General features: G+C 50.4%; 58 protein-coding genes, 1 tRNA gene and 2 pseudogenes (2 of these 61 cut by a window edge). 36 read left to right on the top strand and 25 right to left on the bottom strand.

From position 1 onward, the window contains the following. Positions 1 to 617, bottom strand: partial view of a hypothetical protein gene (locus tag SIB66_RS05060; RefSeq protein WP_063421458.1) — the 5' portion only. Its footprint begins 685 nt before the window's first position; only the first 617 of its 1,302 coding nucleotides appear in the window; its start codon is at positions 615 to 617; its stop codon lies off the left edge, out of view. 15 nt (positions 618 to 632) lie between these two features. Next, positions 633 to 714, bottom strand: a tRNA-Leu gene (locus tag SIB66_RS05055). A gap of 123 nt (positions 715 to 837) precedes the next feature. Between SIB66_RS05055 and accC the strand changes: the two genes are divergently transcribed. Next, positions 838 to 2,184, top strand: a complete 1,347-nt coding sequence (gene accC, locus SIB66_RS05050; RefSeq protein WP_063405946.1) for an acetyl-CoA carboxylase biotin carboxylase subunit — start codon at positions 838 to 840, stop codon at positions 2,182 to 2,184. A 17-nt stretch (positions 2,185 to 2,201) separates the two neighbouring features. Here accC and SIB66_RS05045 read toward each other — a convergent pair whose 3' ends face one another. Then, complete coding sequence (locus tag SIB66_RS05045; RefSeq protein ID WP_063405947.1) at positions 2,202 to 2,522, bottom strand: YggT family protein; 321 nt, start codon at positions 2,520 to 2,522, stop codon at positions 2,202 to 2,204. Between the two features lie 88 nt (positions 2,523 to 2,610). On the opposite strand from SIB66_RS05045, the gene psbX reads away from it, so the two are divergent. The 4 genes from psbX (at position 2,611) to SIB66_RS05025 (ending at position 4,863) form a co-directional block, all read left to right on the top strand. Beyond that, the gene (gene psbX, locus SIB66_RS05040) at positions 2,611 to 2,730 is read left to right on the top strand and encodes a photosystem II reaction center X protein (protein WP_011130957.1); all 120 of its coding nucleotides are present in this window, start codon (positions 2,611 to 2,613) and stop codon (positions 2,728 to 2,730) included. A 104-nt stretch (positions 2,731 to 2,834) separates the two neighbouring features. Next, the gene (locus SIB66_RS05035; RefSeq protein WP_063405896.1) at positions 2,835 to 3,815 is read left to right on the top strand and encodes a Ycf66 family protein; all 981 of its coding nucleotides are present in this window, start codon (positions 2,835 to 2,837) and stop codon (positions 3,813 to 3,815) included. A 38-nt stretch (positions 3,816 to 3,853) separates the two neighbouring features. Further along, a complete protein-coding gene (locus tag SIB66_RS05030; protein ID WP_236070150.1) occupies positions 3,854 to 4,360 on the top strand; it encodes a hypothetical protein in 507 nt (168 codons plus the stop codon). After that, positions 4,357 to 4,863, top strand: a complete 507-nt coding sequence (locus SIB66_RS05025; protein ID WP_063405898.1) for a hypothetical protein — start codon at positions 4,357 to 4,359, stop codon at positions 4,861 to 4,863. Before SIB66_RS05030 ends, SIB66_RS05025 begins: the two co-directional genes overlap by 4 nt. A 17-nt stretch (positions 4,864 to 4,880) precedes the next feature. On the opposite strand, the gene SIB66_RS05020 is transcribed toward SIB66_RS05025, so the two are convergent. Genes SIB66_RS05020 through SIB66_RS05010 form a run of 3 tightly spaced genes read right to left on the bottom strand, consistent with a single transcriptional unit; the run spans position 4,881 to position 7,517 of the window. Next, complete coding sequence (locus tag SIB66_RS05020; RefSeq protein ID WP_063405948.1) at positions 4,881 to 5,108, bottom strand: chlorophyll a/b-binding protein; 228 nt, start codon at positions 5,106 to 5,108, stop codon at positions 4,881 to 4,883. Between the two features lie 38 nt (positions 5,109 to 5,146). Then, positions 5,147 to 7,150, bottom strand: a complete 2,004-nt coding sequence (locus SIB66_RS05015; protein ID WP_063405899.1) for an ABC transporter ATP-binding protein/permease — start codon at positions 7,148 to 7,150, stop codon at positions 5,147 to 5,149. Positions 7,151 to 7,175: 25 nt separating this feature from the next. Further along, positions 7,176 to 7,517, bottom strand: a complete 342-nt coding sequence (locus tag SIB66_RS05010; RefSeq protein ID WP_063405900.1) for a histidine triad nucleotide-binding protein — start codon at positions 7,515 to 7,517, stop codon at positions 7,176 to 7,178. Between the two features lie 61 nt (positions 7,518 to 7,578). On the opposite strand from SIB66_RS05010, the pseudogene SIB66_RS05005 reads away from it, so the two are divergent. The 12 genes and pseudogenes from SIB66_RS05005 to SIB66_RS04950 form a co-directional block, all read left to right on the top strand. Further along, positions 7,579 to 8,526: pseudogene (locus tag SIB66_RS05005) on the top strand (ATP-binding protein); the annotation flags it as partial. 206 nt (positions 8,527 to 8,732) lie between these two features. Then, positions 8,733 to 10,178, top strand: coding sequence for a tyrosine-type recombinase/integrase (locus SIB66_RS05000; protein WP_413681414.1), 1,446 nt, complete (start codon positions 8,733 to 8,735; stop codon positions 10,176 to 10,178). A 307-nt stretch (positions 10,179 to 10,485) separates the two neighbouring features. Beyond that, positions 10,486 to 11,112 (top strand): hypothetical protein, encoded by a 627-nt coding sequence (locus tag SIB66_RS04995; RefSeq protein ID WP_236073680.1) that lies wholly within the window; start codon positions 10,486 to 10,488, stop codon positions 11,110 to 11,112. A gap of 192 nt (positions 11,113 to 11,304) precedes the next feature. Continuing rightward, positions 11,305 to 12,294: a hypothetical protein gene (locus SIB66_RS04990; RefSeq protein ID WP_063421464.1), complete on the top strand. Its 990-nt coding sequence runs from the start codon at positions 11,305 to 11,307 to the stop codon at positions 12,292 to 12,294. 1,261 nt (positions 12,295 to 13,555) lie between these two features. After that, complete coding sequence (locus tag SIB66_RS04985) at positions 13,556 to 14,479, top strand: calcium-binding protein (protein ID WP_063421466.1); 924 nt, start codon at positions 13,556 to 13,558, stop codon at positions 14,477 to 14,479. 113 nt (positions 14,480 to 14,592) lie between these two features. Further along, entirely contained in the window at positions 14,593 to 15,048 is a 456-nt protein-coding gene (locus SIB66_RS04980) for a hypothetical protein (protein WP_063421468.1), read from the top strand. 470 nt (positions 15,049 to 15,518) lie between these two features. Then, positions 15,519 to 15,725 carry a hypothetical protein gene (locus SIB66_RS04975; protein WP_063421470.1) on the top strand — a complete coding sequence of 69 codons (207 nt, stop codon included), beginning with the start codon at positions 15,519 to 15,521 and terminating at the stop codon, positions 15,723 to 15,725. Positions 15,726 to 15,951: 226 nt separating this feature from the next. Beyond that, complete coding sequence (locus tag SIB66_RS04970; protein ID WP_236073682.1) at positions 15,952 to 16,206, top strand: hypothetical protein; 255 nt, start codon at positions 15,952 to 15,954, stop codon at positions 16,204 to 16,206. Next, the gene (locus tag SIB66_RS04965; protein WP_063421474.1) at positions 16,203 to 16,730 is read left to right on the top strand and encodes a hypothetical protein; all 528 of its coding nucleotides are present in this window, start codon (positions 16,203 to 16,205) and stop codon (positions 16,728 to 16,730) included. Before SIB66_RS04970 ends, SIB66_RS04965 begins: the two co-directional genes overlap by 4 nt. 1,029 nt (positions 16,731 to 17,759) lie before the next feature. Continuing rightward, on the top strand, positions 17,760 to 18,107 hold the full coding sequence (locus SIB66_RS04960; RefSeq protein WP_063421476.1) for a hypothetical protein: 348 nt from the start codon (positions 17,760 to 17,762) through the stop codon (positions 18,105 to 18,107). 813 nt (positions 18,108 to 18,920) lie between these two features. Beyond that, on the top strand, positions 18,921 to 19,313 hold the full coding sequence (locus SIB66_RS04955) for an ATP-binding protein (protein WP_413681457.1): 393 nt from the start codon (positions 18,921 to 18,923) through the stop codon (positions 19,311 to 19,313). Further along, positions 19,294 to 19,569 (top strand): hypothetical protein, encoded by a 276-nt coding sequence (locus SIB66_RS04950; protein ID WP_063421478.1) that lies wholly within the window; start codon positions 19,294 to 19,296, stop codon positions 19,567 to 19,569. Before SIB66_RS04955 ends, SIB66_RS04950 begins: the two co-directional genes overlap by 20 nt. A gap of 575 nt (positions 19,570 to 20,144) precedes the next feature. On the opposite strand, the gene SIB66_RS04945 is transcribed toward SIB66_RS04950, so the two are convergent. Next, positions 20,145 to 20,816 (bottom strand): DUF3747 domain-containing protein, encoded by a 672-nt coding sequence (locus SIB66_RS04945; protein WP_236070152.1) that lies wholly within the window; start codon positions 20,814 to 20,816, stop codon positions 20,145 to 20,147. Between the two features lie 280 nt (positions 20,817 to 21,096). Continuing rightward, the gene (def, locus tag SIB66_RS04940) at positions 21,097 to 21,702 is read right to left on the bottom strand and encodes a peptide deformylase (RefSeq protein WP_063395258.1); all 606 of its coding nucleotides are present in this window, start codon (positions 21,700 to 21,702) and stop codon (positions 21,097 to 21,099) included. A 66-nt stretch (positions 21,703 to 21,768) separates the two neighbouring features. Here def and SIB66_RS04935 point away from each other — a divergent pair, with 66 nt between their 5' ends. Next, the gene (locus SIB66_RS04935; protein WP_063405901.1) at positions 21,769 to 23,727 is read left to right on the top strand and encodes an alpha/beta hydrolase family protein; all 1,959 of its coding nucleotides are present in this window, start codon (positions 21,769 to 21,771) and stop codon (positions 23,725 to 23,727) included. On the opposite strand, the gene SIB66_RS04930 is transcribed toward SIB66_RS04935, so the two are convergent. Genes SIB66_RS04930 through sufB form a run of 4 tightly spaced genes read right to left on the bottom strand, consistent with a single transcriptional unit; the run spans position 23,724 to position 28,566 of the window. Continuing rightward, a complete protein-coding gene (locus SIB66_RS04930; protein WP_063405902.1) occupies positions 23,724 to 25,028 on the bottom strand; it encodes a SufS family cysteine desulfurase in 1,305 nt (434 codons plus the stop codon). The genes SIB66_RS04935 and SIB66_RS04930 overlap by 4 nt on opposite strands. A gap of 7 nt (positions 25,029 to 25,035) precedes the next feature. Next, the gene (locus tag SIB66_RS04925; protein ID WP_063421480.1) at positions 25,036 to 26,286 is read right to left on the bottom strand and encodes a SufB/SufD family protein; all 1,251 of its coding nucleotides are present in this window, start codon (positions 26,284 to 26,286) and stop codon (positions 25,036 to 25,038) included. After that, complete coding sequence (gene sufC / locus SIB66_RS04920) at positions 26,286 to 27,074, bottom strand: Fe-S cluster assembly ATPase SufC (protein WP_063405904.1); 789 nt, start codon at positions 27,072 to 27,074, stop codon at positions 26,286 to 26,288. The genes SIB66_RS04925 and sufC overlap by 1 nt, the downstream gene beginning before the upstream one ends. Before the next feature lie 49 nt (positions 27,075 to 27,123). Beyond that, positions 27,124 to 28,566 (bottom strand): Fe-S cluster assembly protein SufB, encoded by a 1,443-nt coding sequence (gene sufB / locus SIB66_RS04915; protein ID WP_063405905.1) that lies wholly within the window; start codon positions 28,564 to 28,566, stop codon positions 27,124 to 27,126. Positions 28,567 to 28,940: 374 nt separating this feature from the next. Here sufB and sufR point away from each other — a divergent pair, with 374 nt between their 5' ends. Next, positions 28,941 to 29,588, top strand: coding sequence for an iron-sulfur cluster biosynthesis transcriptional regulator SufR (gene sufR / locus SIB66_RS04910; RefSeq protein WP_063405907.1), 648 nt, complete (start codon positions 28,941 to 28,943; stop codon positions 29,586 to 29,588). A 63-nt stretch (positions 29,589 to 29,651) separates the two neighbouring features. Here the strand turns inward: sufR and SIB66_RS04905 are convergent, their stop codons facing one another. Further along, complete coding sequence (locus SIB66_RS04905; protein WP_236070153.1) at positions 29,652 to 29,798, bottom strand: hypothetical protein; 147 nt, start codon at positions 29,796 to 29,798, stop codon at positions 29,652 to 29,654. A 298-nt stretch (positions 29,799 to 30,096) separates the two neighbouring features. On the opposite strand from SIB66_RS04905, the gene SIB66_RS04900 reads away from it, so the two are divergent. Genes SIB66_RS04900 through SIB66_RS04890 form a run of 3 tightly spaced genes read left to right on the top strand, consistent with a single transcriptional unit; the run spans position 30,097 to position 31,653 of the window. Then, positions 30,097 to 31,203, top strand: a complete 1,107-nt coding sequence (locus SIB66_RS04900) for a DUF4912 domain-containing protein (protein ID WP_063421490.1) — start codon at positions 30,097 to 30,099, stop codon at positions 31,201 to 31,203. A 16-nt stretch (positions 31,204 to 31,219) separates the two neighbouring features. Next, positions 31,220 to 31,396, top strand: a complete 177-nt coding sequence (locus SIB66_RS04895; RefSeq protein WP_236070154.1) for a hypothetical protein — start codon at positions 31,220 to 31,222, stop codon at positions 31,394 to 31,396. Positions 31,397 to 31,449: 53 nt separating this feature from the next. Further along, positions 31,450 to 31,653 (top strand): hypothetical protein, encoded by a 204-nt coding sequence (locus tag SIB66_RS04890; protein WP_063405909.1) that lies wholly within the window; start codon positions 31,450 to 31,452, stop codon positions 31,651 to 31,653. Here the strand turns inward: SIB66_RS04890 and SIB66_RS04885 are convergent. Further along, positions 31,577 to 32,035 (bottom strand): annotated as a pseudogene (locus tag SIB66_RS04885) (hypothetical protein); the annotation flags it as partial. The gene SIB66_RS04890 and the pseudogene SIB66_RS04885 overlap by 77 nt on opposite strands. Before the next feature lie 124 nt (positions 32,036 to 32,159). Here SIB66_RS04885 and SIB66_RS04880 point away from each other — a divergent pair. After that, positions 32,160 to 32,567 (top strand): hypothetical protein, encoded by a 408-nt coding sequence (locus tag SIB66_RS04880; RefSeq protein ID WP_063405911.1) that lies wholly within the window; start codon positions 32,160 to 32,162, stop codon positions 32,565 to 32,567. A 171-nt stretch (positions 32,568 to 32,738) separates the two neighbouring features. On the opposite strand, the gene SIB66_RS04875 is transcribed toward SIB66_RS04880, so the two are convergent. After that, a complete protein-coding gene (locus tag SIB66_RS04875) occupies positions 32,739 to 33,113 on the bottom strand; it encodes a hypothetical protein (RefSeq protein ID WP_063405912.1) in 375 nt (124 codons plus the stop codon). Positions 33,114 to 33,226: 113 nt separating this feature from the next. On the opposite strand from SIB66_RS04875, the gene SIB66_RS04870 reads away from it, so the two are divergent. Next, entirely contained in the window at positions 33,227 to 34,885 is a 1,659-nt protein-coding gene (locus SIB66_RS04870; RefSeq protein ID WP_063405949.1) for an alpha-D-glucose phosphate-specific phosphoglucomutase, read from the top strand. A 2-nt stretch (positions 34,886 to 34,887) separates the two neighbouring features. Here SIB66_RS04870 and SIB66_RS04865 read toward each other — a convergent pair whose 3' ends face one another. The 3 genes from SIB66_RS04865 to SIB66_RS04855 are packed head-to-tail and all read right to left on the bottom strand — an operon-like array spanning position 34,888 to position 39,751. Further along, on the bottom strand, positions 34,888 to 35,172 hold the full coding sequence (locus SIB66_RS04865; protein WP_063405913.1) for a hypothetical protein: 285 nt from the start codon (positions 35,170 to 35,172) through the stop codon (positions 34,888 to 34,890). A gap of 4 nt (positions 35,173 to 35,176) precedes the next feature. Beyond that, positions 35,177 to 38,614, bottom strand: coding sequence for an efflux RND transporter permease subunit (locus SIB66_RS04860; RefSeq protein WP_063405914.1), 3,438 nt, complete (start codon positions 38,612 to 38,614; stop codon positions 35,177 to 35,179). Positions 38,615 to 38,623: 9 nt separating this feature from the next. Beyond that, positions 38,624 to 39,751, bottom strand: coding sequence for an efflux RND transporter periplasmic adaptor subunit (locus SIB66_RS04855; RefSeq protein ID WP_063405915.1), 1,128 nt, complete (start codon positions 39,749 to 39,751; stop codon positions 38,624 to 38,626). 51 nt (positions 39,752 to 39,802) lie between these two features. Between SIB66_RS04855 and SIB66_RS04850 the strand changes: the two genes are divergently transcribed. Further along, a complete protein-coding gene (locus tag SIB66_RS04850) occupies positions 39,803 to 42,010 on the top strand; it encodes an AAA family ATPase (protein WP_063405916.1) in 2,208 nt (735 codons plus the stop codon). Between the two features lie 82 nt (positions 42,011 to 42,092). Here SIB66_RS04850 and SIB66_RS04845 read toward each other — a convergent pair whose 3' ends face one another. From SIB66_RS04845 to SIB66_RS04835, 3 genes are all read right to left on the bottom strand, one after another. Further along, positions 42,093 to 42,776 (bottom strand): protein phosphatase, encoded by a 684-nt coding sequence (locus SIB66_RS04845; protein ID WP_236070155.1) that lies wholly within the window; start codon positions 42,774 to 42,776, stop codon positions 42,093 to 42,095. Between the two features lie 200 nt (positions 42,777 to 42,976). Further along, positions 42,977 to 43,471 (bottom strand): thymidylate synthase, encoded by a 495-nt coding sequence (locus SIB66_RS04840; protein WP_236070156.1) that lies wholly within the window; start codon positions 43,469 to 43,471, stop codon positions 42,977 to 42,979. A 29-nt stretch (positions 43,472 to 43,500) separates the two neighbouring features. Continuing rightward, positions 43,501 to 44,103: a 4'-phosphopantetheinyl transferase family protein gene (locus SIB66_RS04835; protein WP_413681413.1), complete on the bottom strand. Its 603-nt coding sequence runs from the start codon at positions 44,101 to 44,103 to the stop codon at positions 43,501 to 43,503. Positions 44,104 to 44,156: 53 nt separating this feature from the next. Here SIB66_RS04835 and bcp point away from each other — a divergent pair, with 53 nt between their 5' ends. Further along, positions 44,157 to 44,624, top strand: a complete 468-nt coding sequence (gene bcp, locus SIB66_RS04830) for a thioredoxin-dependent thiol peroxidase (protein WP_063405919.1) — start codon at positions 44,157 to 44,159, stop codon at positions 44,622 to 44,624. Here the strand turns inward: bcp and SIB66_RS04825 are convergent. Together SIB66_RS04825 and SIB66_RS04820 are read right to left on the bottom strand one after the other, a co-directional pair. Next, positions 44,602 to 45,354: a type III pantothenate kinase gene (locus tag SIB66_RS04825; protein WP_063405920.1), complete on the bottom strand. Its 753-nt coding sequence runs from the start codon at positions 45,352 to 45,354 to the stop codon at positions 44,602 to 44,604. The two genes, bcp and SIB66_RS04825, sit on opposite strands and share 23 nt — an antisense overlap. After that, positions 45,312 to 46,112: a phosphoadenylyl-sulfate reductase gene (locus SIB66_RS04820; RefSeq protein ID WP_063405921.1), complete on the bottom strand. Its 801-nt coding sequence runs from the start codon at positions 46,110 to 46,112 to the stop codon at positions 45,312 to 45,314. The genes SIB66_RS04825 and SIB66_RS04820 overlap by 43 nt, the downstream gene beginning before the upstream one ends. Before the next feature lie 72 nt (positions 46,113 to 46,184). Between SIB66_RS04820 and SIB66_RS04815 the strand changes: the two genes are divergently transcribed. From SIB66_RS04815 to SIB66_RS04790, 6 genes are all read left to right on the top strand, one after another. Continuing rightward, complete coding sequence (locus SIB66_RS04815; RefSeq protein WP_063421484.1) at positions 46,185 to 47,354, top strand: NAD(P)/FAD-dependent oxidoreductase; 1,170 nt, start codon at positions 46,185 to 46,187, stop codon at positions 47,352 to 47,354. Next, positions 47,351 to 49,027 (top strand): GTPase HflX, encoded by a 1,677-nt coding sequence (gene hflX / locus SIB66_RS04810; RefSeq protein WP_063405923.1) that lies wholly within the window; start codon positions 47,351 to 47,353, stop codon positions 49,025 to 49,027. Before SIB66_RS04815 ends, hflX begins: the two co-directional genes overlap by 4 nt. Positions 49,028 to 49,029: 2 nt before the next feature. Next, entirely contained in the window at positions 49,030 to 50,850 is a 1,821-nt protein-coding gene (locus tag SIB66_RS04805) for an SLC13 family permease (RefSeq protein WP_063405924.1), read from the top strand. Between the two features lie 105 nt (positions 50,851 to 50,955). Continuing rightward, positions 50,956 to 52,359 carry a TrkH family potassium uptake protein gene (locus SIB66_RS04800; RefSeq protein WP_063405925.1) on the top strand — a complete coding sequence of 468 codons (1,404 nt, stop codon included), beginning with the start codon at positions 50,956 to 50,958 and terminating at the stop codon, positions 52,357 to 52,359. A 24-nt stretch (positions 52,360 to 52,383) separates the two neighbouring features. Further along, positions 52,384 to 53,088: a potassium channel family protein gene (locus SIB66_RS04795; RefSeq protein WP_063405926.1), complete on the top strand. Its 705-nt coding sequence runs from the start codon at positions 52,384 to 52,386 to the stop codon at positions 53,086 to 53,088. Between the two features lie 5 nt (positions 53,089 to 53,093). Beyond that, complete coding sequence (locus SIB66_RS04790; RefSeq protein ID WP_063405927.1) at positions 53,094 to 54,233, top strand: anhydro-N-acetylmuramic acid kinase; 1,140 nt, start codon at positions 53,094 to 53,096, stop codon at positions 54,231 to 54,233. Between the two features lie 42 nt (positions 54,234 to 54,275). On the opposite strand, the gene SIB66_RS04785 is transcribed toward SIB66_RS04790, so the two are convergent. Then, positions 54,276 to 54,575 (bottom strand): ribbon-helix-helix domain-containing protein, encoded by a 300-nt coding sequence (locus SIB66_RS04785; protein ID WP_011130998.1) that lies wholly within the window; start codon positions 54,573 to 54,575, stop codon positions 54,276 to 54,278. A gap of 208 nt (positions 54,576 to 54,783) precedes the next feature. On the opposite strand from SIB66_RS04785, the gene SIB66_RS04780 reads away from it, so the two are divergent. Together SIB66_RS04780 and SIB66_RS04775 are read left to right on the top strand one after the other, a co-directional pair. After that, on the top strand, positions 54,784 to 55,143 hold the full coding sequence (locus SIB66_RS04780; protein ID WP_063405928.1) for a hypothetical protein: 360 nt from the start codon (positions 54,784 to 54,786) through the stop codon (positions 55,141 to 55,143). A gap of 61 nt (positions 55,144 to 55,204) precedes the next feature. Beyond that, positions 55,205 to 55,435, top strand: a complete 231-nt coding sequence (locus SIB66_RS04775; RefSeq protein ID WP_011131000.1) for a hypothetical protein — start codon at positions 55,205 to 55,207, stop codon at positions 55,433 to 55,435. Here SIB66_RS04775 and SIB66_RS04770 read toward each other — a convergent pair. Beyond that, a complete protein-coding gene (locus SIB66_RS04770; RefSeq protein WP_063405929.1) occupies positions 55,413 to 55,607 on the bottom strand; it encodes a hypothetical protein in 195 nt (64 codons plus the stop codon). The genes SIB66_RS04775 and SIB66_RS04770 overlap by 23 nt on opposite strands. Before the next feature lie 79 nt (positions 55,608 to 55,686). Here SIB66_RS04770 and SIB66_RS04765 point away from each other — a divergent pair, with 79 nt between their 5' ends. Together SIB66_RS04765 and SIB66_RS04760 are read left to right on the top strand one after the other, a co-directional pair. Then, on the top strand, positions 55,687 to 57,411 hold the full coding sequence (locus tag SIB66_RS04765; RefSeq protein WP_063405930.1) for an ATP-binding cassette domain-containing protein: 1,725 nt from the start codon (positions 55,687 to 55,689) through the stop codon (positions 57,409 to 57,411). 116 nt (positions 57,412 to 57,527) lie between these two features. Next, positions 57,528 to 57,671, top strand: the 5' portion of a protein-coding gene (locus SIB66_RS04760; protein WP_063421486.1) for a hypothetical protein. 45 nt of this gene lie beyond the right edge of the window; 144 of the gene's 189 nt are visible here — the first part of the coding sequence; it begins with the start codon at positions 57,528 to 57,530; its stop codon lies beyond the right edge, outside the window.

Here is a 57,671-nt window from a genome sequence, read left to right as displayed (position 1 = left end):
AAAGGAACCCCCACGCAGAGCTTGGCCCGTTTAGACCCCGGCAATAAAGCCACCCAGTCGCCTTGTGGCAGAGGAGCTTCAGCTCTTGCAAGACAAGACAAATCCGCCATCAGGTCTCCCACCACACTGCAACGGTCCCGGAAACGACGTGGCAGCTGATCCCGCACTTTGGGAGACATCGCAGCAATGCAGTCATTCCAACGAGGCCAGCGGGCCACCCACTCGGCGTAGGTGAGATGGCGGTAGCCCAAGCGGCCTGAAAGAAGCACGCTCCAGAACTGATCTCCACCAAGGAAAACGACCACTCCTTGGCGAGGCCACGGCCCATAGCGTCGGGGAAAGAACAACAAATTCCAAAACTGATTTGCTGGCGTGATCTGCTCAAACTGAATCCATCGCCTAGCCGCATCAGCCTCCTGTCCTGTGGCATTCGGGCAAGGCACCAACACCAGCCTCAGGTCAATAGGCGAGCTTGCAGCGCGAGGACGCATCAAAATGCTGCGATGCAAGCTCTCAGCAATGGGCCTAACCCAAGTCGCTAGTTCCCCTGGACCATTGGAAACCAGAACAACCGCCAGCGAAGTGTCGGGAATGACAGCTGGAGGGAGTGAGGTCAAGTTGTAAGGAAAGAATGCGGATGGCGAGACTTGAACTCGCAAGGCCGAAGCCACACGCCCCTCAAACGTGCGTGTCTACCAATTCCACCACATCCGCGTGGCCGACTCAACCTCGCGGGCTTCGTCGATCGAGGATCATACCGGCCAATGGTCCAACGTTTTGCAAAGTGGCCTGGCAAGGAGCGCTGATACGATCCGCCCAAAGCCTGATTACTGCGGGATGACCATCGGCAAGGTGCTGATCGCCAACCGCGGCGAAATTGCCCTCAGAATTCTGCGTAGCTGCAGAGAGCTGAATATCCCCACAGTGGCTGTTTACAGCACAGTGGATCGCAATGCGCTGCATGTTCAACTTGCTGATGAAGCCGTCTGCGTTGGCGAGGCCCCTAGCAGCAAGAGCTATCTCAATGTCCCCAATATCCTTGCGGCTGCAACCTCCCGCGGGGTCGATGCAATTCATCCTGGCTATGGATTTCTAGCCGAAAACGATCGATTCGCCGAAATCTGTCGTGACCATGGCATCACCTTTGTCGGTCCTTCACCCCATGCAATCCGCTCCATGGGAGACAAGTCGACCGCTAAGGCGACCATGCAACAAGTCGGTGTTCCGACTGTGCCAGGTAGCGAGGGCTTGCTCGCCAGTCCAGAAGAAGCAGCTGAGCTGGCGAAGGGAATGGGCTACCCAGTGATGATCAAAGCCACCGCAGGTGGGGGTGGCCGCGGCATGCGCCTGGTCACCACGCCAGACCAACTGGAAAACCTCTTCAAGGCCGCCCAAGGAGAGGCCGAAGCGGCCTTCGGCAATCCTGGGCTCTACATGGAGAAATTCATTGACCGGCCCCGTCACGTCGAAGTGCAGATCCTCTCGGATCGACACGGGAACGTCATCCACCTCGGCGAGCGTGACTGCTCGATTCAGCGACGTCATCAAAAACTGTTGGAAGAATCCCCCAGCCCAGCCCTCACCCCCGAATTACGCCTGCGCATGGGTGAAGCTGCGGTAGCCGCCGCAAGGAGCATCAACTACGAAGGCGCTGGAACCGTGGAATTCCTCCTTGATCGCAAGGGTGACTTTTACTTCATGGAAATGAACACCCGTATTCAGGTTGAGCATCCCGTCACAGAAATGGTGACAGGCATTGATTTGATCGCAGAACAACTGCACATCGCCGGAGGCGATCCCATCAGCATCAAACAAGAGGACATCCAACTAAGAGGCCATGCCATCGAGTGTCGAATCAATGCTGAAGACTCCACCCACAACTTCCGCCCCTCACCAGGGCAAATCACAGGCTGGTTACCACCAGGAGGACCAGGGGTACGCATCGACAGCCACGTCTATACCGGCTACGACATACCGCCTTTCTATGATTCATTGATTGGCAAGGTGATCGCCTGGGGGCATAACCGAGAAGCGGCACTCAAACGCATGAAAAGAGCACTCAATGAATGCGCTGTCACAGGCATCCCCACCACAGTTGCATTCCATCTCGAACTGCTCAATCGGGAAGAGTTTCTGAGAGGAGATGTTCACACCAAATTTGTCGAACAGGACATGCTCGACTGAAATTCCTTCGCTCAATCTCAAGCAATAGCCTGGCTCTTAAGCAGCATCTGAGAGAGCAGTCCTTGCTGGCCAACCAACAACTCCCTCAACAAACTGATCAATCCAGCCCATATCACGGGAGTGACATCCACTCCACCAATGGGAGCCACCACACGGCGGGTCATCGCCAAAAGAGGCTCCGTAGGCCAGCTCACCAAAGGCCAAAACCCCTCGCTGAGCTTTATCTGGGGATACCAAGAGAGCACGATCCGAAAGATAAATGTCAGCGTCCAAAACGCAAGCGAAAAGGCCAGAACCAGATGCAGCGTTGGCAGCGCTTGAATCAGAACTGGTGTCACAAAGCTCAAAGCATCAGCAGTTCCATCGTAGAAAGTCACCCCTGATCATTAAGATCATGATGGCCTCGCCCAAGTCAGAACCACTGCTATGACCGCTTCTCTCGCCAATTATCTAAGCAGCCTCGTTTGGGCCGCAGTAATCGTGGTAATACCAGCTGCCGTTGCCCTTGTGTTGATCAGTCAAAACGACCAGATGTATCGCAAGTGATCGGGTTGACCGAAACTTCAAAGCACCCTTGGCGCACTTCGTAGACTGAGCCCAACGAGGTTGGTTTTCAACCTCCTGTTCAGGCGTTTTCAGGGGGCGCAATTGTGGTCAATGCCAGTCTTAACTGGGGCAGCATTGTTGGAATCGTGCTTGCAGTAGGCGGTGCTCTGCTGTATTTCATGCGATCGTTCAAGCCTGCCTTAGCACGCGACTACGACGTCTTTTTCGCAGCCATCGGCCTCCTTTGTGGAGGAGTTTTCTTTTTTCAAGGGTGGCGCCTGGATCCGATCCTGCAGTTTGGTGTGTTCCTGCTAGCCGGAACCACAATGTTTTTCGCCTACGAAAGTGTCAGGTTGAGAGGCGTAGCTGTCGAGGGGGCTCGGCGTTCCTCCTATTTCGATGATGAACCAGCCCCTCCTATCAACCAGGGTCGAGGCGGTGGCCTAAGGGGTGGCTGGGATGAACCCTACGACCGCTTTGAGGAACCCCAACCAGTTCGAAGACGCTTCTCCAGTCGAGACAACGACGATGCTGATCGCCCTCAAGAAGACTTATACCGACCTCGCAGAACCACAAGAGCTGCAATACCAGAACAAGCAGCAAGCCGTCGCCGCAACAAGGAGGAAGAGTCCTGGGGCGAAGACTCAGAACGATCTCGTCGCATGGCCCGATTCGGCCGCCAGAATGATGAACAAAACAATCGTCCTGACTTTGGAGAACGGCGCAATGTTCGCCAAGATCAGCGCCGGGGCAGCCGTCCCTCAGCCAATCAACAAACCACCAATCGAACCCAATTAAGCAACGAGCCAAGGCCTACAACTAGAGGGGGCTACGCCTCATCAAGAAAACCTGGTGTACCTCAGGGGTCTCAGATTCGTCTCGAGGCTGAAGATGCGGCCTACTCTCCTGCAAAGTCCAGGTCGACGGGATCCAGACCCACAGCATCAAAACCCTCCCGAGCACAAGGCAATCCCTCAGCCACCAGAACAGACGCCGCGCCTCCTTCATCATCAATGCCTGAGCCAAGACGCTCAGCTCCGCGAAGTTCAAGACCTCGCGACAACAGTTCCCGTTTTGACGACTGAAGCCCATTGCCAACAACCTGCAGCAACTGATCCTGCTTTTGGGGTGCCTGGGCCTTGGGAGCTGCATCAATTCGATTGAGAGAGCACCAGGTGACCTGCTTCAGCGCAGCCAGCAAGACCCTGCCCTCAGCGGCAATGGCGAAATGCTGGCAGTGATCGTCGATCAGCGAGGCAGGCCAACCGTTCAGCTCCGTGATCTTAGAGACGGAAAGATCCTGCCACTACGCCATTTCTCCCGTCACCAACCTCATAGTTCTCCCTCCCTGAGCTGGAATGGACGTTATCTGGCAGTGATCACGCAAAAAGGCAATCGTCGCCTAACGATCATCGAAGACCGTCTAACCGGAAGAATCCACCCGCTTCCCCTACCGGGGGGGAGAGATCCTGTCAGCCTCAGCCTGGCACCAGATGCACGCCAGTTAGCTCTGCAAGTAGCCGATCAGGGGCATTGGCGCGTAGAGCTCTTCGATCTATCACAAATCCTTGAGCCTGATCCAATCAGAGGGCTGAAGCGCTCAACTCCAACGAAAGAAGGTAGACCTTGAAAGATGGGCTCTTACGAGATCTGCCGAGTTGGCTTGTAACTCTGCTTATTTGCTTTGGGCTGGTTGCTTGCGGAAGAGAAACATTGAGGCCACTGCAAGGCATCAATCGCTCACTGCTCCAATCCGCTAGCAGTCGTCGCCAACCGGCCCTTGGCAAGCGTTGGTTGGCCACTCTGGCCAACCATCAAGGAAAAGAAAGAATTGAATTGATCGACCTACGAAGCCGCAGACCGGTACTACTTCCAGGCCTGAATCGACCTGATGCTCAGCCAATCAGTGTGAGCGTGAGTGCCAATGGCGAACGCCTGGCGCTGGTAAGACAGCGTGACGACCAAACGGAACTGTTGCTCTATCACCGCAGTATGGGCACTGTTCATCGGCTTGAGCTCAGCGCCAAAGGGATCCCTCGCCATGTGATTTTGGATGGATCTGGTCGACTTCTAGCAGTTCAAGTCAGCCGAGATGGTCGTTGGGATGTGGACCTGATCCGTTTGCCAGGCTGATTCGACAACACAACCACTCATGGCAGCAAACCGGCCCAATGAAGGAAGGTTTCGCGACTCACCACTTCGATGAGCAGCACAGCGGCCAATCCAATCATCGCGAAACGCCCATTGACCCGTTCTGCATAGGCACTCCAACCAAAAGCTGGCGGGTCTCCCGTAGTCGCACTATTGACGGGTGGCTGTACCTCTGAACTTTCAGAACCCTGCTCGGGTCCGTCAAAGACAGCCTGTTCGCTTGGAATGTCCTGATCGCCTGGGAGATCTTGCTTTGTTGAGGTCATCAAACCAGGCCGGCATCTTGAGACAATAGATAGGTGGCGGTAGGGATCAAACGCCATTTGCCATTCCCTAAAAGTTCAAGCACGGAATCGTGGAAGTCGATAAGGGTTGAGCGATGACCGACGCTGATAACAGCCAAATCACGATCCTCGAGAAGCTTGTAGAGATGCTTCTCGATCTTGACATCCAAAGCACTCGTCGCTTCATCAAGAACAACAAAACGAGGTGCATTCAACAGCAAACGTCCAAAAGCCAAACGCTGCTGCTCTCCAAGCGAAAGGATCCGCGGCCAGTCTTGCTTGACATCAAGATCTGGATAGCGCTCGACGATCTGATGCAGCCTGACCTCCTCCAAAACTGCTTTCAACTGATCGTCGCTGAAACGATCTTCATCCGCTGGATAACAAAGCTGCTCGCGAAGTGAACCCAAGATCATATAAGGCTTCTGAGGAATGAATAACAAGTCACCCGAGGCAGGTCGTTGAACACTCCCCTGACTTGGATTCCAAAGGCCACTAATCATGCGTAGCAAAGAGGTCTTTCCACAGCCTGATGGACCAACCACAAGCAGCTTCTCTGACTCCTCAACATTCATGCTCAGGTCATTAATAATCTGCTGACCTCCATTAGGGGGATATAAATCAGCGTGCTGAATCAAGATGGAATTTCCAGTAGAGAAGCTCGGCGAATCATCAACAGCAGTCTGCCGACTAATCTTCTCAACCTTCGACTGAAAGCCTTCCAAGCGACTAACACCGGCCGTAAATTGTGCAAGCTCATCAATTCTATTGACGATAAAAAACAACGAGCCCTCAACCATATTAAACGCGAAACCGGCTTGAACGAAACTGCCATAATCAATTTCACCCGCAAAGTACGGTACCGCCATAATCACATACGGGAAGAAAACCCCGGCATAAGTCGAAGAACGTTGCATCGCACTAATAATGACCTGCCAAACAATCAACAGGTTGAAGTTTTTCACCACAGATCCAAGCCTTCTTTGCGTCTCTTCCTGCTCAGGCTCTTCACCTGAGTAAAAGGCAATTGACTCTGCATTATTACGTATATGTACCAGTCCATACCTAAAATCAGCTTCAAATCGCAACTGGTCAAAATTAATTTTTACCAGTTTTCTCCCAGCCACAATCAAAACAGCAGTAGCAAAGGAAGCATATCCAAATAAAGAAAATGTTAGCGTCCTGCTAATACTCCAAAGGATAAGTATATTGAGTGAGAATGTAAGAATCGCATCAAAGACGCCAAGGGTAAATTGAAGGCTCTGTGCCGTAAACGAGCGTGTGTCATCTGTAATGCGCTGATCGGGGTTGTCAACGTCCGTAGCCTGCTCGTCATTGGGGTCTAATACGTAATACGCACGATTGCTCATGAAGTCAGCAATCAAACTGCGCGAAAGCCAATCCCTCCAAATGATCCCGAGCTTCAATGTGAAAAAAATCTGCGAAACTCTTATTGGTAGTGCAACAACAAAGCAACAGGCATAAATAATTAAAATCCGATAAAACCCGCTTTCCTCTCTTTCCACGAGTGCATTGGTGAGATCCCTAGCAATAAATCCAATACCGGCATTAATGCCATTCACAGCCAATAGCATCAAAACAATGACAGCAAGCATCAACCAATGCAGCCAGCGTTTGTGACGCAACTGCTGACGCATGCCAAAGAAACTGCCTGCTCCAATCACAAACAGACCAGAGAATGCCCAGCCCCACCAACTCGACCAGATCGTCTCGATCGTGCCAGCAACGCCTCCGAAATAGTTCTCCGTCAGAACTGGCTGAAGTCGTTCAAGGGCTGCAATCAGCCCCGTAAGGGCAACGAGGACAACTCCGCCAACACAAAAAATCAGCGCGGCCAGCAGCCCAATGAATTGCCATCCGTTGGCTTGGTCGAGCGGCAGAAAGAAAGGCTGAGCAAGCCTCCGAAACTTGCCGAGCTGATTAGGCAGGCCCTTCAGAGCCCACCTCCTAGTGGTGGTTGTCATTGCGTCATTCTTGCCCGTTCACACCTCAACCGGGAGGCCAGGCCAGCGAACGGCCACCTATCACATGAACATGAAGATGAAAAACAGTTTGTCCTGCCTTAAGACCACTATTGATCACGGTGCGAAAGTCATCAAGGCCCTCCTGCTTGGCCACCCTGGCTGCCACCAGCAGCAAATGGCCCAGCAACTCCGAGTCCGTGGGATCAGCGGCCCGCAGACTTTCCAGCGGTTTACGAGGAATCACCAGCACATGAACCGGGGCCTGAGGCTGAATATCGCGAAAGGCCAGACATCTTTCATCGCTATAAACCTCATCACAAGGAATCTCACCACGAAGCATCTGGCCAAAAATGGTGTCACCAGCCATTGAGTCACAGACAGAGGATGGGACGGCTTGGGCATGAAATCCATACACCGTCTGATTACAAATGCTGGCACGTTGCCTGAGTGGTTCTCTGCATGGCATTGAGGCCCTAGCCGTCACTGTGGAAGTGGATCTAGTGCCTGGGCTGCCAGGGCTACAACTGGTAGGGCTACCCGACGCCGCCATACAGGAATCTCGTGAGCGAGTGCGATCAGCACTCCGCAACAGTGGCTTTCGCGGGCCACTCGTGCGAGTCGTGGTGAACCTGGCTCCTGCCGATCTTCGTAAAGAGGGACCTTCTTTTGATCTACCTATCGCCCTGGCCCTATTGGTAGCCAGTGGCCAGCTGGATGGTCCGTTGCTTGCCAATCTCTGCTGCGCTGGAGAACTCGGACTCGATGGCAGCTTGCGGCCCTGCAGAGGAATCCTTGCCATCGCCAACCTGGCCGCCGCGCAAAACGTACGAGCGCTAGTGGTGCCATCAGCCAATGCCGCAGAAGCAAGCCTTGTGCCTGGCTTAACAGTAAGAGCTGCTCATTCCCTCAGCGAGGTTGTGGATCTATTGCACCAACCCCAACCACTAGCACCTAAACACATCTCCAAAGCGGACGTCACGGCAAAAATCACGCGCAGAACAAACGATCAACTTCATCCACTACTTGGCTGCGCCTTGGGCCATAAAGCCCTTGCCTTGGCTGCCGCCGGGGGCCATCACCTCCTAATGGTGGGGCCACCTGGCTGTGGGAAAACCCTTTTGGCTCAACATTTAGCCCAGCTGCTGCCGCCGCTCACGCGCCAAGAGGCCTTGGAAATCACCAGTATTCACTCTGTGGCAGGAATGCTGAAGAGCACTCCCCAGTTAATACAACAGCGACCCTTCCGGGCTCCCCATCACAGATGCACGATTGCTGCACTCGTTGGAGGCGGTGCAAACCCCAGGCCAGGAGAACTAAGCCTCGCCCATGGTGGTGTGTTGTTTCTCGATGAACTAGCTGAATTTCCACGCAAAGTTTAGAAATTCCTTCAAATCAATTGATACACCAAGATTCAAGGTATCTTAATATTAGTTAATACAATTTTTATACAATATTTGCTAGGCTGTCCTTAGAGCAAAGGAGGGCGAATTTGCCAAAGATAAAGGAAAAGGCCAAAGTCTTAGGAGGTAAAGGTATTGTTTTCTCTTACGTAACCGATGAAAGCAAATTCTACTACCGGGAGATGGCAAAGGGGACGAATACATATAGATATAAACTAATCAAGAGTGCATATGATCTAGAGACGGCAGTAGAGAAATGCATTGAAGCTTATGGAGAACTAAGAGAGGAAATTAAAGCAATTGAAAATGGTGCAGCCTTAGCAAAAGGCAATTCTGATACAAAGACTAAGACTGAAATAAATAACCTAGGGAAGTACATAAAGACACCAAGACAAAGGTCAAGAGATATACAAATTTGTGTGGATGAGTATCTTAAGCTAAAGCAAAAAGAAGTGGATTCAGGACTGCTAAAGATAAATACATACAAAATCAAAGACAGAAGCTTAAGGAAACAACTAATTCCATATCTAATATCTAATGGTATAACAAAAACTATTCAGATAAGTAACAATACCTTCAATAGTTATCCATTATGGAGGAAAGCACGTAAGTCAACAAGAAGGTTGGAGCTAATTATATTCAAAGAATTTATAGAAAATTTCTGTGTAATGAACAGCCTAGTTGCTAATGAAGTAAATATCAAAACAATGATGCCCAAGATTAGGATAACCGAATCAGAACTAGATGCCAATCCGCCATTAACGGAAAGGGGCAATTGGAATGAGATATTAAAAGGCTTAAAAGTTATTAGAGATAGAAGTGACTTAAAAAGGAATTACAGAGGAATTTATTTCGATAGATTATTTTATAGATGGTGTCTTATCGCTAAGAATAGTGGATTGAGGCCTAACATAGAACTAAATAAACTGCGTTGGTGTGATATAAAGAGAGAAAATGTAGGCAGATGGTCTAGCTCTGATAAAGTTAATAAAGATAAATGGGTTGCAGTTATACATGTTAGAGATACCAAGACTGGTAAACAGCGCACAGTGCCGACCAATGGAGTAGATACTCAATTAAAAGAATGGAGGAAGGAGCAGAATGCATACGTTAAAGAATACTTCCCATGGATTCAGATCACTGATGAGTCACTGGTGTTTGGCAATCCTGCAAATGCAATGAAACAGTTTGAATACACTATGTTCACATCTAGATGGGCTAAATTGATGAAGATATTAGAAGGAAAGCTGAAGCCATATATATTTAGCAATCGTCAATACACTATATACAGCCTGCGTTCAACCTATATTTGCAATCTGATACTACAGGGAAAGGATATCTATACTGCAGCTAAACTTGCTGGGCATACAGTAGCAATCTGCGAAAGGTACTATGCGAAGTTAGACATGGGATCCAGGGCTAAGCAGGTTACGGACTTTAAATATGGTGTGAAAAGTAGAAGAAAAGTAGATAGTGCAAGCTATATGGATGATGATATAAATGAAACAAAAACTAAACAGACACAAAGCAATTGGAGCCAGAATGATTCAGATTCTTATAAACGAACTTCACGCAAAGATAAAGCTAGCATTAACAGAAGCCAAACAGTTACTGCTGAAGAACAGTAAATGTAAAAAGCATTGTCAAAGGAGACAGAGCTGTTCTGATATATCCACTTAAGGAAATTCAAGCATTGAAGTCCTTGCTTAATTACGGCAGGCATCCAAGCAAATAGCCACACTCACGCCACAGGCATGCTACTGGTTCAAATGTATTAGTTCTTGCGGGCTCGCAACAAGAAGGTATCCTGTTCAATAGATATGGGCCAGGTAATTGACCACCTCCGCTATTCAAAGGCTAAGCGACGTTGACGTATCTGGAGTGGTGCTCAACGAGAACGCCGTAAAGGGCCTAAGCCAAGACGAGCGAGGCCTGTTGAAGGCAAGGGTCGTCATTGCGAATGAAGCTTGGGATACTGCAGGGAACTCGGTAAGGGCATGCGCCCAAGTCCTTTGCGATATCCAGATCAACGCTAAAAGTAAAGGCAACTGGACGGCCTTGCTTGACTCTGGTGATCTCCACTTCTCCAAGAGTGTTGCCCAAGACCTAGTCGCTGCCAATAAGTGGTTGTCAGAGCATCAAGTGCCTGACAGATTCTTGACTAATATTTCCGCTAGAACACTTGGCACAATTGCCCGCGTGAATGACAAGGGCATACAGCAGAAGTTGACTCAAAAGATAGTTGAAGTAGAAGGAGCAGGGATAAGCGAAGCTGAGGTCAAAAAGATACTTAGGGAGTCACGACCGAAGAAAGTGCTCAAGGAGTCAAAGAAGGCAATCAAAACGCTTAGCGAAGGTGCCACTAAAGAAGAGACTGTCAAGCACTATCAAGGAATTGTTGAAGGACTAGAGACTAAATTAAATAGTTCAATGTCGAAAATATCTAGACTTGAAAACTCAAATGCAGAGCTTCAAGGCGAACTTGCCAAGGTGAAGGCTACGTGGAAGGCCAAAGCTGAAGCGCTTGAGGAGGAACTGGCTAAAGCAAGAGAGTCTGTATAGAGAATGCAAATCGTCAAATTATTTCTCAAATGTGGATTGTTATTGAGCAATATTCGCATCTAAGCAACTTAATGCTATTTAAGAATTCACTTGACTTGCAAGATGTAGAAATAAAGTGCAATTTACTGCTTTCGTGAAATTCAGGCTATTATTAATTTTATAGATAAACTCCCCAGCTCTCACTCGACTCCAATGCAGCGTTCGATTCGTCTTCCTCTGTCGCTTGCTGGTGCTGCTGCTCTTGCCTTAGCCAGCACTCCCATCCAGCCAGTCGCTGCTCAAGAAGAAGAAGGCAGTGCAGCAGATCTAGGTGTCATGGAGATCAACCTTAAAGACGCTGTGCAGTTCAACTGGGGTTTTCAAGGAGCGCTGCAAGGAGCCGGAACACCGAATCAAGCCGGTATTGGAGCGTTTCTTCCCATTGCCGTTGGTGAGAACAGTGTTTGGTTTATTGATGCTCTAGCCAATGCCAACTTCGCTGATCGAGATGGTGAAAGCAGCATCGTTAATACCGATGTCGCTGGTACCACGATCAGCACATCAACAAGGCTTGGTTATCGCTGGCTCAATGGTGATCGCTCTTGGATGTATGGCATCAATGCTGGCTATGACAGTCGGCCGATGAATACAGGTGATGCGGATACCAGCGTCAATGTCTTTGATAAGCGTGATGTCTTCTTCTCTCAGGTGGCTGCAGGGTTAGAAGCAGTCTCAGACACTTGGGACTTCAATGCATATGCACTGGTTCCTATTGGTGATGTTGAGAAACGCCTGAATAGCCATTACAAAGGTGGTGCTCTTGATACCTACGGCTTAGATGTTGGCTACAGCATCACACCAGATCTCAATGCTTCTGTTGGTTATTACTACCAGCAAGGTGATCTCGATGATGCTGATGGTTCTGGTGTTAAAGGAAGGTTGGCTTACAACATCAGCAATGGTTTAACGCTTGGCGCCAATCTTTCTTACGACGAAGCCTTTGATACACGCTTTACGGCAGACATTAAATATCGCTTTGGAAGCAATGGTTATGGAGCACCAAGCAAGAGTGAACCAGCAGTGATGCCTGCAATTCAGGCGTTATCTGCAACACCAGCCAATCGGGATGTAAGGGTGCACGACACCAGTGAGCCAATTTATCAGCCAATTTGTGACCCTCCTTATGAGATGGACTGTCCTTGAAGAGGATACCCGCCAAAAGCCCCTGCAAAAGCGGGGGCTTTTTATTTCTTGAAACACCTCATTATTGGCTTGAAACAACCATCGATACCTGGCACCTTCTTGCGAATCAAATACTTATGCTGGCGTACAGTTGATCGATGCTAACCCTGGTAATATATACTGGGCAATACTAAGCCAGGTGTAAACTTACATTCTGTTAGTAACAACTTTACTCCTGACCGAAACCCATTACAAACACTACAAATCAAACCATACCCTCCTACTCTAAGAGGAGAGAATACCTAATTCCGACATAATAGGGAGAGAGAGAGGAAGACATAACAATATTAGATCCTATTACTAATGTCCCTGGAGAAGGACATTCTGTAATTACTACATTCACTGACTCTGTTCTACTGAATTACGTGAATCTTGGTTGTACCACCCACTCCAACACGGAATGGAATGTAGTGGAGTGAAGTCTGATCAACTCTGATTCAACCGATACTACTGTTAGGAGTAGTCAATAAAACTAACTCAATAACCAATACCTCGATGTTAAAAAACTCATGAGGTAATACTTCATTCAATCCTTAGTGGAGTGAAGTGGGAGTAGGAACAGATATAGGAAGAAGGGTGGACTTCCTAATGTCTTACGGGTTCAAGTCCCGTTTCCCACTATTAATTCTACCCAACCCAATACTTATAACCTTATGAAGACCAAGTCTAAAGTAGTGAATCAAGGTGAACAACTGAAGGTCAAGCCAACAAACTATCTGACTCCTCCATACCGTAAACCAACACGTACTAGAACTTGCACAACCTGAGAGTTAAAAGATAAACGTATTGAACCAAAGAATAGAGAAGCTACTACAAAAGAATAAAGAGCTGTTGGATGAGAACAAAAGGCTTCGATCTTTGGTTGGCGAGTCGGCCGTTAAGTAATAAATAAGCATAGAGCAATTGGCTTAATAACTATAAGTAAAAGATATTGCCCAAGATTGCAGGTTAATATTGCAATCAATATGGATAGTAATCAAGAATCCAAAGCCACTTTCAACTAAAGAGGCATACAGTGATTAGTTTATGGACGTGAAAAATAATTATAATTATCATAACAAGTATTTAAAGCGTAAATGACATTGAATAGAAGATTAATTGATACTACTTGAAAGTATTAAGTTAGCGAAGTGCTTTGATCCTACTATGCATTAAGATTTTGGCTAGATTACGTTATTAACGTGATTTAATGATTACAATAAATAAACCATGAGAATCTGAGATGAGCAAGGTCGATGCATCTCAATCAAATCAATTGGTTAATGTAGGACAGAGCATTTCAACCATTTCGAAGGTCGATATTATTGACTATGTAGCATATCCTTATTTCATCGATTATGAAGGTATTACTTACAAAGATGGGGTTGCGCTAGATACTTATTATCGCATATATGGTAATTTTGACTATTCAAGTGACGCAGCATTATATGAATCCAACGTTTCATCTATATATTACACTTGGGAGGTACTGGGAAGTATATCATTGACAAGTCTAGATGTTAAAGTAAAGGATATAATGAATGATCCAAATGTATTTTGGGACATGCTATTGGCTAAGAACAATACAATAATTGGTTCGCGGTATAACGACAATATAAGTACTAAGGCCGGAGCCGATTATATTGATTCAGGTGCTGGTAACGATAACATCTATGCTAATGAAGACGCTGACCTGATTATAGCTGGTGCTGGTGATGATAAGCTATATGGTGGACAAGGTGGTGACATACTATATGGAAATCAGGGTGCTGACAAGCTTTATGGAAACTTCCAGGATGATGTTTTATACGGCGGTCAAGATAATGACTGGCAACATGGTGGTCAGGGAGCTGATTGGCTTTACGGCAATTTTGGAATAGATGAAATGTATGGAGGCAGGGATAATGATTTGCTACATGGAGGACGGGAAAATGACAAGCTTTGGGGTAATCATGGAGCTGATAAATTCTTTCTTTCCAAGGGGCAAGATCAAGTGATGGATTTTAATGCTGCTGAAGGGGATTTGATATCGCTGCCAGCTGGTACAGCATATAGCCTTGCCCAACAGGGTACAGATCTTCTAATAGATGCAGCCTTAGGAGATCTTCTACTGGTCAACATTTCTAAAAATGATTTCAACGCAAGTAGCTCTATTGTTGTTGGTTGAATAGAGTCGATAGAGAAACAGTGGACGAACTAAAGGCGGATAACGAGGATATGGAAGCGAAGCTTGCTTGACAGACGGATTAGAATACCTGAAGTGTTAAGCCAAGGGTCCCGATGAACAAGGTATTTCTTGCAACAGCTTCATTATTCTCTATTGCATCCATCCTTTGTGGACCTGCTGAGGCAGATTTAGGAGACGCTGACTTGGGTGAAGCTAACGTTATTATTAATGATGGAAAGATCTATAAGGCAGTATGCGGAAAGGAGGAAGTTGACTGCAATGTAAAGTTTAAGGATGGTCGGTTTATTGTTGGAGATGGTGATGGTATAACTAAAGAACAGGTTGCTGGTGTAACAACTGAGAAGATACATACAGGTGACTTTTTAAGCAGTTGGCATTTTTATGAGTATCGAATTAAATATACTTCTAATGAAGGTAACGAGAAGGCAGCATCACTACGCTTCTATAATGATAAGGTTAATGAGGAATTTCGTAGGAACTTTGCCTACTGGTTAGGAGGCGACTTCCGTGAAATGGGTCCTGACCAAAAAGTTTTTGGTAAGAGATAGATATAGACCTTATAAAAGAGAGGATGTTTAATCCTCCTCATAATCCCATTCGCTGTCCAGTAGTTCTAGAGCGATGGCCTGAACTGTTGTGAACCCTTGCTCTGCGTAGAGCGTGAGGTCACTGAGCATGCCTTCATGGTCACCGCTTTAATAACCAGTGATGATTCGCTCAGCTTCGTCATTGGTCATGCGTGTTTAGAGCAGGACACCACCAGTATAGCAACAGAACTCATAGAAATGGTTGACAAAGGCTCTGCCATCTGCTAGTAAGTGTTTGTCCCGAAGGCTGGGACACAGAATTTGCTACACGATGCAGCTATAACATGCTGTAATCACTAAGTAAACGAAGATACCTAGCTTAGTAAGAGATGGCGTAATAGAAAGTGAGCGTTAAATGGCTATTGACATGAAACATTCATTTAATTCGTTGTCATTGCTTAATCGGGAACATTTATACAACACAACTACTCATGGCTTTGTCTAATGTCATCACTGCCCTTTTTGCAGACCCTAATTCATCAACTACCACACTCACAAAGCAGAACCTTAAGAAAGATATCTGGGACGCCTATCAGGCTTCCCAAGATCAACTCAGCCAGGCTAGAGAAGAGTTATTGCCAGCAGCATTATTTGGAGGTGTTATTACTCTATTAATTGTATTGCCAATGGCTAACTGAATTTTCAATGAGCAGGTATTAGTTTAAGCTAAGTAAATCCTGCTCTGACTTTTTAGCCAGGTGCCTAATCCTTTTTCCTATCAAATACTATTTGATGTAACAAGAATCAGAATTGACCAACTAACTGATTTACAATTTTATTTGTTCACCTCGAAAGACTTCAATGTTAAACAAATTCGCTTTAGCACTTTGTCTTTTAACCGCCCTGACTAATGCTCAGCATGTAATGGCTCAGCCAAAATTAATCGATGATTATACTAACAAGAAAAGTATTTCAATTGAAGATGATACATCAGGGAATATTCCAGCAATATACCTTGTAGTTGCATTTCTTCGAGGACATGGAATGGGGTTAGATGGATCTTCAGTATCTATACCTGTAAGTTCTATTGATCAATGCAATGAGCAGGGAGCTATGATGGTTGGAAAGAATACTAAAATGATCAAGACATTCTTCTGGTGTGTCGAGGGCATTAAATGAATAATCTATTTAAACTTTCCGTCGTTATATTAATGATTTTGTCAGGCTCTGAATCTAAGGCAGACTTTGGAGATGCAGACTTCCCAACAAATTTATTTAATGAAAGTCCAAAAAGTTACCATGATGCATGGTGTCGTAAAATCAATAATAAGTGTCGCATAAGATTTCAAGGACCTTCAATTTGGGTTGAAGGGCAAGGAGGAATCCACAGATCTCAATTCATAAGCTATCACTTTGATCAGGAGAATAATCCTGCTTATCATACAAATCAATACTTTAACTATATCAAATATATAGGAACAAGAGGGAATCAGAAAACAGCATTATTCATATTTGCAAATTTAGAGGCCCAAGGTGATTTTATGACAGCCTTTTCACGCTGGAAAAAACAAGACTCAAGGCCTATTCCAAATTACCGCTTACCAGCAAGCCAAGGACCCCAAGAAACACACGGTAGAGATAAGGGACTTAACCCTTACGATAACCCTCCAATAACAGATTGGAAGGAAAAGACTACTGAATGACAACCCTGCAAGCCCATCACAGGCCTACAGGAGCGCCTGTAAGGGTTCTTGGCCATTGTTTAGGAGGTTAACCGCCTAGCAACTGCTTTCAGCTGTCTGGGGGTCATGCAGAAGGCTCTGGCAATGACTTGCGTTCACACGGGAAGTTTGGTAACTGACGTATACAGAGATAACCGATGACTGACATTTACAGAGAGAACTGACCACTTACCTCTACAGAGAGAACCGACCACTTACCTCTACAGAGAGAACCGACCACTTACCTCTACAGAGAGAACCGACCACTTACCTCTACAGAGAGAACCGACCACTTACCTCTACAGAGAGAACCGACCACTTACCTCTACAGGGAGAACTAATGACTGACATATACAGGGAGAAGCCACATCAGTTACGTATAGAGGATGACCAATGACACACGTATAGAGGGAAAACCAATGACTGATGTATAGAGGGGGATACACATGACTGACCTATACAGTGTTATATGGCGATAACGCACCTATACTGGGAAAGTTCAACCACTTACATATACAGGAGAAAGGTCAAACACTGATGTATACAGGGGAAAGAACGACCACTTCCCTATAACGGGATAATCAAAGTCAAGTTGGACTATAAACGTAATGACATAGCTATTGAGTAATCATTAGTGCGTAAGTTTAGTTATCTTCAATAAAATAACTGTGCTGACAGACATGCTTCTGTTGAAATTAAAGTTAAGTCTTAGATTGATAAGATTCTGATTCTGCTTTCTTTCCAGGTTTTAGGGTTCCTGATTTGTTTGCTGTATGCCTTGGTGACGTCTTTGATTTGAGACTTAACTTACATAGGGTTTTTAGTCCTTTCTTTCACTTGCCTCGCCTGGTGACATATACAGGCTTTAATTCGACAACACAAACCTAAGCTTGATAAATAGCGTACTTAGCTTAATAGAGCCGGTATAGATACAAGTACTTCAGAAGGGTGGACAGATCTACTTATGATGTGCAATTCATCTTCGGCTCATTACTCACAACATACATACCAATGACACGCAATCAATTAAGACCAAATGTTGGTCAACAGTTAAAAGTTATTCAGCCTTCACTGCATGAGTCACTATTGTTACAGCAACAGGAGCTTCAAGCACAACAACCACTTAGCATCAATAAGTCACAGAACCGTAGGTCTAAGCCAACAGCTAAACCAAAGGTAAAGAGTAATAGCTTAGAAGCTCCATATAAAACACCTCAAGCTAAACCTAGGAAGCCAACCCAACAGAAGAAGGTTAAACCACAAGTTAAGCAGCTAACACTTGAAGTTGAAAAGAAATCATCCCTAGCCAAGCAAAAGCGAGAGATGGTGGAGTGGCTAGAGAACGTACAAATTAACTAAAGTAAACTCAACAATGAGGATAATACGAGTTTGGAGGAGGAGGATTAGTATAAAGGAGGTCCTGGCGGTTTTGGGGGTGGTATGGGATTAGGATTAGGGTTAGGGTTAGGGTTAGGATTACCATACTGATCCGGGTTCGAATCATAATCCCAACAAGAACCAGATAAGTCACACCACACTCCACCTTCTATAACTGAATCGTGCACTCTTACATCTCTATTACGTGGACTTGAGAACATAGCCCGTATAACAGGTGTTAGTTCTGGTTGCTTCTTTGGTTTCTTTTGTTCCTCTGCGGCGATTGAAGGCAGTGATACGAGTAATGTTAGAAGTATGAGGATGCCAGGTGTTTTCACTAGACTTATGTATGTTTATATAGTATAGTTATCCTTGGAAGAAATTACCAGAAAAAATAATTTCAGATCGGGCTTGGGTTTTATGACACAATTGTCTGAAGCGATATAACGTAGGTAGATGGATCTCATCGCCCCATAGCCCCCCTTCAGAAGTTGTATATATTGTGGAAAAGAGTCGTCCGAAGATGTCTATACAATAGATTTTCCATCTCCTATACAATATTCCCTGAAAATGACTGCTATGACTGGGTTAGTATACTTTGAGTCAAAGTACTATCAACACTGTCTACAAGATTCTCAATAAATAAACTAATTGAGAACAGATCTTGCCTGATTCGTGATCTGCATGGGCAGCTTTTAGTGATGACATTGCCTAGGGTTTTTAAGCTAAGCGCGACCAAGTACAATATCTCTACAATGATATTCTCAATATTGAGAAGTGCTGCTATGCAGTTAAATAAGAGATAATCCTGAATTTCCACGCAAAGTTCTCGACCAACTTCGACAACCACTCGAGGAAGGAGTCATTCGTCTGAATCGAGCCAGGCAGACATGTGCCTTCCCTGCTCAAATCACCCTTGTAGCAGCAACCAATCCCTGCCCATGCGGGTGGTTTGGAGATGAAGAGCATCCTTGCCGCTGTAGCCAATCCCAACGCCAGCGGTATTGGAGCCGCCACTCTGGCCCCTTATTAGATCGCCTGGATCTACAACTGCGTCTCAAGCACCTACCCGCAGCTCAGCTGCGCAAATCGGTTACCGGCTTCACTCCCACTGATCTCAATGATCAAGAGTTAATAGGCATCGAGCAGATCTTGCGCGCGCGCGCGGATGCTTGTTCGCAATCCTGATGGCAAGCTCAATCGCGACCTCTCGGCCCAGGATTTAGGGCAAATCGGCCAGCTGGATGAAAAGGCTCTAGAGCTCTGGGAGCAAGTTGTGAATCACCGCAGACTCAGTGCCCGCAGCGGTCTAAGGGTTCTTAGAGTCGCTAGGTCTCTGGCCGATCTTCATGATCAAGACAAAGTCAACAAAAATGCGATAGCGGAAACAATGTGTTGCCGTAGTTTTGATTGTGGCGATACCAAAGAAGATTTCGCTAGCTAATCCCCTTCACCTTAGCAATCATCCGTATCAAGCTTATTCCTACAAGGCTAAAATCAAATCAAATCAAATCAAATCAAATCAAATCAAATCAAATGGCGTTGATCATTAATCTTCGCCAAGATTATTCAAGCTGTATTCAAGCCCATAGGCAAACCATTTATTTACACAAGCCATTAACAATATGCACCATAGCGAAGAGACTGTTGAACTGATTTTAGCTACGTCATAACAGCCAATCAGGACGCGAGTAATTTCAGCAGGCAACCACACTGCCCAATCAACTATAAGAAAATTACTTAACCCGCCAAAAATTCACGCCAATGGAATACACTGTGGCTACTAGGATTCTGATTCTTGCGCATATCATTCACAACAGAAGTTTGGTGAAGAAAGGCACTCTTTAGACCAGTAAAGACCATGCTCTTAGATACTTTCCTCTAAAACGGCGCCGGCAAGTTAACTTCGCCAATTCTCTCCAACAATGGACTGGTGCATTGAGCAAGCCACAAATTTGGAGCAAGGCAGAGTAACAAGCTGAATCTACTTATCGATCAAGAGATTCAACAGTTGAGGTCTCAGTTTTTTTCTTCAACAGTTGCCTCCTCAACGACTATTTCCTCAACATCTACCTCCTCAACAGTTACCTTCTCCTCTGCCGTGACGCCTTCATCAGAACTTCCAGGCCAAGTTTCGCTGAACACATACAGATGACCAAGCGTACGTTGCCCATATTGGCGACGCATCAATTGCCAACCAGGCTCGAAGTTCAACTTAAGGAAATCACTGCTAGAAACCCCAGCACCACCAGCCCTGGCCACGATCAGGGATGGGCTAGAGGTATCCCTAGTGGGGATGGCTAGCAAATGCATATCCCGATCAGTCCTTACCACACTCAAGCGATAGTGAGTTCCTAGGTCATCGCCCCCTATCCGCAACGAATACCCATTGCCGTCAATGTATCGATTGCAAATCCCGGTGAAATCAAATCTCGCAAGCAAAGGATCAACAACAGCCGGCAAGCTTCCATCGACTGCAAAACAGGCTCGTTTGCTACTGCGTTGTTCGTAGATATTCAACTGCGACCTTTCACCCTTGCCAATCGGGGCACCCACCAAAATGAATCGGCTCTGATCAACAGGGGCTGCTGTAAAGAGAGATCCCTGCGCCTGGACAGATGATGACCATCCAGTCAGGCCAGTCGCACCTAACAGAACCAGAGCAACTGCAGAGGGGAAATAACGAGCCATCAAGGCCTGCAAGATTCTGATCGAATCGTAAAAGTCTGCCGAGCAATCGGCTGCCCCCTCAGGCCGGTTTGTTGAGTCGAATCATGACCAACTGTGAATCCACCATGCCTGAAGCTGCAACCAGCAGAAGCTTGCCAGTCGCTAAAGCCACAAGAGATGGATTTCACGCGCTTCAAAGCAAGGCAAAGAAAGAACCAATCAAAGCGCGACGCCAAACACATAAGAAACTGTCAAGGAAAGCATCCTCAAAGGCTTCAGCCAAAGCATTCAGCCAAAGCATTCAAACCAGCGGACGAACATCAGCCCGCTTGAAGCCATGCTCCTTTAACTCAAGGCTGAGCTCATTCTCATCGGTGACCCTGTCTACAAAAAGGACACCTTCAAGGTGATCCATCTCGTGCTGGATGCAGCGAGCCATCAGGCCGTCGGCCTTCATTTTGCGTGGTCGTCCCATCTCATCGCGAAAACTGAGCACGATCTCACTAGGCCGCACCACATTGAGATAAACCCCTGGGATGCTCAGACAGCCTTCCTCATAAGTTTCAACAGTTGCACTGGAGCTAATGATCTCGGGATTGATCAACACCACTGGCGGGGTTGTAGGGGTTTCCAGATCAAGGTCAAGGACCAAGAGCTGTTTATGAATTCCCACCTGCGGTGCAGCCAAACCAATCCCCTTAGCTGCGTACATGCTGCGAAGCATGTCCCTCACCAAGTCCCTCACAGATTCATCAACCTTGCCAATCCGACGAGTGGATTGCCGCAAAACCCCATTACCCAAAGTGTGAATTTGAAGAGGCGGATGATCAAGCGGCTCCTTCGGGACTGCAACAGAGCCCTTGTTTTTTTCAGCCGTACGTGCCAGCTGAGCGAAGCTTCGAGCCAAAGAAAAGTCTCAGCATCAGTTGATTGAGTTTAGGCAACTCCACCGCACATCAGACCCCAAACCGCCATGAAAAGCACAAGCCATCACCAGCGAAACCCGCAGCAAACCACTCAACCTCTTTCTGCCAAACACGCTCTCGGACAAACACCCACCCTCAAAGAACCGCGCCTGATTGATGACTGGGTGCTTTGGCTGGAGCAACGTCCTCAGGAGCATGGTCGCACCACTGCCCTTATCCGTCCCTGGGGTCAATCTGACCACCCACCCCAAGAGCTGACACCTGCCCCAGCCAACCTGCGTAGTCGTATTCACGATTACGGAGGAGGGGTTCTAGCAACAGCCTGCCAAGACAACCAGCTACTGATGGCCTGGATCGATGATGCCGATGGCTGCCTCTGGTTCCAGCGCTGGCAGGGCCTCAACCAGGCCACAAAAGGTAAGAATGCATTATCTCCGCTCAAGCCGCCGCTTCGCCTCTCAAAACCAAACGATGCCCAACTTGCTGATGGTCTGATTGACCTCCCACGACAGCGCTGGCTCGGAATCATGGAAGCAGACAAGCGGGACTGGCTGGTGACCTTCTCCCTCAACCATGAGAACCAGGCTGCCACGGTGTTGCATCGACCTGCTGATTTTGCTGGTTACGCAATCCTCAGCCCCAATGGAGATCAACTGGCCTGGGTGGAATGGCAGCAACCGGCCATGCCCTGGGAGGCAAGCCAACTCTGGTGGGCCAGCCTCGACCCTGCGGGTTTGATCAAAAGCTCGGCTTGTCTAGCTGGTAGCAGACCACTTGATCACAAACAAACATCCGTTTTCCAGCCCCTTTGGCTACCCAATGGAGAGCTGGTTGTCAGCGAAGACAGCAGCGGCTGGTGGAATCTGATGGTGGCAAAGCTGACGATTGACCCCACTGTCCAACCCACTTGGCGACGCCCCTGGCCGCTTTCAGCCGAAACCGGCATGCCGCAGTGGGTTTATGGCATGAGCAGCAGCGCATGGGATGGAGAGCAAATTCTGACCGCCATCTGTGACCAAGGTTCTTGGAGGCTGAGCCGCTTGGCCGATGATGGACAGATCAGCACCATCAACCAACCTTTTGATGATCTAAATGATCTGCAGGCACAGGAAGGTCGAGCCGTAGCCATTGCTAGCAATGCCACCACGAGCCCTGGGCTACTAGAGCTCAACCTCAACTGTGGCAGCTGGAAGCACACCCCAGCCAGTGAGCCTTTACTGAATGCTGATGCGATCAGCGTTGCGGAGCCTATCTGGTTTGAAGGCTGCCATGGGCAAGCAACCCATGCCTGGTATTACCCGCCAATCAATGGCAGCAAAGGCCCTGCGCCACTGCTTGTCAAAAGCCATAGCGGCCCTACCAGCATGGCCAACCGCGGCCTAAGCCTCAGCATTCAGTTCTGGACATCCAGAGGCTGGGGAGTGGTGGATGTGAACTATGGCGGCTCCACTGGATTTGGCCGTGCATACCGCGAACGCCTCCGGGGAGGCTGGGGCGAAACAGACGTAACGGATTGCGCCGAAGCCGCACTGGCACTAGTGAAATGCAACAAGGCAAACCCAACACAAATCGCCATTGAAGGAGGCAGTGCCGGTGGATTTACCACCCTGGCCTGCCTTTGCTTCACCGATATCTTTCGCGCTGCTGCCTGCCGTTATGCAGTGAGTGATCTCACCGCCATGGCAGAGGACACCCATCGATTTGAAGCTCGATACCTCGATCACCTGGTAGGCCGTTGGCCCGACCAAAGACAACTTTACGAAAACCGCTCACCTCTCCTGCATGCCAACAAGATCCAATGCCCAGTGATCTTCTTTCAGGGACTTCAAGACAAAGTGGTTCCTCCAGATCAAACAGAACGGATGGCCAATGCCTTAAAAGAAAATGGCATACCAGTTGAACTGCACATTTTTGAGCAGGAAGGCCACGGCTTTCGCGACAGTGATGTCAAGATCAAAGTCTTAGAAGCAACAGAGCAATTCTTCCGCCGCCACCTAAAGCTCTAGCTGTGCTCTCTTAAGAAGCCAATCGTCGCAACCAATTCTTCAGCAAAACGATCGACTTCCTCTGGTGTGTTGGTGAAGCTCAAGCTGGCACGAGCTGATCCAGGGATCCCATAGTGACGATGCAAAGGCTGGGTGCAGTGGTGGCCACTACGAATACAGATCCCTGCTGAATCAAGCAGGGCACCAATATCATTGGGATGCAAGCCATCCACCGTGAAAGCCGCCAGGACCGCCCGATTAGGCTCCTGCTGAGGAGTTGGGCCCAGAATCGTCAACCCATCAATGGCTTGGAGGCGATCAAACAATTGCAGCGTGAGCTGCTGCTCCCAAGCGTGAATACGATCTAAGCCAACCTGGTTCAGGTAGTCGAGAGCAACGCCCATACCAATCGCTTCCCCAATAGCAGGGGTACCTGCTTCAAACTTGTAGGGCAGATCAGCCCAGCTGCTGTGGTCGAGATAAACGTCCTGAATCATTTCGCCACCTCCGAGGAAAGGCGGCATGGCATCAAGCAAATCCTCTCGAGCCCAAAGAAAACCCATCCCGGTAGGACCGCATAATTTGTGGGACGAACCCACGAGAAAGTCACATCCAAGCCGAGACACATCAACAGGCATATGTGGCAAGCTCTGGCAAGCATCGAGCAACACCAGAGCACCAAAGCGATGAGCCTCTGCAGTGACCTCAGAGATCGGGTTAAAACAGCCCAGCACATTGCTCAAGTGAGCCAGGCTGACCAAACGAGTTCGCTCGGAGAGTTTGTGCCGAAGATCGTTTAAATCAAGCTCCCCGCAATCGGTGAGGTCGACAAAGCGCAGCACGCAACCTGTTCGCTTGGCAAGCATCTGCCAAGGAACAATGTTGCTGTGATGCTCCATCAAGGTGAGCAGCACCTCGTCACCTTCATTGAGGTTGGCATCTCCCCAAGTGCGAGCCACCAGGTTGATCGCCTCACTCGCATTCCTTGTGAAAACGATTTCCCGCGCGCTTGAGGCAGCAATGAAATCAGCCACCTTCTGACGTGCTCGTTCAAAATCCTCGGTTGCACGAACACTCAACTGATGGGCACCACGGTGCACATTGGCGTTGTCATGGTCGTAGTAATGCTGTAAGGCATCCAGCACCTGCCGTGGCTTCTGACTTGTCGCCGCATGGTCCATGTAAATCAAGGGCTGGCCTAAGCAGGCGGTCTGGCCTAGTAGCGGGAAATCCGCTCGCGTCAGCTCTGCCAGGTTCGCTGAAGTTTCTACAGCTGCCATTGCCAACGGCATGCTCTGCTCTGAACTAACGGAAGAGGTCATGATCGGCTCAAACCCCATCCAACAATCGAGCTAACGGCTGCCAGGCCTGTGAAATAGATGGGAGCATGCAACTCACCTCATCACAAAACGCGCGCAGTAAAAGCTGTGCGGCTTGATCAGGTGAAATTCCGCGACTTTGAAGATAAAAAAGTGCCTCCGGCTGAAGCCGGCTCACTGTGGCCCCATGGGCGCATTTCACATCGTCAGCAACAATTTCCAACTCAGGCTTGGTGTCAATTCGAGCCCGATCTGAGAGCAACAAGCTACGACTTAGCTGCGCGGCATCGGTACGCTGCGCCTCACGAGGCACCTGCACCACCCCGTTAAAAACACTGCGGCCATGACCAGCTGCAACTACCTTGTGGAGTTGATCCAAGGTTCCTTCCGGGCCATTAAAACGCACACAGGAATGAGTATCAGCAAGCTGATTAGCCTGCACCAGTTGAAGGGCCCGCAATTGACTCTTGGCACCACCATTCAACTGAATCAATTGGGGCTCATGACGAATCACACCCCAACCTTGACTGACACTCACCAGGGAAACATCACTGCTTGGTTCCTGCTCAACAGCAAGATGAGCCAATAATGCAGCTTGAGGATGGCCGAAAGCTAGAAGGCCATGACGCAATTTGGCCTCACTTTGCAAGTGAGCTTCCACCAAAACGCTGGTGAGATTGGCACCTGAACTCAGCTGAACTTGTAGCAACTCAAGCTTGGCCTTTTCCTCAAGGAGCAAGAGCACCCGCACGGCAAAAACACCCCGATCGACGCCGGCATCACACACCAATTCAAGAGGGCTATCCACTATCCCGCGAACCCGCAAGCCAATGACTTGTGAAGCGATGGCCTGATTCAACGCCACAGGCCATTGGCCTTTGGATGTCGCCAGGTTCAAAGTGTGCCCTAGAGAATGCTTGAGTTCCGCATCGCTAAGCGGCGACAGGCCCTTCGGGAGAGTCACTCCACCAAAAGGATCCTGCCCCGTCCCTAAGACCAGACGTGTCACCTGATCAGAAACACCAGGAGCCGATGGCTCACCTAGAGAGCAAATCTGTCGAGGCTCAAGTTCAGCGATGGGTGCAAGATCACAAAAACGCCATGCCTCCTGTCGACGATGAGGAGCAGAGAGGGTTTCAAGGTGATTGCGCGACTGAGCCTGGCAGGCAGCCATCGGACCTGATGGGGCTTCAAGACTGTGCAAGAGCCGCTCACACCAGTCATCGAGAGCTGAGGAGTTCTTGATGGGGGCTTCCACCATCAGGTCATCTCCATTGCATCCAATTCACGATCAACCCATTCATAACCTCGTTGCTCCAACTCAAGTGCCAACGCCTTGTCACCGGAGCGCACAATCCTCCCCGCGGCCATCACATGCACGTAGTCGGGTTGAATGAGATCAAGTAGACGCTGGTAATGAGTAATCAACAGGGTGGCATTGTCAACATTTGCGAGTTGATTGACACCCCCAGACACGATGCGCAAAGCATCGATATCCAAACCGGAATCGGTTTCATCGAGAATCGCTACAAGAGGTTCTAGCAACGCCATTTGCAAAATCTCATTGCGCTTCTTCTCTCCACCACTGAAGCCCTCATTCACCGAACGGTCTAGAAAAGCTGGGTCCATCTGCACCAAACCGAGACGCTCACGCACAAAGTCTTCGAACGCAAAGGTGTCCAATTCCTCCAGGCCTTGTGCTAAGCGACGGGCATTCGAGGATACCCGCAGGAACTCAAGATTACTCACTCCAGGAATCTCAACCGGGTACTGAAAACCGAGAAAGAGCCCAATTCGAGAGCGCTCATCTGGCTCAAGAGGGAGTAAATCCTCACCGCGATAAAGAACACTTCCCTCGGTAACTTTGTAAGCAGGATGCCCTGCCAACACCTTAGATAAAGTGCTTTTACCGCTGCCATTACGACCCATCAAGGCATGAATCTCGCCTGCACGGATGGTGAGATTTACTCCATTAAGGATAGGCTGATCATCAACGCAAGCACACAAGTCGCGTATCTCTATCAGTACTGGAGCATCGGGAGAAATCACTATAAGAAACGAAAAGAATTAGGAGAGGTTGAGCCAACGCAGAAATTCATTATCCAACCGAACCCTCCAATTTAAGAGCCAACAGCTTATCAGCCTCAGCAGCGAACTCCATTGGCAACTGACTAAAAACATCTCGACAAAATCCACTAACAATCATAGAAATTGCAGCTTCAAAATCTATGCCCCGACTCTGAAGATAAAAAAGCTGATCTTCTGAGATTCTGCAGGTACTGGCCTCGTGCTCAATACTGGCATCAGGCTGCTGACTGCGTATATAAGGATAGGTGTTGGCTCCAGCCTGGTCACCAATCAGCATGGAATCGCACTGGCTGTAATTCTTGGCATTGACAGCCTTTGGACCCATCTGCACCAGACCGCGATAGCTGTTCGCCGAATGGCCTGCGCTGATGCCCTTGCTCACAATTGTTGAGCGAGTACGAGGCCCTAGATGGATCATTTTTGTGCCAGTATCTGCCTGCTGACGATGATTTGTGAGAGCAACCGAATAAAATTCACCTACGGAATCAGCACCTTGCAAGATGCAACTTGGATACTTCCAAGTAATCGCTGAGCCTGTTTCTACTTGTGACCAGCTAATTTTACTGCGCGCGCCAAAGCAATGCCCCCGCTTGGTGACAAAGTTGTAAATACCTCCAACGCCATTCTCATCACCAGCATACCAGTTTTGCACCGTGGAATACTTGATCGAAGCATCATCAAGTGCCACCAACTCCACAACAGCAGCATGAAGTGTATTGGTATCAAACATCGGAGCTGTACAACCCTCGAGATAGCTCACAGATGCTCCCTCTTCTGCAACAATCAAAGTCCGCTCAAATTGTCCAATATCGCCAGAATTAATGCGAAAATAAGAAGATAATTCCATCGGACATTCCACACCTTTAGGGATAAAAACAAAAGAGCCATCGCTGAACACAGCTGAGTTCAACGCCGCAAAATAATTATCATTCGAAGGCACAACTGTGCCAAGGTATCTACGAACCAATTCTGGATACTCATTCACAGCATCAGTAATGGAACAAAAGACCACTCCATGCTCAGCAAGCTTTTCTTTATATGTGGTTGCAATCGAAACGCTGTCAAATACGGCATCAACAGCCACATTTGATAAGCGCTTTTGTTCACTAAGTGGGATACCAAGCTTATCAAAAGTTTCCAACAAAGTCGGATCAACCTCTTCAAGGCTATTTTTTTTCTCCTTCTGTTTAGGTGCCGCGTAATAAACAATATCTTGATAATCTATCGGTGGATAACCAAGGCCTGCCCAATCAGGCGTTTGCAATTTAAGCCAGTGTCGATAGGCCCTGATCCGAAAATCAAGCAGGAACTGCGGCTCATTTTTCTTCTCCGAAATCAAGCGAACCACATCTTCGTCAAGACCCTTAGGGATCTTTTCAGTTTCGATGTCAGTTACGAACCCATACTTATATGGCTCTGAAACAAGCTGCCCAACGTGGCTTTGGCTGGTCATAATTGATAGCCGATCAGAAGGGAGTGAAGGTTTTGAAACCCTCTAGACAAAGGCCTTGGCTTGTGAAATATGGAGGACAGCATCTGGCATGACATCGAGAAGGAGGATGGGCCGAGCAACTTAGGCACGACGACATGAATAAACAAGAAGCCGTTGAAGGCTCTCAGAAGAAACGAAACCAATAGGTTTCGTTTCCAGAAGCCTAAGGCAAAAGGCCTTGAGGTGACTGGCCGCTTGGTGAAGCACTGTTCAAGACGCAACCAGATTGTGTCCATAGGATTGCAGCTTGAACCCTGCGTTGAACCTGATCTAACGCAACCTATGCCGCCACCTTCTGTTTCTGCGTGGCATGGTTATAGGAGCACTAACTATCCATGACCACAGAGGCGCAGGCACCTACCCGCGAAGCAACCCTCACTCTGCTATTGCGGCAGGGTGAGAGTAGTGCGGCAAACCTGGCTGCATCGTTGGGCATCTCAGTCCAAGCAATGCGACGCCATCTACGCAGCCTCGAAGACGATGGTCTGGTCGAGGCCAGCCCAACTCCCACAGGCCCAGGGCGTCCCTCGAACCTCTGGCAATTGACAGAGCAGGGACATCATCACTTCCCTGATGGCAGTGAGAATTTCGCCCTCGGCTTGATGGAGTCCATGAAAGCCGCCCTGTCTCCCGAGACATTTACGTCACTACTAAGTCAACAAGCACTCAAAAAAGCCAACCTCTACCGCCATCAGCTCGGCTCAGGGTCAATCCAGGATCGCCTTGAAAAGCTGGTGGAATTACGTCGCCAAGAGGGCTATGAAACGGAATGGCAGCCCGCCCCAGATGGTAGTGGCTGGTTCATTAAAGACTTTCACTGTTCCCTGCAAAGAATTGCAGAGGAGTATCCATCGGTTTGCGAGCAGGAATTACTGCTCATGAGAGAAACATTCCCCGACTGCTTGATTGATCGAGTGAACTGGCGTCTGGAATACGGCAATTGCTGCGGCTTCCAAATCAAGCCAACTCAAGGTCATGACTGACCAGGAGACGTAGTAGATGCATCCTCTCAGCCTGGAAGTCCCTTGGGCAGATCCAAGCCAGGCTCAATCAAATCCGCGACAGCAAAACCTGCAAGCTGCACCTTTGCCTTCCTGATCGAGGTTTAGACCACTGCCATCGGCATTGCCCCAGGTCATACCTTCTACCAATCCCGTGGAGGCAGACCAGCGGAGTCCTTGCCCTGGATGCACTCACAAATACCTATGCATCTCATTAAGGGGGCGTTCCCGCCCCCTTAATGAGATGCATAGCAAAGGTGCATGTCGCAGCATTGAGCTCTGACCCATCCCTGCTTGGGAACAGATCAACAGAAGGTCCCATTCACTGCGAAGAGCAAAGCTGAATTTTTTATTTGTAGGTGCGCTCAATTGAGCATCACCTGCAGATCCCAGTGCGGTCAGTAGATGCTGACCACCAGAGTTCTAACCACCCGTAAACGACCAATTGCCCACAGAATGTGATCCCAAACAAAAACGGAGTTTTTTAGACGTGACCCAAGCCTTATCTTCTATGGCACGTCTCACCATCCGTCAGCTCCGCCAAGTGGCCAGCGATTTGGGTGTAACCCTTTACAGCCGAAAGACCAAGGAACAATTGCTCAGCGCTATTACTGTTCGTCAGGAAAAGCAAGAAAGCAACCGACAGGGGCGAGAAGCTGAACTCAATGAACTCAACTCCCCATCCAGACTCAAGTCCGATACTCGAGTGGTTTTCCTACCCCGCGATCCTCAATGGGCTTATGTCTTCTGGGAAATCTCCGAAACTGATCGCAAGCGAGCCCTATCGAAAGGGGCCAACCGGCTCTGCCTACGTTTAACCGACGTAACCGGCATCGATGACGACAAAGCACATCCCCACACACTCCAGGAAGTCTCTGTAGACAGCCACAGCAACGAATGGTACCTACCTGTTCCAATGTCTGATAGGGACTATCGAGTTGAACTCGGCTATCGCGTCGGTACTCTCTGGATGTCCCTGGCCTTTTCCTCTATAGCCAAGGTCCCAACACTCCACCCCAGCGAGCAAATCCTCGATCAGTTTGTTCCCTTCAGCCTTGAGGGCATCACAAGCAGTCCTGCACCCACCGCTACACAAGCACCACAGCTAGAGGATGATCCCATTGGCGACGCAATTGATAGCGGGCTACACGAGCGGCTCTATCAGAGCGCCACACAACACTTCCGCAGCAGCAGGGTCGGGTCGGAAGTCTTCCAAGAACACAACGGCTTGAATAGCGATCAACGTGGTCTGAACGATTCAGGCATCGGCCTTTGGGCCAGTGGTCGTAATGAGTCCGGAGTGGGTGGAGTACCACCACGCTCAAAAACCTTCTGGCTTATTGCCGACTCTGAGCTGATGATCTACGGCGCAACAGATCCTTCTGCCCGCCTAACCATCGGCGGCGAAGACATTCCTCTCTCCAATGATGGAACCTTCCGAATCCAAGTTCCCTTCCGCGACGGAGAGCAGGTCTATGCGATTGAGGCGACTGCGGCCGACGGTGAGCAAAAGCGCAATATCACCTTGAACTTCCAAAGGATGACACCGACCGATAACACAAACCCAGAGAGCCAGGCAGTCGCAGAATGGTTTTAAATGAGCTCCCCAGATCATGACGACGTTGCGTAGGTTTGTCGCCATCACTCCCCTCGCTGGGGCGATCATCCTCCCTCTCGTTGTACCCCTCAGCATGGCCCGTCTTGGTATCGGTGCAGGAGTCCTCATGACGTTGATGGTGTCCACTATCTGGTTCGTAACCATGCTGCGCACCGCAGAAATGCCCCATTAACAAACTGGGGCGAAATCAACGTGGAACCCTATTAGGGGTGGTTGAGGTAAAAGGTGTGCAAGCAAGCCTGGGAGTGGATGCTCCCCGTACTTCTAGGGTGTGCAAGTTGCAGCAAAGTTGGATCTGTACAGGGCAATGCCCCTACGGAACTGCCCTTACCTGAAAGGATCCAGGTGGTTTTCAACCATCGCGATGGTGCGCGATACCGCAGTCCTCTTCATGATCAGTCTGATGCCACTCCTCTGGGATTTGATTGAGCCGAACATCAAAAGCAAATGGGAGTTGCTGTTGCACAGGTGATATTCGCTTTCTCTTGCTTCTGTTGCTCCTGCTGCTCTGAACCAATCGCTTCAGCATCCCTGAGCCCCAATGGCACTTAGCTCCTGCTTTGGCGTGATGGCGATACCGCTCGCAAAAGCGCTCATAACGCCAGGAACAGCCCTTCAGGCTTGATGCCAGTTACAGGAAACTGGGGTGCCACTCGCTGATGCCATCACACGCCAACCTGCCGTAGTGCCCATAGTTGGATTAGGGGTCATAAAACCCTTTTCTGATTCCTGCTGCCTTTGGATTGGCGTGGATATACCGCAAGGTATTCAGCACTCGTCTGTGGTCTTTGGGGGCAATCGCATTCAAATGGGCGGAAGATTTGGAAGCAAAAGATTAATTTATCTACAAATAATCTTGCAAGATCCAGATAACAACCCATGCACCGATCGCAAAGCCTGAGCCACAATCAACTCATCCAGGGCAGAATGCCCCCATGAGCCCGATCAAAATCCATCCGGCCTTGGCCATACTCAGCCTGGTTGCCATGTCTGCACCTGCTGCACTCAGCGAGGTGGAATACATTCCGTTCCCAACCAGAGAGGAGCTGCGCAGCATCCAGCTTCAGGCCTATGCCTGCTCTCGAGACAATGATGCAGAAGCCTGCAGCAGCACCCGAGAATTGATCGATCCTTTACTAGACCACCCCCGTTTGCCATCTTCTTGCAAGGATGTGGTCTGGGATTTGCTTCAGGTGGCCAACAAAGTCCCTCAAAACAGCTTCCAACGCAGGGATGCCATCGATCAGCCCGCCAAACGACTCTCCATCATTTGCATCAATCCAGCAAAACAAACAGCACCTAAGCCTTCCCAACAAGGTGGTCTAGTCCCCCAACAAAGCTGAACCAGCAAGCACGCAGAAAGCAATTGATGTGGAGATCATCTTGATCACCTACTGCCTCAATGAAATGCTGATCTGCTGACCTATTTCAGACTGTGTAAGAGCAACCTCAAGTCCTGAACATCCAGAGATGGCTCCCATTCATGACCCTGAAGTAATCAATAGGCTCAACAATCAAGGTTCGACAGAGTCAGTGTCGAGTAAATCCAACAAGGTCTCTGCTGTCGTCGTCATCTGAGCAAGACTAAACTCTCCTTCTTGAGAGGCAACTTGAGCCGCCAATTTGCACAATGAGGACGACCGACCTTTTGCGCTGCAGCTCATGGTGAGATCGAGCAGGGCATTTGTTAGCTTGCCGCGCAAGCAACTTTCACTGCCGGACCTCACAATCACAGCCTCAGCAGCTTTACGCGTGACCTGTTCGGCTTGCGGATAAGGGATCTGACGAATTCCTTTAAACGCCATCGACGGAGTTGTTAAAAACAGCATGGCACCAGCGAAAGCCAGCCCATAGGCTTGGCGGCCCATTCCCCAACAACTGAGCTGCATCTCAGCTCCTCTCAATGATCTTTGCGAACACTAGCCGCGAGAACTGGAGGGGGCCAAAACAGGATCGATGATTGCGTTTGATTAGGTTCGATGAAGAACTGCCTTCGTCTCTGATGACCAGCTCGGCCCAGACGGGACCCACACAGCGCCAGGTACATCTGAACACACCCTTCAACGACCAAAAACCAGGGACCTCCGGCCTACGCAAAAGCAGCAAGCAATTCGAACAAACCAATTACCTGGAGAGCTTCATTGAAGCAATCTTCCAAACCCTGGCTGGCGTTGAGGGGGGGACTCTGATCTTGGGGGGGGATGGTCGCTACGGCAATCACCGCGCCATTGATGTGATCCTGCGTATGGGTGCTGCTCATGGCCTAAGCCGAGTGATCACCACCACAAATGGCATTCTCTCCACGCCGGCAGCATCCCATCTCATCCGTGCCAATAACGCCATCGGAGGAATCATCCTTTCCGCGAGCCACAACCAAGGCGGTCCAGATGGCGACTTCGGCGTCAAAGTCAACGGTGCCAATGGTGGCCCAGCAGCCGAATCACTCACAAACGCGATCTACGCATGTAGCCAAGCTTTAGAGAAATACAGCCTTGTCGATGCAGACGTAATCCCACTTGAAACCCCCGGCCACCATGCCATCGGTGGCATGACCGTAGACGTGATCGACGGCGTTGAAGACTATGTAGAGCTGATGCAGAAGTTGTTCGACTTCGGGCGCATCAAGGACCTCATCAAAACCGACTTCCCAGTCGTGTTTGATGCAATGCATGCTGTCACTGGTCCCTATGCAAAACGGCTACTGGAAGGACTTCTCGGTGCCCCAACTGGCACTGTGCGCAACGGAGTTCCGCTTGAGGATTTTGGTGGAGGCCACCCAGATCCCAACCTCACCTACGCCACTGAACTAGCAGACCTCCTCCTCAATGGCAAGGCCTACAGCTTCGGTGCCGCCTGCGATGGTGATGGCGACCGCAACATGATCTTGGGCAAAGGTTGCTTCGTTAACCCAAGTGACAGCCTTGCAATCCTGGCTGCTAATGCCAACGTTGCACCGGCCTATGCCGATGGGCTTGCTGGTGTGGCCCGCTCCATGCCCACGAGCGCCGCAGTTGATGTTGTGGCCAAAGAACTCAATATCGACTGTTTTGAAACTCCCACCGGGTGGAAGTTTTTCGGCAACCTGCTTGATGCAGGTCGAATCACCCTCTGTGGTGAAGAAAGCTTCGGCACTAGCAGCAACCACGTCCGTGAGAAGGATGGACTATGGGCAGTGCTCTTCTGGCTACAGATCCTGGCAGAGCGACGTTGCAGCGTCGCTGATGTGATGACACAGCATTGGAGTCGTTTTGGACGCCATTACTACTCCCGTCACGACTACGAGGCGATTGCTAGTGAAAATGCTCATGGTCTTTACGACCGGTTGGAGAGCATGCTTCCTCGACTAATCGGTCAACCATTCGCCGGGCGCCAAGTGAGCCAGACGGACAATTTTAGTTATAGCGATCCTGTGGATGGCTCAGAGACACAATCTCAGGGTCTACGCATCCTGCTGGAAGACGGCAGCAGAGTCGTGGTTCGGCTCTCGGGCACCGGCACCAAAGGTGCCACATTGCGCGTTTATCTAGAACGCTACGAACCTAGTAATGGCAACTTAAACCAAGATCCCCAGCATGCTCTAGCCGATCTCATCAATGGCATCGATGCGCTTGCCGAAATTCAAAAGCGCACTGGGATGCAACGGCCAACGGTGATCACTTGATCTCAGCGGAGCCACCTCTCCCGTGGGCGGCGGTGATACTCCGCCTCGGTGCTGCTTTGTTGCAGCTGGCGCATGCTTTCAATGACCACTGCTCCAAGCGCTCCAGATAGCGTGACCATGATGAAAAAAAGGTTCAGCCTCTGACTGTGAATGTCTACAGGAGTGTTTGAGATCACCGTACGCAAAAAGAGGGCAACAAGACCTCCGAGCAAGAACCCCACCAGCAGCGCTATCAATACCCTCGTACCGCTGAAGGACTTGTTTCTTATTGAGCGAGAGCGGTTCATTGGTTTATCCCTGCCCAGAGGGGTCTCCCGAATTAAGTAAATTAGTGCTGCCTTGTTCTGTATCACTAAAGGTGCGTACAAGAGCTTTAACAACGACGTAAAAGACAGGCACAACAAACAGCGAAAGGAAAGTGGCAACCAAAAGGCCACCGAATACAACCGTGCCAAGAGAAGCTTGGCTGCGGGCTCCTGCTCCGCTAGCCAAGACCAACGGCATAAAGCCAAAAAGAGACGAAATAGCAGTCATAATGATGGGCCTAAGTCTCGACTTGGCTGCCTGCCTTGCTGCTTCAAGGGCCGTAACTCCCTCAGCCATGCGTTGATTAGCCAAATCAACAATCAAGATCCCATTTTTAGCAGCTAGACCAATCAACATCACAAGACCAACCTGTGCATAAATGTTGAGAACCTCGCCACGCAATACCAGAAACAACAAGGCTCCAAGCATTGCAGTAGGAACTGTCATCAAAATAATCAGAGGGTCTGCATAACTCTCGTATTGAGCTGCAAGCACGAGATAAACCACCAAAATTCCCAATGCAAAAATCACAACAGCTAGTGCGCCAGCTTTTACTTCCTCTCGAGATATCCCTGTCCAATCAAATCCGAGGCTCTTAAGATTCTGAGCTGCAAAAAGCTCCTTCATACCATTAATTGCCTGCCCCGAGCTCTTACCAGCAGCAGGTGATCCTTCTATTTTTATCGATCTGTAAAGGTTAAAGTGAGAGATCACACTTGGCCCAACAGAAGATTCAACTGTTAAAAATTCCGAGAGCTGAATCTGCTCACCCGCCCGATTCTTAACGTAAATTGAAGCTAGCTTTTCAGATGCAGACCGACCCAATTCATCGGCCTGAACATAAACACGACGAACCTTACCTTCCTGGAAGGTATCATTAACATAGGCACCTGCAAAATTAGCGCTAAACACACGCATTGCAGAGCTGAAGTCAACATCAAGAGAGGCCATAATGTCCCTATCGACCTCAACTCGTAGCTGCGGAGATTCAGGAGAGAATAAAGTCCGTACACTGCTAAATAATGGATTTGCTTTCGCCTGCTGAATAATTTGACCAGCTGAGGCAAAGAAGTTGTTTAAGCCATAAGCACCTCCACTCTTGTCAAGTAATTGGAACTCAAATCCACTGCCAATGCCGTATCCAGGAATCGCAGGTGGCTCTACAACAAAAATCCTCGCGCCATCAATAGCCCCAAAGAACTTCTGATTTAGCCGTCCAACAATTGCATCGGCGGATTGATCACGATTTTTCCGCTCATCCCAATTACGCATCCCAAGAAAAAACAATCCTTTATTAGGGCTATTGCCATCAAAACTTGCTCCACTAAAAATTGCTGCTGAAGTGATATCGGGTTCGCTGCGCAATATCTCAGCAACTTGCTGATTAATCTTCTCGGTGACCTGAGTAGAGACACCTTCTGGGGCCTGCAACACGCCGATGGCATAGCCCTGGTCTTCAATAGGAACAAATCCACCTGGAATCGCAATAAAAGCAACACCGGTCAGCAGAACGCCTACCGCAAGAATTCCCATCACAAGAGAACGGCGGCCAAGAACCCACTCGAGCAGATCGGCATAGCACTGCTCAAAGACGGAATAAATGCGATTGAAATGACTAAAAATCCATGGTGTATACCAACCCAAGGTCAAACCTAGGCCAGCGAATAAAACGACTGGCAAGGGATTTGAAACTCCTGCGATGAAAAGGCCAATCACAGCCCCTGCAACAGAGAATGGCAGTCTCAACGAACGGCCAGTCAAGCGAGACAGCACAAAGCCAAGAATTGCAGCCATTGCTGTAGGGATCAAAGCCAGCGCCGCACCACCACCAACAACTAATAGTCCGTATATAAACCCAATAAATGCACCAGAAATTGCATATGTATTGCGTCCCGGAGCTGTGCCTTCCCGGCCCAAAAGCAAGGCAGAAAGCATGGGAGAAAAAGTTAAAGCATTAAAGGTAGAAATCGCGATAGCGAAAATAATCGTTGCTGCAAACTGCTTGTAGATCGAACCCGTAGCGCCAGGGAAAAATAAAACTGGCAAAAACACTGAGAAAAGAACCAAGGATGTAGCAATAACTGCAGAGAAAAGCTCATCCATTGTTGACTTCGCAGCTTCCAAGGAAGTCATCCCTGATGCCTTCTTCGTTGAGGTATCTTCAATCACTGTGATTGCATCATCAACCACTAATCCTGTAGCAAGAACCAATCCAAATAAAGTGAGCTGGTTGAGCGAGAAGCCAAACCCTAAAACCAGAGAGAATGTTCCAACAAGCGCAACAGGGATGGCAATACCAGGCACCAAAGTAGCTTTCCAATTCTGTAAAAATACAAACAGAATAAGAACCACCAAAATGATCGCATCTCTAAGCGAATTGGTCACTCCATTAATTGATGCATTAATAAAGTCTGTATTGTCATAGATTTTCTCCATCTTCATGCCTACAGGCATTTTGGCGGTAAATTCTTCGAGAACATCTTTTACTCCATTGGAAACCTCAAGAGCATTGCTGCCACTCAATTGATAAACAGCCATACTCACAGAAGGGACTCCCTGCAAATCCGTAGCGCTGTTGGAATAGCTTTCACCACCAAGCACAACACGACCGACATCGCTGAACCTCACTAATCCGCCATCCTCTGTGGTCCTAACGACCATATTTTCAAAGCCTCCAATGCTCACAAGGCGGCCATTTAATTGCACAGGAAAAGTAAATATCTGCCCTTCTGCAGATGGTTCACCTCCTATATTCCCAGCAGCAACCAAACGGTTCTGGCTTTCAATCGCCCCTATTACATCCGCTGAAGTCAGGCCAAAGACCTCAAGCTTTTCATTGTCCAGCCAAAGCCTAAAAGCAACCTTACGGTTACCAAAGTAGGTCACTTCACCTACTCCCTTAACCCGCTTAACCTCGTCCGTTAGGCCCAGATCTAGCAGCCCACTAATCGTTTCTACACTATATTCAATATTGCTTGGATCTTCACTAACAAAATTATAAAGAAGCAAGATAGAATTGGAAGCCTTATTAACACTCACTCCTGCCTTGCGCACTTCTTCCGGCAACTGTTGCTCTGCCAGCGCAACCCTGTTCTGAACATTAACTTGATTAATGTCGCTATTACTACCACTTTCGAATGCAACAGCAATCGAGCTCACCCCATCAGCCGAGCTTGAGGAAGTTAAATAGTCCATATTCTCCACACCATTAATCTGCTGCTCCAGCACACTGGTCACACCCTGTTCAACCGATTCAGCATCGGCACCGGTGTAAATTGAATTTACTTTTACTGTTGGCGGAGCAATATCCGGAAGCATTTCAACTGGCAAAATAGGGATAGATATCAGTCCCGCAATGACGATCAACAAACTGCAAACTGTTGCTAAAACAGGTCGAGTAATAAAGTTATTTGATGCAGACATCTATTCGCCTCAGTTTTTAACAGAAATAGGCATACCATGTCTCAATTTCAAAAGATTTGTTGTGATCACCTTCTCGCCAAGTTTGAGCCCCTTTGTAACTGCATAGCGCTGCTTCTGTAATTTTCCCAACGTCACAGGGGTCTGCAGAGCAAAACGTGTGGAGGGGGGTAACTTGCGAAGTTTCTCCAGAGAAACATTGCCAGAGAAAGCCTTAAGCTCTTGGAAACTTCCCACTCGATAAACAAAGCTCTGGCCCGAAGTTTGTGTTACCGCAGAAAACGGAACAGACAACTCCTCTCTAGTATCCAATTGAACCCGCGTTCGCAAGCGCTGGCCATTTCGCAACGATCCATTACCATTCTCAAAGGCTGCCTTCACTAGTAAGCCCTGGGTAGTTCTATTTACAGTCGGGCCCACAGAATTAATTTCACCAGTCGCCATCACATCTGACGATCCAGTCTTGCTGAGAAAGACAGGCAAGCCAATCTTGATCCGATCTGAGAATGTGGCAGGCACCTCAACTCGAGCAAAAAGCCTGTTGTTTCTGATCAATTTAGTGAATGGATCACCAGAGCGGATAACATCTCCAACCTTGACATCAACATCAGCCACAATCCCTGAAATTGGAGAACGCAAATTGCTATATGCAAGCGTTGCTTCTGTGGCTTTTACCTTTTCTCGAGAGGCGATGTACTGGGCCTTGTATTCATCTCGATCCAATGCCGAAGCAGCTCCTTGAGGGACCAAGAATTCATATCGCTGCCAATTGAGTTTGTTCTTCTGCTCCTGAGCTTTGAAATCTGCCAATTCCGCACGGATCTGAGCTTGATCAAGCACAACCAACATCTGACCAGGCTGAACCTGATCACCCTGATCAATCTTTAACTCAATAATTCGACCAGAAGCTTGTGCAGCAAGATGCACCTCCTCCTTCGCCTCCAAGGTGCTCACCGTATCGATATCGTCCGTGAATTGAGCCGTCGTCACAGGTATCTGGCTGACGGTAATCGGCGAGAAAGGTATTTTCGCCTTGCCACAGGCGCAAAGCAACAGCACCGTAAAAACGACAAGAGCGCGCTGCTGATTCGGCACTAACGACTTGTTCAACAGCCTGATTATGGAAAGTTTCCAGCTCACGACAACAAGTCACCCCCTAGCGCAAGAATTGTCCACCAGTGCCAGAGCTCATTGGATCAAGATCTGTTCACATACCAGGGAGATCAGGAGCTAAAGCGCCATGCACCGCTAGCTGATCGCCTGCGCCCTAGAACCCTGGAGGAATTTGTTGGCCAGGGTTCGATCCTGGCGGAAGGACGTCTCCTACGCCGAGCCATTGCTGCCGATCGTGTAGGCAACTTGCTGCTACATGGTCCTCCAGGTGTTGGCAAAACCACCCTGGCCAGGATTATCGCTGGCCACACCCGTGCCAACTTCAGCAGCCTCAATGCTGTTCTGGCAGGAGTCAAAGAACTTCGCCAAGAAGTAGACGCAGCCAAGCAGCGGCTGGAGCGACATGGCTTACGCACCATTCTGTTCATCGACGAAGTACACCGCTTTAACAGTGCCCAACAAGATGCCCTGCTGCCCTGGGTAGAGAACGGCACCGTGACACTGATCGGTGCCACCACGGAAAACCCCTATTTCGAAGTCAACAAAGCGCTGGTAAGCCGCTCCAGGCTGTTCCGACTACAGGCCCTCGAGAGTGAAGATCTTCATCGCCTCCTGAAACACGCTATTCAAGATTGCGAGCGGGGCTATGGCGATCGTCAGGTGATGCTCAGCACAGCAGCTGCAAACCATCTCGTCAATGTCGCCAACGGCGATGCTCGCAGTCTGCTCAATGCTCTCGAGCTCGCTGTGGAGAGCAGCCGTCCCAATGAACAGGGCTCAATCCATATCAACCTTGCCATCGCTGAAGAATCAATTCAGGAGCGGGCAGTTCTCTACGACAAGCATGGGGATGCCCATTTCGACACCATTAGTGCCTTCATCAAATCCCTACGAGGCTCAGATGCCGATGCAGCTCTGTTCTGGCTAGCGCGCATGGTGGAGGCTGGTGAAAACCCACGCTTCATCTTCAGACGCATGCTCATTGCCGCTGGAGAGGACATTGGCCTCGCTGATCCCCAGGCGATCGTGATTGTAGAAGCCTGTGCTGCAGCCTTCGAGCGAATCGGCCTACCGGAGGGTCTCTACCCCTTGGCACAAGCCACCCTTTACTTGGCCTGCGCCGAAAAAAGCAACAGTGTGCAGGGTTTCTTCGAAGCCCTACGCACGGTGCGGGAGGCCCAGCATCAAGACATCCCCAGCCATCTCCGCGATGCCCATCGTGACGGAGCAGCATTTGGAGATGGTGTCGGCTACCGCTACCCTCATGCTTTTGCGGAACACTGGGTTTCACAGCAATACCTACCCACCTCCCTGCAAGGAGAAGTCTTCTGGCAACCGAGCCAAAAAGGCTGGGAAGGGCATCGGCGCCTGCTCATGCTGGAACGAAGGGCAACACAGCTCGCCGCAGCAAGCGAATCAGCCCAGGAGAACCCATTGCTCGTTAGCAGTGGTCCAGAAACCCCTGAACTAGAGAGATGGGTGCAACGCCAGCTCAACCAAGATGGAGAACGACTAAACCACCTGCGCGAACGCCTCTGGTCTGGAGTGACTTGCCAACGCCACCATCGAGTTCTGATCATCGGCGGACGCTCCTTGCTCTGGGCACTCGATCCGCTTCAAGCAGTGCCTGAAGGCGGTGTCACAATCCTCTGCGCAACAGCGCAGGATCAGGCGCGCCTAATAGCTCAACTCGATCTGCTCGACCCCATCATCCGCCCTGAACTGATCGATGGAAGCAGCGATGCACTCCAAGAATTACCAGCAGAACATCAGTTCGAATGGATTGGGGGACGTCTCTCCAGCCAAGACATTGCAGGTACAGAAAAGAAGAAACTTTGGAGCCTAATCAGCCAGCGATGCACCGATGCAACCGGTCTAAGGCTCCTGATCAGCCATGCAGACATCGGGCCGGCCGAGGCCCTACTGCAATTACTAGAGAGCAAAGGAGCCAATCCCGCGGAGAGGAACCTGCTAGCACCACTCATCGCTCGCGAAAAGATCTGGCTTGAAAGCCAGCGCCTCGATTCACTCCTTGCACAAAACCTGAAGGAGTGCGGCTGGCAGCTGACCTGGGAGAGATGGGAGGAACTCCTGATGTTGCAGGTGGATGAGGGCCTTGAGCATCGCTGGCTCAGCGAAGGGCAACCCTACCGAGACCTAGTAGCGAACAATGCATCGTTAGAGGTTCTGGAAAACCTGAAGCTCATGCTCAAGCGCACGCGAGGACAACAACTACCCCAACGCCTGATCCATCAACGCATCATCGGCAGCCGCAGACTCCACTAACACTGCCAAGCCATCGGGAAGACCAACAACAATAAAAAAAGCCCCGGCGATGCCGGGGCTTGAGAGTTGTGATCAAAACGGATCACCAAAGGCCACGAATAGGGGACGAGCTGTAGGACGACAAGTCGTTAGAAGAAGTCTGACCTGTTGTCTTGCCGCCATAAATCCATCTGGGAGCAAGCTGATTGGCCTGCACACAAGCAGGAAGGAAAACGTACCAAGACAACAGGGAGGTGCACTGAGCGTCGCCCTGGCACTTGCCATCTGCACAAACATTCTGGCTGCCGTCATAGGTGCTACAGGTGTCGGCAAGACGGAAAGCAACAGGCAGGTTTGCCATAATCCCCTGTGAAGAGATGCTGCCATCAGCAGAATCAGCAATGATGGCTGCACGAAGGCCCTGCACAGCCGTAGCGGTCATCTTCCAGTAAGGGAAGTAGCTCTTGGTCTGATTCTTAAGGAAGACAACCCCATCATCGGAGTAGAGGAAACGAGTCACGTCGATGAGGTCGACGTCATAGGTTTTGGTCATGCCCTGCTGAATTTCATCAGCAGACCAACCTGAACGGTCAATTCCTTGATCAAGAGCCCGATCAAGATTAGTCTCACCAGTGCTTAAGAAAGTTTCAAAGTCGTTGGAGGTAGTGGTCCAAACAGCACCACCTGAGTTCCAGCGAACGGGTGAATTGGTACCTGCCTGCGCGGGGATGGCTAGGACCGACAAAGAGGCACCGGCAAGCAAACCGGCAGCAAGACGATTGAACACGGACGATTGAGAATAGGAATCCAAACTAAACTAGCTGCAAAAGATAGATTCGCCAACACATCTGATTGCCATGTTCCAAAATCACACTTTTGGCAGGACTTCAGGCCGTAATCAAACTGGTCTTGCACCAAGGCTGAAAGATCGCGAATCTCCTCGTGTCCCAATAATCAAGAAGCCCAATCAAGTTGATGTCGCAATATTCAAATGTTTTTTAAAGGCAAAAATGCATTCCATCCATCTGGGCAAATACCCAAAAAGGGTTTCTTCAACCTAGAAACATTGCCTCTGCAATGAAGTCTCTCGAGCCTAGTGCCGCTGCTGTCACGACGAACAATGGCTAAATAGGCTTCCTCACCATGCTTAGGAGCCAGCCACAACATGGTGAGATTTTTTGATCGTTGCACATGTGCGATTAGAGGTTCTCCGACAGTCAGGCCCAGCTCATCCAACGACGAGGCAAACTCACCCCAATAGAAACGTGTCATCTGAGCTCGGGTGAAAGACAACAACAACGCTTCGGCCTCGCTGCGCAGGTTGAGAGTGGCCTCCCGTTTCGCTAAACGAGACGTCACATCTTCACCACTCGACCAAGTTCCAGAAACCATGAGAGCCTGCTCCTGATGCATCCCCAACAAACCCATCACTGCCAAAAGGACTGCGGCTAAAAGCGATGGGGCTTTCTGTGAGCTCAGCATGCCTAGCATGAGCGTCTCAACAATGACCCTCAAACTAAGCAGAGCATTGGGGAATTAGACATCGCACTTAAATCACTCACCACCGCCATGCTCCAAATGTTGTGATGAATTCGATGCACATCGACCTGATGCCCCAATACCTCATGAACAGCAAACGCAGAGTCGACCCCACAACGCCAATGAATCAGATCCGCAGCCAGGCTGCCCCGCTGCCATTTAATCGCTGCTTCTTTACTTAGCCATTGCTCAAGCACGGCATCCCGCAAAGGCGCACCCCGCAAATGGCAGAGAGCTGACTGATCGTGAGCACAGAAATAACGACGTGCAAGCAACTCAGCAGCAAAAGGACGATCACTACGCTCCAAATCCACCCCGACCCGTTGCCGCGACCAACCCACCAGCAGTGCATCTTCACAGTGACTGAAGCTGATGTATCCCCAGCCATTTGCCAGCTCTGGAGGTTTACCTGGAGGGGCATGCAATGGAATCTCAAGTGCAGACACTTGCCACAAGTCAGCGAGGGCATGACGTACATAGCCACGAGACTGTCTGAACTGCCTTGATCTCCGCGCAGACAATCGCCCAGCCCATTGCTCCTCCTCCGTACTGATAGGCATCAAGGGAGCCTGCATCGGAAATAACCACAACGCCAGTACGCTTCTGCTATTGAGTTGAAGCGGCATCAATGACCCTGAAGATTGGTGATCCAGCACCAGATTTCAATCTCCCCAATCAGGACGGCACCCTCGTTCAGCTGGCATCACTAAGAGGTCAACGGGTTGTGATCTACTTCTATCCGAAGGACGACACCCCTGGGTGCACGAAGGAAGCCTGCAATTTCCGCGACCAATGGGAACGCTTCGAAGCCAATGACATCAAGGTGCTTGGTATCAGCAAAGACGGTGCTACATCCCACACCAAATTCATCAACAAGTATCAGATTCCTTTCACCCTTCTTAGCGACACGGAACCCTGCCCAGTGGCCAGCTCCTACGAAAGCTATGGGCTCAAAAAATTCATGGGACGCGAATACATGGGCATGATGCGCCATAGCTTTGTCGTAGATCCCAAGGGCAATCTGGAACTGATTTATCTAAAGGTGAAAGCCGCAACCATGGCCGATCAAATCCTCAAAGACTTGGGGCTCGACTAATCCGATTGTGCACGTCAACCATCCCCTCCAAGACAAGATTCGGATGATGCACCACATCAAGACCCCTCTGAATGAGTGCTTCCTGAAGAACCGAGGCATCACCTCCACATAACCAAAGCGGTAGTGCCGCCTCACGCTGAGCCTCTAGAAGAGTGCCAAGCAGTGCCTGGAGGCTGCCTCGACGCATGGCCTCGGCCGTGGCGAAAGGGAATGGTTCAGCACTAACTGAGCCAATGCCTGGATCAATCAGACCTTGGGTCCCCTGCGCCATGGCACGTTGCTGCAGACGTAAACCCGGCACCAACTGTCCACCAGCAAAATCACCAGCGGCCGTCACTCGCGTCAAGCTCAACACTGTGCCGGCATCGGCCACAAGCAGGCCTGAAGACGACATCCCGCTGGTGTGAGCTCTTCTCAACGCACCCCAGGCCGCCAAAGCTCGATCAATGCCGAGCCATACAGGCATTCGGGTTAAAGGCACATCCCCCAACCCCAAGCGCCGGTTCGGATCCAAGGCAACTCCCGCAGGGATCGGACCAACAGCAGCCCATGCCAAAAGGGGGGCCTCAAGCGTTTGAAGCTTGAGCGGATTGGGAACGCTATGGCAAAACTGCCATTCATCAGCCTGATACTCGGCCCAATGCCAGCGACTGTTGCCAATCAACAGGCAATGCCCAACAACCTCCACTAGATGCCTTCGCCCAACACACCTGGGAGGTGAAGGCCGCATTCCTGCTTAAGACCTCCAAAGCGTGTCTCCCGTCCAGACGCCTCCCCCCCATCGGGAGCACTGGAATGCCAATCGCCGACCGTGGAGTAACCCTTTTCAAACAGAGGATGCTGCGGCAACTGATGCTCCTGCATGTAATAGAAAACCTCCTTGGGAGTCCAGTCGAGTAAAGGCCTCAATGAAAGGCGATCACGAATCAGATCCAAAAAAGCCATTGAGCGCCGATAGTCGGTCTGATCACTGCGCACTCCACTGGCCCAGCAATGCACATGGAGATCATCCAGAGCCTGCTCGAGGGGCTCCACCTTGCGAATACGGTGATATGTCTCCAGATCCTTCACCGAACCTGTCTCCCAGAGACGGCCATAAATAGCCTCCATTCGAGCAGGAGACATTGGGCTTTGAACCACCTTTAAATCCAACCCAAGCTGACGCGTGAGCTGATCGGCATAGAGATAGGTCTCAGCTGGTAGATAGCCCGTATCCACCCAGACCACAGGGACCACCGAACCACCATCAAGGCCATGAAGCATGTGCAGCAGAACAGCTGATTGAATGCCGAAGCTAGTTGTCAGAACAAAGCCTTGACCAAACTGCTTCAGGGCCCACTCAAGACGGTTCTGGGCAGAAAGATTGGCAAGGTGTATCCGAGCATCCTCCAGAGGCATCTCGAGAGTCGAGGCAACCTGCACACTCGGAGATTGGCCTGCCGCAGTAGACGTGGCAGTGGTCACCGTATCAATGGAGCCATCAGTCATCTCCCCATTCTCCAATGTCGCCGTCCACAACAGAGTGTTTAAGGTTCGAGAATCATCCCAGGCTCGTCGCGCATGATCCCAAACCCGTCAAACGCCAATGCCGTGGTGGTTGTCGGAGGCGGATTTGCAGGGCTAACGACCGCGCTCGCTCTCAGCCACTGCCAACCTCGCCCCCCCATCGTGCTGATTGAACCGCGCCAGCGGTTCGTCTTTCTCCCCTTGCTTTACGAACTCTTGAGTGGAGAGCTTCAGGCTTGGGAAGTCGCACCTCCATATCACTCTCTACTCAGTCAACGCGGTATTGCCCTTCTCGAAGACCGGGTTGAAAGCATCGACACCAAAGCAAAAACGGTCTCCACCAGCTCAGGGCTCAAGCTCAACTACGCACAACTGGTACTCAGCACTGGCTCAGCTCCAACAGATTTCGACATTCCAGGGGTCCGTAAACATGCCCTGATGTTTCACCGTCTCAACGACGTTGACGTGCTGCGACAACGAATTAAAGAACTTCAATTACGTAGAAATCCTCGTCAGGACCTTGTGATTGTTGGAGCGGGACCAACAGGCGTGGAACTGGCCTGCAAGCTGGCAGATCTCCTTGACGGTGCTGCTGCACTCCACCTCATTGAGCTTGGCGAAAGGGTTCTGCCCCGTGCGAAAGCCTTCAACCAAGAACAAGCAGAGCGAGCACTCAGCGAACGTGGTGTTCACGTTCATTTGCTCACGCAAGTTCGAGCCATCTCAACAGACCAGGTTGAACTCATAAGTAAACAAAAGGAACCTGCCATAAGTTCAGCAATAACGCACAGTGGTCTTGTTTGGACAGCCGGCACAAAACCAGTCATACCAGCACTCAGCCCCGACTTTGTCCTTACCGAAGCAAGACTGCCTATCGATTCGTGCCTACAAGTGATCGGACTCAGTGATGTGCTTGGCCTTGGCGATGCCACTTACAACAAAGACCACTCCTGGCCGTCCACAGCCCAGGTCGCACTGCAACAAGGGGAGATCGCGGCTCGAAACGTGATGGCACTACGAGCAAGCAGTCCTCTCCAGCCTTTTGAATTTAAAGATTTTGGCGAAATGCTCAGCCTGGGAGTAGGAGAAGCCTCCCTCACCGGCATGGGTTTCACACTCGCAGGTCCTCTGGCTTTCCAAATTCGCCGAGGTGCCTATCTAACAAAACTACCTGGATTGTCTCTAGGCCTGCGCTCAGGCGGGGCCTGGCTGCTCGGACATTGAAACAAGCCCACCTCGCTGGCCGCACCAAGGGACTACGCCCTTCACAACAAAGACAATTAGAACGCCTCAGCCACCGCCGGCATCCCGAAAGGGAAGGCGCCGATCAGCTAACCCTCGAACGGCTAGCTGAACAGGTGATTGAGCTATGCCAACCACTCCATTTAGTGCTGGATAGCCGTGGATTGTGCCGCCTTCTTTGGGTCGGTCCTCTCGATGGATCCGGCCAACTTCTCGCCCATCTTCCTGAATCACCCCGGCGCAAGACCGCTGGATGGCGCTTAATCAGCTGCTCTCTAACGCTTCAGCGAAACAACCTCAGGCCAGAACAGCATGATGCAATCGTGGCACTCGATCTAGCACCGAACTCCTGGCTACGTTTTGCCCCCACAGCAGATCGAGGAGGTCGCAGGATTGCTGCCCTCTGGCAACCAGACCCAAAGGAGATCTCGGGATGGAGCTTGATCAAAGCCAACGGACTAAGCGAGCTCTGCCAACACAGCCAAGGATCAACCGCCAAGCCAGAAATCAACCCCCTACCGTCAAAGGACAGTAGGGAACGGGTCCTACTACTTACCCTTACGGGACCAGAGCAAAGCCGCAGCGAACGCGACCTTGCTGAGCTCGAGGGGTTGGTGCGCAGTGCAGGGGGGCATCCTGTAGCAGTTGTGCGACAAAAGCAGGGGGCTCCTAACCCTCAGACCCTCTGGGGCAAGGGGAAACTACAAGAGACCGCCTTGGAAGTTCGGCGACATAGCGCTTCTCTAGTGATCACAGACCGTGAGCTCAGTCCTGTTCAAGTCAGGAATCTGGAGCGATATCTCGACTGCCCTGTCATGGATCGCAGTGAATTAATCCTAGACATCTTTGCCCAGCGCGCCTCTAGTGCAGCAGGCCGCCTTCAAGTGGAACTAGCCCAACTTCGCTATCGCATACCAAGGCTGATGGGGCGAGGTCTCAGCCTATCCCGTCAGGGAGGTGGCATCGGCACACGCGGGCCCGGCGAGACCCAACTCGAGAAAGACCGGCGTGCGATTACACGACGCATCGAGCACTTATTACGTGAGGTACGGCAACTGCAAAACCATCGCGCCCGACTCCGCAACCGCAGGAAAGGTCTGCCAAGGGTTGCACTCGTGGGTTATACCAATGCAGGGAAATCATCCCTACTCAATGCTCTCTGCAGTCGAAACGAGCACAGCAAAGTGCTGGCAGAGAACAAACTGTTTGCAACCTTGGATCCAACCACCCGACGATTCTTGATTCCTCAGACAGGTGGAAAACCCCTTGAGCTTCTTATCACAGACACTGTGGGCTTCATCCGTGAACTGCCAGCGCCATTAGTGGAAGCCTTTCGGGCCACTCTGGAGGAAACTCTTGCAGCCGATCTCCTCCTAGTGGTTGTGGACTTGTCAGACACAGACTGGCAAGCCCAACTGGACACAGTGCATCAGTTGCTTAATTCCCTTGGCGCAGAATCAATCCGGCAGGTGATAGCCAATCAAATTGATCGCTGTGATAGCAGTGCACTTGAGACAATCCGCAGCATCGACCCGAAGGTGATTTATCTCTCCGCGGCTTCAGGTGCCGGGCTGCAAGGACTCAAACACTGGCTGAAGGACCAATTCTGGGGTCACAGAGCAGAATCGGCCCCTCTGCGTTCTGTAAATACCTAACTATGGCTGTGCTGAGCACCGCTATTCAAAACCCCCAAGCCCTCATCACCCTGGCGGTGTTGTTGCTGGCGGTGGTGCTCTTCATCAGCGGTGCCCTTGCACCTGAACTCACTGGCCTGCTGAGCATGGCACTGCTGATGGCCACAGGTGTCCTAACTCCCCAACAAGCCCTGGCTGGATTTGGCAGGCCTGCCCTGATTACGCTAATGGGCCTATTCGCGGTCTCTGCAGCCTTATTCCGCAGTGGTGCCCTGGATCGCGTGCGCGAACTGATCGCATCTGAGCGCATTCGCAGCCCACGCCGGTTGATTGCCTTGTTAGGCCTAGTGGTCGCTCCCATTTCGAGTGTCCTCCCAAACACACCCGTCGTCGCCTCGTTGCTACCTGTCATCGAAGCCTGGTGCCATCGACGCCGGATCTCTCCGTCCAAGGTCCTGCTGCCACTATCATTCTCAGCGCTTTTCGGCAGCACACTCACACTGCTGGGGAGTTCAGTGAATCTGCTGGTCAGTGACATCAGCGAGCAATTGGGCAATGGATCTCTAGAACTGTTCAGCTTCACAGCCATCGGCGTGCCGATCTGGCTCGCCGGAACCACGTATCTCATGCTTGCCCCTCAGGCCCTGTTGCCAGACCGTGGCAGCAACAGCGATGAACTAGGAGACAACAAAGACCAGACCGGTTACTTCACAGAAGTCACCATCCCTCAGAACTCGCAACTGGTAGGACAATCCCTGCACAACAGTCGTTTACAACGTCGTTTTGATGTAGACGTGCTGGAACTGCAAAGAGGTCGAGAACGACTCCTACCGCCCCTGGCTGATCGCAGACTTGAACCTGGCGACCGACTTCTCCTGCGGGTCACCCGCGCAGACCTACTTCGTCTCCAACAAGAACACAACGTACAGCTAGCAACAAGAGAGTCGATCGCTCCATCATCACTTTCCCCATCTGGCCTGGGCGAAGGGCAAAGAACTGTGGAAGTCCTCCTACCGGCAGGCTCAACTTTGGCTGGTGCAAGTCTGCGTGAACTGCGATTTCGGCAACGCCACAACGCCACAATTCTTGCTCTCAGGCGTGGTCAGCAAACAGTGCAAGAGCGTCTTGGACAAGCTGTACTACGCGAAGGCGATGTCTTACTGCTGCAAGCCCCATTGGACTCGATTCGCGGCCTGCAAGCCAGCAATGATTTGCTGGTCCTTGATCAGCTGGAAAACGACCTGCCCACAGTGCGCCGCAAACCACTGACCATCGCCATTGCTTTGGCCATGCTGATCATGCCGACAGTGACTGCCCTGCCACTGGTGGCAGCGGTCCTACTTGCTGCAGTCGCGATGGTGGCAGGAGGATGCCTTCGTCCAGGGGAACTTCAGCGATCAATTCGTCTCGATGTGATTCTGCTGCTGGGGTCGCTCTCCAGCTTCAGCGTGGCAATGCAGAAAACCGGCCTGGCAGATGCTCTTGCAAGCAGCTTTGAAACCTTGCTGAATGACTGGTCCAACTACATAGCCTTACTAATCATCTTTCTGGTCACCACGCTCCTCACCCAGGTGATGAGCCCAGCTGCATCCGTTGCACTACTTGTCCCAGTGGCCATCCAACTCGCACCTGGACTAGACCTTGTACCCAATGCACTGGTCTTCACCGTGCTATTTGGTGCAAGCCAGTCTTTTCTGACACCAATGGGGCATCAGACAAACCTGATGGTGTTCGGTCCTGGGCGTTATCGATTTCTGGATGTAACCCGTTACGGAGCTGGCCTAACGGCCGTGATGACCGTGATGATTCCTGGGCTGATCCTTTGGCATTTCGGCGGATCTTGAATACAGCAGAACTGTGCCAACATTTGCAGAATCTGGTTCTATCCGTCTGGGGAGAATCCTCAGGACACCCTTTGACTCTCGTCGCGATAAAGCGGTAACCCATCGGTGCCATTTCCTAACGCCGGCCATCGCACTCAGGATTTGTACCGTCGCCTAACGGTTCCTCAATTCACTGTGGTCACAGGTTTACTGGTGATCATCGCTGGGACTCTGATTCTCGCCACTCCGGTCTGCTCCAACGCCAAGGTGGGATTGTGGGAAGCCCTGTTCACGGCGACCTCCGCAGTGACCGTGACTGGACTTTGCATTATTGATGTTGGCCAAGATCTAACCAACGTCGGCCAGGGGGTTCTTGCAGCGATGATCCTTGCAGGTGGACTTGGGCTGATGGCTATCACCACCTTCTTACAAGGTTTTGTGGTTCGCGGAACGGAGCTGAGATGCAGGCTTGATCGAGGCAAAACCCTCGATGAATTCGGGGTTGGCGGCGTAGGCACGACTTTTCGCGGCATTGCCCTCACCGCAACAGTGCTGATCCTGATTGGCGCGATCGTGCTCTACATCTTTGGCTTCAATGACATCACCAACCATGGAGAGCGACTGTGGGCTGCACTTTTTCACAGCATCTCTGCCTACAACAACGCCGGCTTCGGACTCTGGTCTGACAGCCTGGAGCACTACCGCAGCAATGCGGTAGTCAATAGCGTGATCATTGTCCTGATCGTTCTTGGTGGACTGGGATGGAGAGTCACCAGTGATCTCTGGAGCAATCGCAAACAACTACAACGCCGCAACCTCAGCCTGCATACCCGTCTGGTCATTCGCACATCCCTGATCCTGATCCTGAGCGGAACCGTGGGGCTAGTGATCACTGAATCACTAAGCCAAGACCACTTCCTCTCAAGTATGGGTTGGTCTGAGCGACTGATGAGCTCGCTATTCGGCTCTATCAGTGCCAGAACCGCTGGATTTACCACCGTGAACCTCTCTCTCGAGAGCATTTCCGATTCAGGGCTACTTCTGCTAATGGCGCTGATGTTCATTGGAGCTAGTCCCGGAGGTACTGGCGGTGGCATCAAAACCACCACCCTGGCCGCCTTAATGGCCGCCACCCGTTCAACCCTGCGTGGTCAGGACGATGTCGTCATCCGTAATCGTCAGATTTCCGACAAGGTGGTCTTGAAAGCCGTCGGCATCACAGTGGCATCCTTGCTTTTCGTGCTTGTGATGGCCTTATTGCTGGGTATGTCCAGCAGCCTGAATGGAGAGCAAGCCTTCACCTTTCTAGAAATGTTATTCACATGCATTTCAGCCTTTGCCACTGTTGGGTTCGATGTTGGCGTCACCGAGAATTTGAGTCATTTCGGACAACTCGTGCTGATCGTCGGCATGTTTGTCGGACGACTCGGCATCCTTCTGCTACTCAGCGCAATCTGGGAAGCAGTCAACAAAGATCGGCTCCACCGTCAAAATCGCATCGGCTATCCGCGAGAAGATCTTTATGTCTGAACTTTGGTTTGCTGAGAAAACACAATGAAAGAGTGGTGGAACTGGTCACCCGAACAAGGCACCCCTCAGCTTGGGTTTGCGGTAGTGGGAGTAGGGCGCTTCGGGAGCGCCGTCTGTCGTGAACTCATGCAAAACGGTGCAGACGTGCTGGCGGTTGACCGTTCAGAACGATCTATCGAAGAGCTGCGCCAACTGGAGCCGTCGATCGAAGCAAGAGTTGTGGACTGCACTGACGAGGAATCGATGCGAGAAGCAGGTGTGCTCGAAATGGGCACCGTTGTCGTGGGCATCAGCGAACCGATCGAAGCAAGCATCACAACCACGCTGATCGCCAAGGACAGCGAGGGCAGCAAAGTGCAACAGGTGATTGCCCGAGCCACCAGTGACCTTCACGAAAAGATGTTGAAGCGGGTTGGCGCTGATCGAGTGGTGTTCCCCTCGAGGATGCAGGGGGAGCGGCTAGGTCTTGAATTAGTACGGCCCAACCTGATGGAACGCTTGGAACTTGATGACCAAACCTGCATCGAAGAAATCAAGGTTCCCGATCTGTTTGTTGGACATTCCCTACGAGACCTCAACCTACGCAAGAACTACCTGGTAAACGTTCTGGCAGCTGGCCCAACCAAGGGACTGCACGTCAACCCTCCCGCAACGTATGTGCTCGAAAAAGAGCATGTGCTTGTCGTCATGGGATTGGTTGACGACCTCAAGAAACTTCCCAAAACCTGACTTCAATGCGCGTACTGGGGCTGATGAGCGGCACCAGTGCTGATGGTGTTGATGCAGTACTCGCTGAGTTCAGTGGTTCACCATCTGAACCCAAATGGTCGCTACTGAATCTTGTCTGCACCCCCTACCCAGAGGATCTTCGCCAAATAGTTATCAACGCAGGACAAGGCATCAGGCTCAATAGCCGTGAATGGCTCGAGCTATCTGAGTCCATCACCGAGGTTCATGCTCAAGCAGCTCTGGCCTGTGACCCCAGCGCACAAGCTGAGCTGGTGGGTTCTCATGGTCAGACTGTTTGGCATCGTCCTCCTCAGAAGAATCATCGCGGCGCCAGCTGGCAAATCCTGCAAGCCCCTCTACTGGCTGAACTGCTCAAGCGCCCTGTTGTTCATGACTTCCGAGCCGCAGACCTGGCACTAGGAGGCCAGGGAGCACCTTTGGTACCTATGGCTGATGCCGCACTGCTAGGTCGAGTAGGGGGCTGGCGTGGGGTGCTCAATCTTGGAGGGATTGCCAATCTCACCCTGATTCCTCCCCGCAGCGGTCCGGATCGCCTTGCTTCAGTTATGGGCTGGGATTGCGGCCCAGCCAACAGCCTGATAGATCTTGCTGTTGAACAGATCAGCAAAGGCAAGCTTGCCTTTGATCATGATGGAATCATCGCTGCCAGTGGGCATCCGCATACGACCACGATCGAACGCTGGCTGAAGGAAACCTTCTTCCAACTCCCTCCTCCCAAATCAACAGGCCGAGAGCAATTTGGGCTTGCCGATCTAGAGCAGCGCCTCAAGGAACTCCCCAAGATGTCGAGGGCCAATCGTGTCGCCACATTGACCGCTTTCAGCGCAGCCGTTGTGGCACAGGATCTGGACAATCTTCACCTTAGAAATCTGGTTCGCCCCCTGGAACTCATTGTTGCTGGTGGAGGAAGCCGAAATCCTGTGCTGATGAACGAACTAAGACAACGCTGCCGTGGCATGCGACTCCTCAATAGCGATGAGCTGGGCCTCAGCGCTGAAGCCCGAGAAGGCCTTGCCTTTGCATTACTGGCCTGGTGGCATTGCCTCCAGTATCCAGGCAACGCTCCGGCCATAACAGGGGCCAAGCGTGCGGCAGTTCTTGGTGTGAGAGCTGATCCAGCTTGATTCGCCAAGCAGTTCATTGAAGAACTACGAAGACCACCAAACTCAAGAGGGACGATAGAGGCGGAGACGGCGCGGAGCGCCTCTTAAACGCCTGGGCTGTTGAGCTTCAAGAGCCGATCGAAAGCCTTCTGTACTCGCTAACGATGGGGCTGAAACGACCGAACTCTGCTCCTGCTCGTAACGCTGAATACCCTGCTGAATAAGCACTTTGGCCATATTGCTAACGGTGCGGGACTCAAGCTCGGCAAGAGCTGTTAGGCGCACACAAAGCTCTTCAGGCAACACAACCTGGACTCTCGGAGACTTGGGCTTCCCACTGGATGAGGTTTGACGGGTAGCCACGACCCTAAAAAAGTAAGTCTTACGTACAAGTGTACAGAGGTGTGCAAGGATAGTATCCAGCACTATGCTGAGACCACAGTTCGGAATGGTCTATTCCGATGACCCAGTTCAACAATTCCATGGCCCGTCGAAATACCCAATGCTTTTTCAGCCCTAAAACTCAAGTACCCCCCTCATTCGACTAACAACCAGACATCAGGATTGCCCCATGGACAAACCCACACTTCCAACTTCAACTCGCTTCAATCCACCTCAACAGGCCAACAGCCCTAGCCAATCCAACAGCCCTGTCAAGCCAAACAGCCGTATCAAATCAAGCAAGGGTCGGCGTTTAAGCCGAAGCCAAGAAAATAGCGATGTGCTGGTATCAGCTGTAATTAGCAGCTATCTGCTCACACATCTCCATCAAGTCTTGCAAAGGGCGGAATACGGCGCCGCTCAGGACGGACGCGAATCCCAGGCCAAAAATTTCGCCCAACTGCGCAAAGTCCTCTGCATGGATGCCCGCAGCATGAAAGACGCATCAGCAACAGGCATGACAGAAGTTGAGGTAGAGCAAGCAGCATGAACCAAGAATCAGGTCAAATCACTTCAGGCTGAATACAGTTGCAAAAGACACTTCCCTTCTGATGAGCAGCAACGCTGCAGTGCTCTACGAACGTATTCAGAACGATCCCGAACACACCAAAGCCCTATTTCGCCAGGCACTCCAAGATCCTCAGGGAGCCTTGAAGGCAATCTGCGATCTAGGGCACAGCATGGGACTCCCTGTAACGCTTGACGAAGTAAAAGCGCACTTGGCCAGCCTCGATGACGCTGACACCAAGCAATGGCTCATCAAGGCTCGGGGGGGGCTTTAAGACCAGGCTCTAATTCACGCGAGCGACTTTCTTCTACTTGTGAGGGATTGACGTTTTGCATGCCTCGACGGTCGTAACCGCCACCCCCTGCCAAACTCCAAAAAAACCAGTAACTAGGGATCGCTAGGCCAGCAGCAAGCACAACAGCCGTAATTTGTTCGAATTTCACCATGGCCGGTGATCCGGAATGGATATCCTCCAGTCTGCCCGTATACGAAGCGGGATGATGTTCTTGCGGTTGCTTTCCCTCGGTGCTGCGACTTGAGCACGTCAACAAGGTCTACCCCACGCATGAAGTCCTCAAGGATGTCACCTGGGAAATCAAGCCCGGAGACCGAATCGGACTGGTAGGTGTCAATGGGGCTGGCAAATCCACACAGCTCAAATTAATCGCGGGACTCGAAGAAGCCAGCAGTGGCCAGATTGTGCGCCAGGGGAACCCACGCATCGCCTACTTACAACAAGAGTTTGATGTTGATCCCTGCCGCACAGTGCGAGAAGAGCTCTTTCAAGCCTTTGGTGAGGCCGCTGCCGTTGTCCATCAACAGCGACTCGTAGAAACCGCCATGGCTACAAAGCGGGCTGCAGAAGACAGCGTTTTTCTCGACAGCCTGATCAAAGACCTAAGCCGTTTGCAGAATTGCTTTGAAGCCCTACACGGCTATGAGCTTGAGGCTCGAATCGAAAAACTACTGCCAACACTCCATTTCACATCAGATGGAGCCGATCAACGGGTAGGGGACTATTCCGGGGGATGGCAAATGCGAATTGCTCTCGGCAAGATCCTTCTTCAAGATCCTGATCTGCTCCTGCTCGACGAGCCCACAAACCATCTGGACGTAGACACCATCCAGTGGTTGGAGGACTATCTGCTCAAACAGACCGCCGCCATGGTTGTGATCAGCCACGACCGGACGTTCCTCGATCGGATCTGTACCCAAATCGTGATTACTGAGAGAGGCATTTCGCGCACCTATCTCGGTAACTACACAGCACATCTTGAGCAGAAGGCACTCGAAGAGGAAGCAACTCAAGCTGCGTTTGAACGCCAGCAGAAAGATCTAGCCGCCCAACAGGCCTATGTCGATCGATTCAGGGCAAGTGCCACGCGCAGCACCCAAGCCAAAAGCCGAGAGAAACTCCTCGAGAAAGTAGAGCGAATCGAAGCTCCAGTTAAGAGTGTCAGCGGCCCCAGCTTTCGCTTCCCAGACGCTCCACGATCCGGCCGACAGGTGGCTCTGATCGAAGACCTCAGCCACAGCTACGGAGACAAGATTCTCTTCCTAGGCGCCCATCTGGAGGTGGAACCCGGCGATCGGATTGCTTTCATAGGCCCCAACGGCGCAGGCAAATCCACTCTGCTGCGTCTGATCATGGGCTTGGAAGCTGCCGATGACGGCAGGGCTTCCCTCGGAGAACACAACGTGATAGCTGGCTATTTCGAACAGAACCAAGCAGAAGCTCTGGATCTGCAGAAAACCGTCATCGACACAATGTTTGAAGCTGTCCCAGACTGGACCCAAACCCAGGTGCGCTCTCTACTCGGCAGTTTCTGCTTGAGTAATGATGCTGTTTTCAAAAACGTCGAAAATCTCAGTGGTGGAGAAAAGGCTCGCTTAGCCCTAGCCCTAATGCTGGTCAAACCCTGCAATTTGCTGTTACTCGACGAACCAACAAACCACCTCGACATCCCTGCCAAACAGATGCTGGAGGACGCACTGCAGGCTTACGAAGGCGCCGCCCTGCTGGTCTCTCATGATCGCTACTTCATTTCCCGTGTAGCCAATCGCATCGTGGAATTACGCGATGGCGAACTGATCCTTTACCGAGGCAACTACGCTTATTTCCAGGAAAAAAAATCAGAGGAACAAGCCGCAGCCGCGGCAGCATTGGCCCTGGCAGAAAAAGAAGTCAAGCGCTTAGCCAATCGCGATCGCCAAAGAAAGCGTCAAGCCAGAAAAAAAGGCGCGGCTTAAACCCAAAATCTATCCGTTTGGCAAAAAAACTTTAAAGAAGGTTAGGCAGGAAGACTCATTTTCCTTTGAGCACAGCAAATATGTGCATAAGCTGACTTCACAGCCATGTGTACTTGATGTCAAGCGTCCCTACCCAACGTGCCGAAGACCTTCATATCTCCAACTCGACTAGCGACGCAAACCATGAACACGAGCAAACTTGGGATGCCGTTGAGACCTACTTCGAATGCATCACCACCTGCTCGCTGGATGACGGTGAA

Origin of the sequence: Prochlorococcus sp. MIT 1318 (assembly GCF_047304505.1) — a bacterium.
Classification (GTDB): Bacteria; Cyanobacteriota; Cyanobacteriia; order PCC-6307; family Cyanobiaceae; genus Prochlorococcus; species Prochlorococcus marinus_D.
The sequence above is the reverse complement of the archived record's forward strand: the minus strand, read 5'-3'. Positions and strand labels throughout refer to the sequence as shown.

Bases quoted from the DNA above. Each gene is read 5' to 3' on its own strand.
- SIB66_RS04870 (WP_063405949.1), top strand. From the start codon at position 33,227: ATGACCAGCTCGGCCCAGACGGGACCCACACAGCGCCAGGTACATCTG.
- accC (WP_063405946.1), top strand. From the start codon at position 838: ATGACCATCGGCAAGGTGCTGATCGCCAACCGCGGCGAAATTGCCCTC.
- SIB66_RS04825 (WP_063405920.1), bottom strand. From the start codon at position 45,354: ATGCGGCCTTCACCTCCCAGGTGTGTTGGGCGAAGGCATCTAGTGGAG.
- SIB66_RS04860 (WP_063405914.1), bottom strand. From the start codon at position 38,614: ATGTCTGCATCAAATAACTTTATTACTCGACCTGTTTTAGCAACAGTT.
- SIB66_RS04840 (WP_236070156.1), bottom strand. From the start codon at position 43,471: ATGCTGAGCTCACAGAAAGCCCCATCGCTTTTAGCCGCAGTCCTTTTG.
- SIB66_RS04985 (WP_063421466.1), top strand. From the start codon at position 13,556: ATGAGCAAGGTCGATGCATCTCAATCAAATCAATTGGTTAATGTAGGA.
- SIB66_RS04805 (WP_063405924.1), top strand. From the start codon at position 49,030: ATGGCTGTGCTGAGCACCGCTATTCAAAACCCCCAAGCCCTCATCACC.
- sufR (WP_063405907.1), top strand. From the start codon at position 28,941: ATGACCACAGAGGCGCAGGCACCTACCCGCGAAGCAACCCTCACTCTG.
- SIB66_RS04775 (WP_011131000.1), top strand. From the start codon at position 55,205: ATGAGCAGCAACGCTGCAGTGCTCTACGAACGTATTCAGAACGATCCC.
- SIB66_RS05015 (WP_063405899.1), bottom strand. From the start codon at position 7,150: ATGACAACCACCACTAGGAGGTGGGCTCTGAAGGGCCTGCCTAATCAG.
- SIB66_RS04770 (WP_063405929.1), bottom strand. From the start codon at position 55,607: ATGGTGAAATTCGAACAAATTACGGCTGTTGTGCTTGCTGCTGGCCTA.
- SIB66_RS04975 (WP_063421470.1), top strand. From the start codon at position 15,519: ATGGCTTTGTCTAATGTCATCACTGCCCTTTTTGCAGACCCTAATTCA.
- SIB66_RS05010 (WP_063405900.1), bottom strand. From the start codon at position 7,517: ATGGCTGGTGACACCATTTTTGGCCAGATGCTTCGTGGTGAGATTCCT.
- SIB66_RS04960 (WP_063421476.1), top strand. From the start codon at position 17,760: ATGACACGCAATCAATTAAGACCAAATGTTGGTCAACAGTTAAAAGTT.
- SIB66_RS04780 (WP_063405928.1), top strand. From the start codon at position 54,784: ATGGACAAACCCACACTTCCAACTTCAACTCGCTTCAATCCACCTCAA.
- psbX (WP_011130957.1), top strand. From the start codon at position 2,611: ATGACCGCTTCTCTCGCCAATTATCTAAGCAGCCTCGTTTGGGCCGCA.
- sufB (WP_063405905.1), bottom strand. From the start codon at position 28,566: ATGACCAGCCAAAGCCACGTTGGGCAGCTTGTTTCAGAGCCATATAAG.
- bcp (WP_063405919.1), top strand. From the start codon at position 44,157: ATGACCCTGAAGATTGGTGATCCAGCACCAGATTTCAATCTCCCCAAT.
- SIB66_RS04970 (WP_236073682.1), top strand. From the start codon at position 15,952: ATGGCTCAGCCAAAATTAATCGATGATTATACTAACAAGAAAAGTATT.
- SIB66_RS04980 (WP_063421468.1), top strand. From the start codon at position 14,593: ATGAACAAGGTATTTCTTGCAACAGCTTCATTATTCTCTATTGCATCC.
- SIB66_RS04790 (WP_063405927.1), top strand. From the start codon at position 53,094: ATGCGCGTACTGGGGCTGATGAGCGGCACCAGTGCTGATGGTGTTGAT.
- SIB66_RS04895 (WP_236070154.1), top strand. From the start codon at position 31,220: ATGACGACGTTGCGTAGGTTTGTCGCCATCACTCCCCTCGCTGGGGCG.
- SIB66_RS04815 (WP_063421484.1), top strand. From the start codon at position 46,185: ATGATCCCAAACCCGTCAAACGCCAATGCCGTGGTGGTTGTCGGAGGC.
- SIB66_RS04950 (WP_063421478.1), top strand. From the start codon at position 19,294: ATGCTTGTTCGCAATCCTGATGGCAAGCTCAATCGCGACCTCTCGGCC.
- SIB66_RS04875 (WP_063405912.1), bottom strand. From the start codon at position 33,113: ATGCAGCTCAGTTGTTGGGGAATGGGCCGCCAAGCCTATGGGCTGGCT.
- SIB66_RS04865 (WP_063405913.1), bottom strand. From the start codon at position 35,172: ATGAACCGCTCTCGCTCAATAAGAAACAAGTCCTTCAGCGGTACGAGG.
- SIB66_RS04880 (WP_063405911.1), top strand. From the start codon at position 32,160: ATGAGCCCGATCAAAATCCATCCGGCCTTGGCCATACTCAGCCTGGTT.
- SIB66_RS04945 (WP_236070152.1), bottom strand. From the start codon at position 20,816: ATGGCTCGTTATTTCCCCTCTGCAGTTGCTCTGGTTCTGTTAGGTGCG.
- SIB66_RS04930 (WP_063405902.1), bottom strand. From the start codon at position 25,028: ATGACCTCTTCCGTTAGTTCAGAGCAGAGCATGCCGTTGGCAATGGCA.
- SIB66_RS04925 (WP_063421480.1), bottom strand. From the start codon at position 26,286: ATGGTGGAAGCCCCCATCAAGAACTCCTCAGCTCTCGATGACTGGTGT.
- SIB66_RS04990 (WP_063421464.1), top strand. From the start codon at position 11,305: ATGCAGCGTTCGATTCGTCTTCCTCTGTCGCTTGCTGGTGCTGCTGCT.
- SIB66_RS05000 (WP_413681414.1), top strand. From the start codon at position 8,733: ATGGCAAAGGGGACGAATACATATAGATATAAACTAATCAAGAGTGCA.
- SIB66_RS04965 (WP_063421474.1), top strand. From the start codon at position 16,203: ATGAATAATCTATTTAAACTTTCCGTCGTTATATTAATGATTTTGTCA.
- SIB66_RS04795 (WP_063405926.1), top strand. From the start codon at position 52,384: ATGAAAGAGTGGTGGAACTGGTCACCCGAACAAGGCACCCCTCAGCTT.
- SIB66_RS04835 (WP_413681413.1), bottom strand. From the start codon at position 44,103: ATGCAGGCTCCCTTGATGCCTATCAGTACGGAGGAGGAGCAATGGGCT.
- SIB66_RS04820 (WP_063405921.1), bottom strand. From the start codon at position 46,112: ATGACTGATGGCTCCATTGATACGGTGACCACTGCCACGTCTACTGCG.
- SIB66_RS04935 (WP_063405901.1), top strand. From the start codon at position 21,769: ATGAAAAGCACAAGCCATCACCAGCGAAACCCGCAGCAAACCACTCAA.